The organism is Denitromonas iodatirespirans (assembly GCF_018524365.1).
Lineage (GTDB): Bacteria > Pseudomonadota > Gammaproteobacteria > Burkholderiales > Rhodocyclaceae > Nitrogeniibacter > Nitrogeniibacter iodatirespirans.
Genome location: NZ_JAEKFT010000019.1, coordinates 55,318 through 108,789 on the forward strand (window position 1 = coordinate 55,318; position 53,472 = coordinate 108,789).

Annotated in this window: 39 protein-coding genes, 1 tRNA gene and 1 pseudogene (1 of these 41 only partly in view); 9 read left to right on the top strand and 32 right to left on the bottom strand. The window is 68.1% G+C overall.

The window, feature by feature from the left end; genetic code table 11:
* The 8 genes from glyS to I8J34_RS16095 all read right to left on the bottom strand — a co-directional run.
* A protein-coding gene (glyS, locus tag I8J34_RS16060; protein ID WP_214362645.1) for a glycine--tRNA ligase subunit beta crosses the window boundary here: on the bottom strand, positions 1–1,542 show its 5' portion. The gene continues 543 nt to the left of window position 1, outside the view; only the first 1,542 of its 2,085 coding nucleotides appear in the window; it begins with the start codon at positions 1,540–1,542; the stop codon falls past the left edge of the window.
* A complete protein-coding gene (gene glyQ, locus I8J34_RS16065) occupies positions 1,542–2,468 on the bottom strand; it encodes a glycine--tRNA ligase subunit alpha (RefSeq protein WP_214362646.1) in 927 nt (308 codons plus the stop codon). The genes glyS and glyQ overlap by 1 nt, the downstream gene beginning before the upstream one ends.
* 131 nt (positions 2,469–2,599) lie before the next feature.
* Positions 2,600–4,072, bottom strand: coding sequence for an apolipoprotein N-acyltransferase (gene lnt, locus I8J34_RS16070; RefSeq protein WP_214362647.1), 1,473 nt, complete (start codon positions 4,070–4,072; stop codon positions 2,600–2,602).
* Positions 4,072–4,914, bottom strand: a complete 843-nt coding sequence (locus I8J34_RS16075; RefSeq protein WP_214362648.1) for a CorC family transporter — start codon at positions 4,912–4,914, stop codon at positions 4,072–4,074. Before I8J34_RS16075 ends, lnt begins: the two co-directional genes overlap by 1 nt.
* A gap of 46 nt (positions 4,915–4,960) precedes the next feature.
* Positions 4,961–5,674: an rRNA maturation RNase YbeY gene (ybeY, locus tag I8J34_RS16080; RefSeq protein WP_214362649.1), complete on the bottom strand. Its 714-nt coding sequence runs from the start codon at positions 5,672–5,674 to the stop codon at positions 4,961–4,963.
* The gene (locus I8J34_RS16085; protein ID WP_214362650.1) at positions 5,658–6,653 is read right to left on the bottom strand and encodes a PhoH family protein; all 996 of its coding nucleotides are present in this window, start codon (positions 6,651–6,653) and stop codon (positions 5,658–5,660) included. The genes ybeY and I8J34_RS16085 overlap by 17 nt, the downstream gene beginning before the upstream one ends.
* On the bottom strand, positions 6,654–7,991 hold the full coding sequence (miaB, locus tag I8J34_RS16090; protein WP_214362651.1) for a tRNA (N6-isopentenyl adenosine(37)-C2)-methylthiotransferase MiaB: 1,338 nt from the start codon (positions 7,989–7,991) through the stop codon (positions 6,654–6,656). It abuts the gene before it with no gap.
* A 10-nt stretch (positions 7,992–8,001) separates the two neighbouring features.
* Complete coding sequence (locus I8J34_RS16095; RefSeq protein WP_214362652.1) at positions 8,002–8,250, bottom strand: hypothetical protein; 249 nt, start codon at positions 8,248–8,250, stop codon at positions 8,002–8,004.
* Positions 8,251–8,534: 284 nt separating this feature from the next.
* Between I8J34_RS16095 and I8J34_RS16100 the strand changes: the two genes are divergently transcribed.
* The 4 genes from I8J34_RS16100 (at position 8,535) to I8J34_RS16115 (ending at position 12,595) form a co-directional block, all read left to right on the top strand.
* Positions 8,535–8,611, top strand: a tRNA-Met gene (locus I8J34_RS16100).
* Positions 8,612–8,846: 235 nt separating this feature from the next.
* A complete protein-coding gene (locus tag I8J34_RS16105) occupies positions 8,847–9,692 on the top strand; it encodes a TRAP transporter TatT component family protein (protein ID WP_214362653.1) in 846 nt (281 codons plus the stop codon).
* 3 nt (positions 9,693–9,695) lie between these two features.
* The gene (locus I8J34_RS16110) at positions 9,696–10,703 is read left to right on the top strand and encodes a TRAP transporter substrate-binding protein (RefSeq protein WP_214362654.1); all 1,008 of its coding nucleotides are present in this window, start codon (positions 9,696–9,698) and stop codon (positions 10,701–10,703) included.
* 53 nt (positions 10,704–10,756) lie between these two features.
* Positions 10,757–12,595: a TRAP transporter large permease gene (locus I8J34_RS16115; RefSeq protein ID WP_214362655.1), complete on the top strand. Its 1,839-nt coding sequence runs from the start codon at positions 10,757–10,759 to the stop codon at positions 12,593–12,595.
* Between the two features lie 6 nt (positions 12,596–12,601).
* On the opposite strand, the gene I8J34_RS16120 is transcribed toward I8J34_RS16115, so the two are convergent.
* The 23 genes from I8J34_RS16120 to gspG all read right to left on the bottom strand — a co-directional run bounded on the left by I8J34_RS16120 (position 12,602) and on the right by gspG (position 45,457).
* The gene (locus I8J34_RS16120; RefSeq protein ID WP_214362656.1) at positions 12,602–13,228 is read right to left on the bottom strand and encodes a hypothetical protein; all 627 of its coding nucleotides are present in this window, start codon (positions 13,226–13,228) and stop codon (positions 12,602–12,604) included.
* 11 nt (positions 13,229–13,239) lie between these two features.
* Positions 13,240–14,934, bottom strand: coding sequence for a putative porin (locus I8J34_RS16125; RefSeq protein ID WP_214362657.1), 1,695 nt, complete (start codon positions 14,932–14,934; stop codon positions 13,240–13,242).
* Positions 14,935–14,952: 18 nt separating this feature from the next.
* Positions 14,953–15,639, bottom strand: a complete 687-nt coding sequence (locus I8J34_RS16130; protein WP_214362658.1) for an energy transducer TonB family protein — start codon at positions 15,637–15,639, stop codon at positions 14,953–14,955.
* Positions 15,636–16,040: an ExbD/TolR family protein gene (locus I8J34_RS16135; protein ID WP_214362659.1), complete on the bottom strand. Its 405-nt coding sequence runs from the start codon at positions 16,038–16,040 to the stop codon at positions 15,636–15,638. The genes I8J34_RS16130 and I8J34_RS16135 overlap by 4 nt, the downstream gene beginning before the upstream one ends.
* Entirely contained in the window at positions 16,040–16,447 is a 408-nt protein-coding gene (locus I8J34_RS16140; protein ID WP_214362660.1) for an ExbD/TolR family protein, read from the bottom strand. Before I8J34_RS16140 ends, I8J34_RS16135 begins: the two co-directional genes overlap by 1 nt.
* Positions 16,448–16,450: 3 nt before the next feature.
* On the bottom strand, positions 16,451–18,133 hold the full coding sequence (locus I8J34_RS16145; RefSeq protein ID WP_214362661.1) for a DUF2341 domain-containing protein: 1,683 nt from the start codon (positions 18,131–18,133) through the stop codon (positions 16,451–16,453).
* Between the two features lie 106 nt (positions 18,134–18,239).
* Positions 18,240–29,507, bottom strand: coding sequence for a two-partner secretion domain-containing protein (locus tag I8J34_RS16150; protein WP_214362662.1), 11,268 nt, complete (start codon positions 29,505–29,507; stop codon positions 18,240–18,242).
* Between the two features lie 50 nt (positions 29,508–29,557).
* Positions 29,558–31,162, bottom strand: a complete 1,605-nt coding sequence (locus tag I8J34_RS16155; RefSeq protein WP_214362663.1) for a ShlB/FhaC/HecB family hemolysin secretion/activation protein — start codon at positions 31,160–31,162, stop codon at positions 29,558–29,560.
* 135 nt (positions 31,163–31,297) lie between these two features.
* Entirely contained in the window at positions 31,298–32,728 is a 1,431-nt protein-coding gene (locus tag I8J34_RS16160; protein WP_214362664.1) for a hypothetical protein, read from the bottom strand.
* A 30-nt stretch (positions 32,729–32,758) separates the two neighbouring features.
* Positions 32,759–33,628: a PEPxxWA-CTERM sorting domain-containing protein gene (locus I8J34_RS24690; RefSeq protein ID WP_230411874.1), complete on the bottom strand. Its 870-nt coding sequence runs from the start codon at positions 33,626–33,628 to the stop codon at positions 32,759–32,761.
* A 264-nt stretch (positions 33,629–33,892) separates the two neighbouring features.
* Positions 33,893–34,669, bottom strand: a complete 777-nt coding sequence (gene epsA / locus I8J34_RS16170; RefSeq protein WP_214362665.1) for an XrtB/PEP-CTERM-associated transcriptional regulator EpsA — start codon at positions 34,667–34,669, stop codon at positions 33,893–33,895.
* A 90-nt stretch (positions 34,670–34,759) separates the two neighbouring features.
* Positions 34,760–35,551, bottom strand: a complete 792-nt coding sequence (locus I8J34_RS16175) for an ankyrin repeat domain-containing protein (protein WP_214362666.1) — start codon at positions 35,549–35,551, stop codon at positions 34,760–34,762.
* Between the two features lie 99 nt (positions 35,552–35,650).
* A complete protein-coding gene (locus I8J34_RS16180) occupies positions 35,651–36,229 on the bottom strand; it encodes a type II secretion system GspH family protein (protein WP_214362667.1) in 579 nt (192 codons plus the stop codon).
* Between the two features lie 4 nt (positions 36,230–36,233).
* A complete protein-coding gene (locus tag I8J34_RS16185; protein ID WP_214362668.1) occupies positions 36,234–36,602 on the bottom strand; it encodes a type II secretion system protein in 369 nt (122 codons plus the stop codon).
* Positions 36,602–37,087 carry a type II secretion system protein gene (locus I8J34_RS16190; RefSeq protein ID WP_230411875.1) on the bottom strand — a complete coding sequence of 162 codons (486 nt, stop codon included), beginning with the start codon at positions 37,085–37,087 and terminating at the stop codon, positions 36,602–36,604. Before I8J34_RS16190 ends, I8J34_RS16185 begins: the two co-directional genes overlap by 1 nt.
* Positions 37,088–37,497: 410 nt before the next feature.
* Entirely contained in the window at positions 37,498–39,825 is a 2,328-nt protein-coding gene (locus I8J34_RS16195) for a secretin GspD/PilQ domain-containing protein (protein ID WP_214362670.1), read from the bottom strand.
* Positions 39,822–40,319, bottom strand: coding sequence for a hypothetical protein (locus tag I8J34_RS16200; protein WP_214362671.1), 498 nt, complete (start codon positions 40,317–40,319; stop codon positions 39,822–39,824). The genes I8J34_RS16195 and I8J34_RS16200 overlap by 4 nt, the downstream gene beginning before the upstream one ends.
* Complete coding sequence (locus I8J34_RS16205; RefSeq protein WP_214362672.1) at positions 40,316–40,879, bottom strand: hypothetical protein; 564 nt, start codon at positions 40,877–40,879, stop codon at positions 40,316–40,318. The genes I8J34_RS16200 and I8J34_RS16205 overlap by 4 nt, the downstream gene beginning before the upstream one ends.
* The gene (locus I8J34_RS16210; RefSeq protein WP_214362673.1) at positions 40,876–41,400 is read right to left on the bottom strand and encodes an ELKS/Rab6-interacting/CAST family protein; all 525 of its coding nucleotides are present in this window, start codon (positions 41,398–41,400) and stop codon (positions 40,876–40,878) included. Before I8J34_RS16210 ends, I8J34_RS16205 begins: the two co-directional genes overlap by 4 nt.
* Before the next feature lie 10 nt (positions 41,401–41,410).
* Positions 41,411–42,103: a hypothetical protein gene (locus I8J34_RS16215; RefSeq protein ID WP_214362674.1), complete on the bottom strand. Its 693-nt coding sequence runs from the start codon at positions 42,101–42,103 to the stop codon at positions 41,411–41,413.
* Positions 42,084–43,742, bottom strand: coding sequence for a GspE/PulE family protein (locus tag I8J34_RS16220; RefSeq protein ID WP_214362675.1), 1,659 nt, complete (start codon positions 43,740–43,742; stop codon positions 42,084–42,086). Before I8J34_RS16220 ends, I8J34_RS16215 begins: the two co-directional genes overlap by 20 nt.
* Positions 43,739–44,914, bottom strand: coding sequence for a type II secretion system F family protein (locus tag I8J34_RS16225; protein WP_214362676.1), 1,176 nt, complete (start codon positions 44,912–44,914; stop codon positions 43,739–43,741). The genes I8J34_RS16220 and I8J34_RS16225 overlap by 4 nt, the downstream gene beginning before the upstream one ends.
* Positions 44,915–45,457 (bottom strand): type II secretion system major pseudopilin GspG, encoded by a 543-nt coding sequence (gspG, locus tag I8J34_RS16230; RefSeq protein ID WP_230411876.1) that lies wholly within the window; start codon positions 45,455–45,457, stop codon positions 44,915–44,917.
* 274 nt (positions 45,458–45,731) lie between these two features.
* Between gspG and I8J34_RS16235 the strand changes: the two genes are divergently transcribed.
* Together I8J34_RS16235 and I8J34_RS16240 are read left to right on the top strand one after the other, a co-directional pair.
* Positions 45,732–45,905, top strand: coding sequence for a hypothetical protein (locus I8J34_RS16235; RefSeq protein WP_214362677.1), 174 nt, complete (start codon positions 45,732–45,734; stop codon positions 45,903–45,905).
* Positions 45,847–46,497, top strand: coding sequence for a transglycosylase SLT domain-containing protein (locus I8J34_RS16240; RefSeq protein ID WP_230411877.1), 651 nt, complete (start codon positions 45,847–45,849; stop codon positions 46,495–46,497). The genes I8J34_RS16235 and I8J34_RS16240 overlap by 59 nt, the downstream gene beginning before the upstream one ends.
* Before the next feature lie 335 nt (positions 46,498–46,832).
* Here I8J34_RS16240 and I8J34_RS16245 read toward each other — a convergent pair whose 3' ends face one another.
* Positions 46,833–48,101 carry an IS256 family transposase gene (locus tag I8J34_RS16245; RefSeq protein ID WP_214362679.1) on the bottom strand — a complete coding sequence of 423 codons (1,269 nt, stop codon included), beginning with the start codon at positions 48,099–48,101 and terminating at the stop codon, positions 46,833–46,835.
* A gap of 367 nt (positions 48,102–48,468) precedes the next feature.
* Between I8J34_RS16245 and I8J34_RS25110 the strand changes: the two are divergent.
* The 3 genes and pseudogenes from I8J34_RS25110 to I8J34_RS16255 form a co-directional block, all read left to right on the top strand.
* A pseudogene (locus tag I8J34_RS25110) lies at positions 48,469–48,948 on the top strand (DUF6531 domain-containing protein); the annotation flags it as partial.
* Positions 48,949–49,026: 78 nt separating this feature from the next.
* On the top strand, positions 49,027–52,758 hold the full coding sequence (locus I8J34_RS16250; protein ID WP_214362680.1) for an RHS repeat-associated core domain-containing protein: 3,732 nt from the start codon (positions 49,027–49,029) through the stop codon (positions 52,756–52,758).
* 11 nt (positions 52,759–52,769) lie between these two features.
* Positions 52,770–53,018 (top strand): hypothetical protein, encoded by a 249-nt coding sequence (locus tag I8J34_RS16255; protein ID WP_214362681.1) that lies wholly within the window; start codon positions 52,770–52,772, stop codon positions 53,016–53,018.
* Positions 53,019–53,472: the final 454 nt, after the last annotated feature.

The following is a 53,472-nucleotide window of genomic DNA, read 5'->3' on the forward strand; positions in this document are numbered from 1 at the left end:
CTGGACAGCGTCAGCGACAAGGGCCGAGAGGTCGAGCGGCAGCGGCGTTTCCATCAGGATGCGCAGCACGCCGAGCGCCGCGCGGCGCAGACCGAACGGGTCCTTGTCGCCGGTCGGCACCTGGCCGATGCCGAAGAAGCCGACCAGCGCGTCGAGCTTGTCGGCCAGCGCCACGGCGGCGGCCACATTGCCCTGCGGCAAGGCATCGCCGGCAAAGCGCGGACGATAATGCGCCTCGATGGCATCGGCCACCATGTCGCCTTCGCCGTCGTTGAGCGCGTAGTAGCGGCCCATCACCCCTTGCAGTTCGGGAAACTCGCCGACCATGTCGGTCACCAGATCGGCCTTGGCCAGCCGAGCAGCACGCCGCGCGGCCGTCTCGTCGGCGCCGAGACGGGCGGTGATCTTGCCGGCCAGCGCTTCGAGGCGCCCGACCCGGCCGAGCACGCTGCCCAGCTTGTTGTGATAGACCACGCTGCCAAGACGCTCGATGCGATCGGCCAGCGGCTGCTTGCGGTCGGTGTCGAAGAAGAAGCGCGCATCGGCCAGGCGCGGGCGCACCACGCGCTGGTTGCCGGTGATGATGTTCGACGGATCCTGCGGCGCCATGTTCGAGACGATCAGGAAGCGGTTGAGCAGCTTGCCCTCGGCGTCGAACAGCGGAAAGTATTTCTGGTTGGCCCGCATGGTGAGGATCAGGCATTCCTGCGGCACGGCCAGGAAGTCGGCCTCGAATTCGCCCACATACACCGTCGGATGCTCGACCAGCGCGGCCACCTCATCGAGCAGATCGGCGTACTCGTCGAGGCTGGCGCTCTGCCGGGCCGCCTCGGCGGTGAGCTGCGCCTCGATCTCGGCACGGCGCTCGTCGAAATTGGGGATCACCTTGCCTTCGGCCAGCAAGGTGGTTTCGTAGGCATCGGCGTTGGCCACGGCCAGTTCGCCACGGCTCATGAAGCGGTGCCCCATGGTGACGTTGCCGGCGTCCAGATCCAGCACCCGCCCCGGCACGACGCGTTCGCCATGCATCAGGATGAGCTTGTGCACCGGACGCACGAACTGCGCCTCGCCGGCGCCCCAGCGCATCACCTTGGGAATCGGCAGTGCCTTGACGGCGATGCCGACCACCTCGGCCAGCACGGCGTCGAGCGAGGCGCCCGGCACCTGGCTGGTGTAGAACAGCGCCTCGGCCTTGCCGTCCATGCGGCGTTCGAACTTCGGAATCTCGGCCGGATCGATGCCCTTGGCTTCGAGCTTCTTGAGCAGCGGTGCCTTGGGCGTGCCGTCGGCCTCCAGCGCCACGGCCACCGGCATCAGCTTCTCGGTGACTTCACGCGCGGCGGCGGACTCGCGCACGGCGGCGATGGTTACCGCCAGGCGGCGCGGCGAGGCGTAGGGGCGGCACACGGCGTCGGCATCGGCCAGATCGCGCGCCACCAGTTCTTCATGAATGCGGCGGGCAAAGGCTTCGCCCAGGCGCGGCAGGGCCTTGGGCGGCAGTTCTTCGGTGAGCAGTTCGACGAGCAGGGTCGCGTTGGGCATCACGCGGCCTCCTTGGAATTCGGTTGAGCCTCGCCCAGCATGGGGAAGCCGAGGGCCTCGCGCGAGGCGAAATAAGCGGCCGCCACGCTGCGCGACAGGTTGCGGATGCGGCCGATGTAGGCGGCGCGCTCGGTCACCGAAATGGCGCCGCGCGCATCGAGCAGGTTGAACGAGTGACCGGCCTTGAGCACCATCTCGTAGGCGGGCAACGCCAGATTGGCCTCGATCAGCCGCTTGGCTTCAGACTCGTAGCCGGAGAACAGCGAGAACAGGAAGTCGACGTTGGCATGCTCGAAGTTGTAGGTCGACTGCTCGACCTCGTTCTGGTGATACACGTCGCCGTAGCTCACCGGGCGGCCGTCGGGGGCGACCGACCACACCAGGTCGTACACGTTCTCGACGCCCTGCAGATACATGGCCAGGCGCTCGAGACCGTAGGTGATCTCGCCCAGCACCGGTTTGCAGTCGATGCCGCCGACCTGCTGGAAGTAGGTGAACTGCGTCACCTCCATGCCGTCGAGCCACACCTCCCAGCCCAGGCCCCAGGCGCCCAGCGTGGGGTTCTCCCAGTCGTCCTCGACGAAGCGGATGTCGTGCACATGGGTGTCGATGCCCAGCGCGCGCAGCGAATCCAGGTACAGCTCCTGGATGTTCAGCGGCGACGGCTTCATCACCACCTGAAACTGGTAGTAGTGCTGCAGACGGTTGGGGTTCTCGCCATAGCGGCCGTCCTTGGGACGGCGCGAGGGCTGCACATAGGCCGCATGCCAGGGCTCCGGGCCGATGGCGCGCAGGAAGGTGGCGGTGTGCGAAGTGCCGGCGCCGACTTCCAGATCGTAGGGCTGGAGCAGCACGCAGCCGCGCTCGCCCCAGAAATTCTGCAGGCGGAGGATGATTTCTTGAAACGTCGGTTTTTTCACGGACATGGGCGCAGCGGCCGGGTGAGGGCCGCGAGAGAAGCAAAACGCCGATTTTACTGGCTATTGGCCCGATGTCGAAGCGGCATCATGCCTTTTGTCATGTCGACGGCCATCGGCAGCGCCGATTGCCCCCCGACTCAACGCCGCCAGCGACGCCACATCGCCGGCAACAGGGCCAATCCCGCCAGCGCCAAGGCCAGCGCATCGCCCCAGCGCAGGTAGGGCGTGAGGCCGGTCATGCCTTGCACCGAGAGCGTGAGCACGTCGCGGGTGAACGGTGGCAACATGCCGACGACACTGCCGTCGGGCCCGATGGCGGCGGTCATGCCGGTGTTGGTGGCGCGCAGCATCGGCCGGCCGGTCTCCAGCGCTCGCACACGGGCGATCTGCAGGTGCTGCGGCTGGGCGAAGGAATCGCCATACCAGGCCAGGTTCGACAGATTGACCAGGATGCCCGCCTCGCCGGCGCGGTGGCGGATCTCCTCGCCGAAGGCATCTTCGTAGCAGATGTTGAGCGCGAGGCGCTGGCCGGCCAGCTCGATCAGCGGCTGATCGGCGCTGCCGCCGGTCTGGTCCGACATGGGAATCTTGGCCAGGCGGTAGAACCAGTCGAAGGTCGGCGGCGAATACTCGCCGAAAGGCACCAGATGCTGCTTGGCATAGGTCTGCACCGCCCCGTCGCCGACCGTGCGGGCGGCGTTGTAGATGCGCCCCTCGGCATCGCGCATGAAGACCCCGACGATCGCCTCGCCGCCCCCCTTGGCAGCGCTGGCGCCCATCGCGGCCAAGTAGCCGACGGGCAGATGGTCGGCCAGCATCGGCAGCGTCGACTCGGGTAGCACCACGATCTGCGCCGGATGGTTGCGCACCAGCTCCAGGTTCAGCGCCAGCCACTGCTGCAGCCGCTCGGGCTGCCATTTGAGATCCTGCTCGATATTGGTCTGCACCAGGGCCACGCGCACCGGTTCGCCGTCGGGCACGGTCCACGTCACCGAGCGCAGGCTCTGGCCCAATCCCAGCAACAGCACGGCCGATACGCCCCACGGCAGCAATCGCCCCGGACCGCGCTGGATCATGATGCCCAGCCCGGCGGCCAGCATGGCCACCAACGCGCTGACGCCGTAGACGCCGAGCACCGGAAAAAATCCGGCCAGCGGGCTGGGCGGCGTCTGCGAATAGCCGATGGCCAGCCATGGGAAACCGGTCAGCACCCAGCCGCGCAGCCACTCGCTGAGCGCCCACAGGCCGCCGGCCAGCAAGGCATCGCGCGCCGAGCGCCCGCTGCGCCAGCGCACGAACAGCGCGCTGGCCAGCGCCGGCCACAGCGCCAGGTAGGTGCAGAACAGGAAAATGCAGAACCCGGCCAGGACCGAGGGCATGCCGCCGAAGCGGTGCAAGGCCACGTACAGCCAGGAGACGCCGCCGAGGAATGCACCCAGCCCCCAGGCCAGGCCGATGGCGAAGCCGAAACCGGCCCGCCGCTGGCGCGCCAGCAGACCGAAGAGCACGGCCAGGCTGACGACAGCGGCAGGAAACAGCTGAAACGGAGCAAAACCGAGGACCGAGGCGATGCCGGCGAGCATCGCCACCAGCGGCAGGCGAAGGCGCATCAGGACTCCGCGGGCGCGGGTTTGGGGCCGAGCTCGACCAGCAGGGTGTGCACCCGCCGGCTGTCGGCGCGCAGCACCGTGATGCGAAGGCCGTCGAGCAAGATCGTCTCGCCGCGCTTGGGCAGGCGGCCGAGGTGGCGGATCACCAGGCCGCCGATGGTGTCGCAGTCTTCTTCGCTGAAATCGCGGGCGAAGGCCTCGTTGAAGTCTTCGATTTCGGTGGTGGCCTTGACCCGGTAGCGGCCTTGCTGGTCGATGCGGATGTTGTCTTCGACCTCGTCGAAGTCGAACTCGTCCTCGATGTCGCCGACGATCTGTTCGAGCACATCCTCGATGGTCACCAGGCCGGCCACGCCGCCGTATTCGTCCACCACGATGGCCATGTGATTGCGGCTGACGCGAAACTCGCGCAGCAGCACGTTGAGACGCTTGGACTCGGGCACGAACACCGCCGGTCGCAGCATGTCGCGCAGGTCGAATTCGCGCCCGGCAAAGTAGCGCAGCAAGTCCTTGGCCATCAGGATGCCGATCACGTCGTCGCGGTTTTCACCCACCACCGGGAAGCGCGAATGGGCGGTGTCGATGACCGTGTCGGCGATGGCCTCCATCGGCGCGTCAAGCTGGATGACGTCCATCTGGGCACGCGGCACCATCACTTCGCGCACCTGCATGTCGGACACCTGCAAGGCGCCTTCGATGATCGACAGCGCATCGGCATCGAGCAGATTGCGCTCGAAGGCGGAATTGAGCAGCGCCATCAGCTCGTCGCGATCTTCCGGCTCGGGGGACAGCAAGGCCGACAGGCGGTCCAGCAGACTAGGTCGACTCGGGGGGTTATCCATTCAGCGGGTCAGGCTCACAGCGGAAAAATCGGTCATCGGGGGTAAATCATTGCGCATACGGATCAGGATAGCCGAGGCTGGCCAGAATCTCCCGCTCCATCGCTTCCATGGCGTCGGCATCGGCGTCGTTTTCATGGTCCATCCCCTGCAGGTGAAGCATGCCGTGCACCACCAGGTGCGCCAGATGGGCGCTCAGCGATTTGCCCTGCGCCTCGGCCTCGCGCACCACCACGGGCAGGCAGATCACCAGGTCCCCGGTCAGCGCGCCGTCCGATTCATCGTAGACAAAGGTCAGCACATTGGTGGCGGTGTCCTTGCCCCGGTAGGTTTCGTTCAGATGGCGCCCTTCGGCCTCGCCGACCCAGCGCAGCGTCACGCGGGCGTCGCGCAGCAAGGCGGCACGGGCCCACTGGCGGATCTGCTTCTTGCGCGGGCGCAGGCGCTTGCCCTCTTCGTCGGCCGGCACCGCGTTCTGCACGCTCAAAGTCAGCGTCGGCTCGGCGTCGAGCTCGGAGCCGCCGGGCAAGGCCTCGACCTGCAGCATCAGCAGATTGCAGGCGGCCGGTTTCAGGCTGATGACAGGCACGCCGTCGGCGGTTTCGGCCTGCAGCTCGACATCGCCCTCGTCGGCGAAGGGCAGGCCCAGCGTCAGCGTGCGTCCATCCGGCCAGCGCAGCTCGATGGCCTCGGCCTTGAGCGCCCGGCTACGGCCCTGGCTGTCGATGGCATGAAAGCCCGGCCGCTCATTCGTCTTCGTCATGCGTGCGCTCCTTGTTGCGCTCCCGCTCCGCCTTCTCGCGGCGCTTGTTCATCAGTTCGTAGGCCTCGACGATGCGCGCCACCAGCGGGTGACGCACCACGTCTTCCTTGAGAAATTCGGTAAAGGCAATGCCGCGCACGTTGGACAGGATCTCGCAGGCTTCGCGCAGGCCGCTGCGCGTGCCGCGCGGCAGGTCGACCTGGGTGAGGTCGCCGGTCACCACCGCCTTGGCGCCGATGCCGACGCGGGTGAGGAACATCTTCATCTGCTCGGGCGTAGTGTTCTGCGCCTCGTCGAGGATGATGAAGGCGCGGTTGAGCGTGCGCCCGCGCATGAAGGCCAGCGGCGCGATCTCGATGATGCCGCGCTCGAACAACTTGCCCACGCGCTCGTAGCCGAGCAGGTCGTTGAGCGCGTCGTAGAGCGGGCGCAGGTAGGGGTCGACCTTCTGGCTCAGGTCGCCGGGCAGGAAGCCGAGCCGCTCGCCGGCCTCGACCGCCGGTCGGGTCAGGATGATGCGCTCGACATGCTCGCGCTCGAGCGCATCGACCGCGCTGGCCACGGCGAGAAAGGTCTTGCCCGTGCCCGCCGGCCCGATGCCGAAGGTGATGTCGTATTCCTGGATCTGCTTGAGGTATTGCACCTGGCGCGGCGTGCGCCCGTGCAGATCGGGCTTGCGCGTGAGCAGGGCCGGTGCGTCGTCATGCAGCTCGCCCTCGTTGGCCAGCTCGATCAGCCCGAGCTGGATGTCGTCCACGCTCAGATGTTCGTTCGACTGCGCGTAGAAATGCTTGAGCGCATGCACTGCCCGCTGCGCCTTGGCCGGCTGGCCGAGCAGCGTGAAATGCTCGCCGCGCCGCGCGATGGCGATGTCGTAGGCCGCCTCGATCTGGCGCAGGTTCTCGTCCAGGGTGCCGCACAAATTGACGAGCCGGCTGTTATCCAGCGGCTCGAGGACCAACTCCAGGGTTTTCGCCACTCAGTGTTCCCGCGTCACGATGTCGCCGCGCAAACTGTGCGGCAGTGCCGAGGTGATGGTGACATCGACGAACTGGCCGATCAAGCGGGCGTTGCCGGTGAAGTTGACCACCCGGTTGTTGTCGGTGCGCGCCGCCAGCTCGTCGGCCGACTTCTTCGACGGCCCTTCGACCAGCACCCGCTGCACCGTGCCGACCATCGCCTGGCTGATCGCCTGGGCCTGCTCGTCGATGCGCTTTTGCAGCCGCGCCAGCCAAGCCAGCTTCTCGGTCTGCGGCACCGGATCGGCCAGATCGGCCGCCGGCGTGCCCGGCCGCGCGCTGTACACGAAGCTGAAGGAGGCATCGAAGCCGACCTCGTCGATCAGCTTCATGGTTTTCTCGAAATCCGCCTCGGTCTCGCCGGGGAAGCCGACGATGAAGTCCGAGGACAGCGACAGATCCGGCCGCGCGGCGCGCAGCTTGCGCACCACCGACTTGAACTCCAGCACCGAATAGCCGCGCTTCATGGCTGCCAGGATGCGGTCGGAACCCGACTGCACCGGCAGATGCAGATGCGACACCAGTTGCGGCAGCTTCTCGTACACCTCGAACATGCGCGGCGTCATCTCGCGCGGGTGCGAGGTGGTGTAGCGCAGGCGCTCGATGCCGGGGATGCCCGCCACGCATTCGAGCAGGAAGGCAAAATCGCCTGTATCCGTGCCGGTCTTGGTCAGCGTACCGCGCCAGGCGTTCACGTTCTGCCCCAGCAAGGTCACTTCCTTGACGCCCTGTGCCGCCAGCGTCGCCACCTCGGTCAGCACGTCGTCCAGCGGGCGCGACACTTCCTCGCCGCGGGTATAGGGCACCACGCAGAAGGTGCAGTATTTCGAACAGCCTTCCATGATCGACACGAAGGCACTCGCCCCCTCGACGCGGGCCGGCGGCATGGCGTCGAACTTTTCGATCTCGGGGAAGGAGATGTCCACCTGCGAGCGGCCCGAGCGGCGGCGCTCGGCGATCATCTGCGGCAGGCGATGCAGGGTCTGCGGGCCGAACACCAGGTCGACATACGGCGCACGCTTGACGATGGCCTCGCCCTCCTGGCTGGCCACGCAGCCGCCCACGCCGATGATCAGGTTAGGATTTTGCTGTTTGAGCAGGCGCACCCGGCCCAGGTCGTGGAACACCCGCTCCTGCGCCTTCTCGCGCACCGAACAGGTGTTGAACAGGATCACATCGGCGTCTTCCGGCGTGTCAGTCTTGACCAGACCTTCTTCGGCGCCGAGCACATCGACCATCTTGTCCGAGTCGTACTCGTTCATCTGGCACCCGAAGGTGCGGACGAAAACTTTCTTCATGCCCGCCCCCTCACTGCTTCTTGCGCGCAGCCAGTGCCGCCCGTTCGTCGGCCGAGAGGATCCAGATGCGGTTCACCAGCCCCTGGAAATCCGTCTTCACCGCAACGGCGTACTTGCCGTACAGATTGGCCGGCAGCACGATCATGTTGTCGGCATTGCGCACCTGCGCCGCCGGCGACAGCAACACCTTGTGCTCGCCCAGCATCACCGATGCCCCACCCTGCGCCACCATGGTGGTCAGCACGGCATCTTCGGGCAATTGGCGCAAACTCTGCGCCCCGCCGACAGACGGCAGACAAAACACCGCGAGCGCGGCACACAACACAGCAAGACGTGAAATCAAAGCAGAACCCGAACCGTTTCGCCCATGGCGAAACCCTTAAGCGGCAAGGCGAAGATGTTCGCCGAAGCCCCTCGAAAAGTCAATGCAAGCGCCTGATTCGACACACCAAATCCAGCACACGGCAGCCCCCGGAGCCCCTGTATTTTCATCACGAAGCGCTTGACAACCCCGCCCGCCTCTCCTAGCATGCCGGGCTCGGCGGTGATGTAGCTCAGACGGTTAGAGCGATGGATTCATAACCCATAGGTCGGCAGTTCGATTCTGCCCATCACCACCAATCGAATTCGAAAGCCGTTGATCCCACCGGGTCAGCGGCTTTTTTGCGTCCGCCGCCGCGACCGTCACATTTCCGACACCTCGGCTTAACAAAAACTTCCTTTGCCCGCACACCGGCCAGCTTCTTAGACTCCCCGCTTCTCTTCAGACAGGGTGAGCCTCCGCCGATGGCCTTTCCGCGTGCAGTTTCCCTGATCGTTGCACTCACGGCGGCCTGTCTGACCGGAGCCTGTTCGGTGCAACGACTTGCCGTCGACCGACTCGGCGACGCGCTCGCCGCGTCCGGAACGCAGTTCGCCGCCGACGACGACCCGGCCCTGATCCGCGATGCGGCGCCCTTCTCGCTCAAGTTGATGGAAAGCCTGCTGGCCGAGCGGCCCGGGCACGCTGGCCTGGCGCTGGCGGCGGCACGGGGTTTCACCCAGTACGCCTACGCCTTCGTCCAGCAAGGCGCGGACGAGATCGAAGCGACGGATGTGGGCGAGGCCTTCGCCCGGCGTGAGCGCGCACGGCGCCTCTACTTGCGCGCGCAGGGTTACGGTCTGCAGGCACTGGCCTCGGCACATCCGAGCCTCGATACCCGACTTCGCACCGACCCGGCGCAAGCGCTCGCACCGACCACCCAGGCGGACGTGCCCGCGTTGTACTGGACGGGCGCTGCCTGGGCGGCGGCCATCGCGCTGTCCAAGGACGACCCAGACGCCGTTGCCGACCTGCCGCTGGTGGGCGCCATGATGGACCGGGCGCTGGCGCTCGATCCGGCCTTCGACGACGGCGCGCTGCACACCTTCATGATCACCTTCTCGATGGCGCGCGCCGGCGAAGCCGCGCCGGCAGCCACGGCGCGCCGGCATTTCGACGCCGCGGTTGCGCTGTCGCAAGGCCGCCAGGCCGGGCCGTATCTGGCCCTGGCCGAGGCGGTCTCGGTGAGCGAGCAGAACCGCGCCGAGTTCCTCGCCTTGCTGGACACCGCGCTGGCCATCGACGCCGACGCCACGCCCGCCCATCGCCTGGCAAACCTGATTCTTCAACGGCGCGCCCGCTGGCTGCAGGGGCGTGTCGACGAGCTCTTCCTGGAGTAATACATGCCCGACCGGATTCGCCGCCTCTTCCTGATCCTGCTCGTTCTCGCCACCGGCCCGGCCCTGGCCGAGAAGGTCACGCTGCGCCTGGGCACACTGGCGCCGAAGAATTCGCTCTACCACCGCGCCCTGCTCGAAATGGGCGAGACCTGGAAGGCGGCGCAGGGCGACGGCTCGAAGCTGATCGTATTCACTGACGGCGCCCAGGGCGGCGAGTCCGACACCGTCAAGCGCATGCGCATCGGCCAGCTCAACGGCGGCCTGCTGTCGGTGGTCGGGCTGCGCGAGATCGATCCGAGCGTGTCGGCGCTGCAGACCATTCCGCTGATGTTCCGCAGTTGGGAAGAGGTCGACTACGTGCGCGAGCAGCTGCGCCCGGCGATGGAGAAGCGTTTCTTCGACAAGGGCTACGTGGTCTTGTCCTGGGGTGACGCGGGCTGGGTCCGCTTCTTTTCGCAGCGGCCGGCCGCCGCGCCGGACGACTTCAAGTCGATGAAGATGTTCACCTGGGCCGGCGAGCCGGAGCAGATGGAAGTGATGAAGGCGCTCGGCTACCAGCCGGTGTCGCTCGAAACCGCCGACATCCTCCCCGCCCTGCAGACCGGGCTGATCGAAGTCGTACCGGCCACGCCCTACTACGCGCTGGCCGCGCAGTTCAACGGCCCGGCGCCGCACATGCTCGAACTGAACTGGGCCCCCATCGTCGGCGCGCTGGTGGTCACCCGCAAGGCCTGGGAGGGCATGAGCCCGGCCGGCCAGACGGCGCTGCGCGAGGCGGCCCGCGCAGCCGGTGAGAAGATGCGCGCACAGGCCCGCACCGAAGTGGATGAGGCGGTGGCGGCGATGGTCAAGCGCGGGCTCAAGGTCACCCGGCCGAGTGCCGAGCAGATGGCCGCCTGGCAGGCGCTGGCCGAGTCGGTCTATCCGCAGATCCGCGGCCGGCTGGTGCCCGCCGAGACCTTCGACGAGGTCACCCGCCTGCTCGCCGAGTTCCGCGCACGCAACAAGTAAGCCCCTTTCCGCCCACCCCGGGTGCCGCGCCAGGCACCCCGCCGGATTCATTCATGCCCCTGCCTGCCGAAACCACGCCGATCTACGACGCCCCCTCGGAACGCGCCGGCCCATGGTGGAAGCTGCACCGCGTCGAAGACACCGTGCTGTCGCTGGTACTGGCGACGATGGTGCTGTTGCCGGTGCTCGAGATCGCCTTGCGCAGCACGCTGTCGGTGGGCGTGGCCAACGCCGCCGCGCTGGTGCAGCACGGCGTGCTGCTGGTCGGCATGCTCGGCGCGGCGGTGGCCGCGCGCGAGGGGCGGCTGCTGAGCATCGCCGGTCTGGGCCGCTGGCTGCCCGAGCGTTTCCACTGGGTACACCGCGCCGCGGCCGGCGGTCTGGCGATGGCGGTGACCGGCGTGCTCGCCCACGCGGCATGGAACTTCGTCGCCGTCGAGCGCGAGGGCGGCAACCTGCTCGCCTACGGCGTGCCGGTGTGGTGGGTGGAGGCGGTGATGCCGGCCGGCTTTGCACTGATCGCGCTGCGGCTGTGGATCCGCTCGGGCGAGCGCGTCGCCGACCGGGCGCTGAGCCTGGCGGTGGCGGCCGGCCTGCTCGGCGTGGCAACCCTCAGCGCCACCGCCACGCCGGTGGTCGCGCTGCTGGCGCTGGCCGTGCTGCTGGGTGCGCCGGTGTTCGTGGTGCTCGGCGGCATCGCGCTGTTGCTCTTCGCTGGCGACGATCTGCCGCTGGCGGCGATCCCGCTCAACCACTACCAGCTCACCGTCAATCCCTCTCTGCCGGCGATCCCGCTGTTCACGCTGGCCGGCTATTTCCTCGCCGAGGGCGGTGCGCCGGCGCGGCTGATCCGTGTCTTCCGCGCGCTGTTCGGCCGCTTTCGCGGCGGGGCCGCGCTGGTCACGGTGCTGCTGACCGCCTTCTTTACCTCCTTCACCGGTGCCTCGGGCGTCACCATCCTGGCGCTCGGCGGTCTGCTCATGCCGCTGCTGCAAGGCGTGCGCTACCCGGAGCGCTCGGGCATTGGCCTGATCACCAGCGGCTGTTCGCTCGGGGTGCTGATCCCGCCCGCGCTGCCGCTGATCCTCTACGCCATCATCGCCCGCCAGCCGATCGAAACCATGCTGCTCGCCGCGGTGGTGCCGGCCGCGGTGATGACCACGATGCTGGTGCTGCTGGGCATCTGGCGCCAGCCCAGGGACACGGCGCCCACACCCTTCGACCCGGCCGAAGCGCTCGCCGCGATCAAGGCCGCCAAGTGGGAGCTGGCGATTCCGCTGGTGACCTTCGGCGGGCTGGCCAGCGGCCTGGTCACACCGACCGAGACTGCCGCGCTGACCGCGCTGTACGCCTTCATCGTCGAGGTGTTGATCTACCGCGACCTGTCGATCACCCGCGACCTGCCGCGGGTGATGGCTGAGTGCGGCCTGCTGGTCGGCGGCATCATCCTGATCCTGGGCATGGCGCTGGGCTTCACCAATTACCTGATCGACGCGCAGATCGCCGACCAGGTGTCCGAGTGGGTGCAGACCAGCATCGCCTCGCTCTGGGTGTTCCTGCTCGCGCTCAACGGCTTGCTGCTGCTGGTCGGCGCCTTCATGGACATCTACTCGGCGATCATCGTGGTAACGCCGCTGATCGTGCCCATCGGCCTGGCCTTCGGCGTGCACCCGGTGCACCTGGGGGTGATCTTCCTGGCCAACATGGAGCTCGGCTTCCTGACCCCGCCGGTGGGCATGAACCTGTTCTTCGCCTCCTACCGCTTCGGCACGCCGATCGGCGAGGTCGCCCGCGCCGTGCTACCGGCGCTGGCCGTGTTGGCCGTCGGCGTGCTGCTGATCACCTACATCCCGGCCTTCTCGATGTGGCTGCCGAATGTGCTGCTGCGCTGAATCGACCTACTGCACCGCCCCGCCGGCCACCGGCTCGGTCGCTTCGCGCACCTTGTCGCGATAGGTTTCGAGGAGGTTCTCCAGACGCACCCGGCCGATACCGGTGAAGGGCTCGCCCTCGCCGAGCGCATCGAACACGCCCTTGTTCTGGTAGGCGTCGAGCAAGTCGTCCACCGCGCCCACCAACTGTGCGTTGTGGTTCCGGCAAATGCTCAGCGCCGCATCGGTGTCGCGCAGCCCGGCCTCGGCCTGGCGCCGTCCGGCCACCTGCGCGTTCAGCTCGGCGCGTACCTGGTCGAGCAGCGCTTGCGTTTCGGCCTGCGTGCGCGTCCGCTCGGCCAGTTCGACCTCCAGCGCGCGCTTGTCTTCACTCAGCCGCGAGGCCGACGCCGCCGCTGCATCGCGCCGGCCGGCCGCCTCCCCGAGCTTGGCTTGCAGATCGGCATTTTCCGCCCGCGCGGCCTCGGCATCAGCCTTGGCCGCCTCGGCCGCCTGTTGAGCGTCTCGCGCCGCCTGCATGGCCTGACGCACCTGCAAGCGAAGCTGGCGCAACTGGGCGTCAGCAGAACTCTGCGCCAATGCGGGCGGCATCAACACCCCGATGCACACGGCCAGGAGAGCATGTCGCAACATGGTCAGTCTCCTCAGAACTTGACGGCGAGGTCGAGCTGGAGGGTGTCGACGCCGAACTGCTCGCCGCGCAGCAGCGTCGGGCTGTCCACGGTCTTGGCCGAGCTGTACTTCAGGCCGAGCGACGTCCGGTTGTCGAGTCCGTAGGCGAAGCTGAGCGTGTAGCCCTTCATGTTGGTGCCGCCAAGGCCGAAGTCGGAATCCGTGAAGGCGTCCAGCACCGAGTCCGAGCCGACATTGCGGTAGGTGATCGACGCATTCCAGTCGCCGACTTCCTTGATCGACGGCATGCCGACGGCCAGCCGCAGCAGATAGGCGCGATCACTGCCATCGCTCATGCGCAAGCCTGTCCGGCGAAATATCTCGTCGCGGTCGAACGCCAGGTTCTTGACGTATTCGGCCGACACCATCACATGCACGGGGTCGAAGCTCGCCAGATCCGCCGTGGCGGTCAGGACCAACGGCTTGAATTTGGCGGCCAGGCCCCAGATCGGATTGCTACCGGATTGCGCCGGAAAGGCGGTACCGTCGAGGCTGCTGTTGGTGGTGAACAAGGTATTGCCCTTGGCGCGCAAGCCCGTTTCGTAGCCATACTGGCCGTAGGACGCGCCGGCGCCGACCCCCAGGGTGTAGGCGTTGTCGACGCGTCCTTCGATGTTCTTGTAGTCGTACTGGGCCACGCCGAAGCGGAAGCGCACGTCCTCCGCCGCCCGCAGGTTCAGGCCCAGCTGCACGCCCTGCAACGAACGGTCCTCGCGCTGTCCCGGCGTTTCGGGCCTGAGCGGGAACCAGCCCGCCGTCACGAAGGGGCTGATGCACCCGCCCTTGAACGGATAGCTGGCGGTGGCCGCCACGCCCTCGAAGTTCAGGTCGTCGTCCCACACCAGATCCGTGGCAAACCACGGGTTGGGGATCCGCCCACCCGACAGCTTGAGCCACTCGAAGGGCGCATAGTTGATGTAGGCCCGGTCGAGCACGAAGGTGTATTTGTTGAGATTCTGGCCCAAGGTCTGGTTGGTGGACACGCGGTCGCCGGTGTTGCCGGTCGCCATTCGCACACCGGCGCTCACGCTGTTCGACAGCCGCGCCAGCACGCCCAGCCGCGCCCGAACCCGCCAGCGATTGACGTCGTCGGTCACGTTGCCGATGGCCGTGCCGTTGTCCGACACCTCCGCCGCACCCGCGTTTCGGGTGACGTACGGTGCGCCGCTGCCGGACACCGCCGGCACGCCGGTGCCCGGCGTCACACCGAGCGCATTGGCGTAGTTGGCGGCCGGCGTGTTGTCGTCGGCATAGCGATCCGACTGGAAGCGCAGCCGCACATCGCCTTCCCACTGGATACGCGACACCCATTCCGGAATGGCGTTCGGTGCGGCCCAGCGGTCTTCCTTGGCCTCGGCCAGCACTTCCTGCTTGATCTCGTCGCGGATCTGGTCGCGGACGATCTGCGGCACATAGGGAATCCGCACCGCTCCCGCCGCCGGCGCCTCGGCCGCCTTTTGCGCCACCGCCTGAGCGGCGCGGCGCTCGGCTTCCTGCACCATGGCATCGGCCTGCTCGCGCTTGAGCACGCCGTTTTCGACCAGCACTTCGATCAAGCTCATGGTCGTGTGCTGCAGCGCTTCGAGCGATTGGCGCTCATCGGCGAACGCGGTCGAGCAGCCCAGAGCCAGGGCGATCGCGAGGGGGAGGGATTTCATCTGGGTCATGGCTATCGTCGTCAGGCCTTAACCGGTCACCCGATTGGTGATCCGGACGGAAATGGGTTGGGGGAGTTTTTCCGGTGGCAGCTCGGACACCGGCGGCAAGTCCGTCAGGGCCGTGCGCAGCTTCGTATCCATCTCGGCGCTGCCGGTGCTGTCGATGAGTTCGGCGCGGCGGATCGAGCCGTCACCCGCCAGCCACACACGCAGCTTGACGCGATAGTCCATCCGCTTGATCTCGGATCGACGCGCCAGCGCCTGCTGTAGATGGCGCTGCAGCATCCGGGTGTAGAAGGCGAACTGCATGGCGTTGCCGCCACCGATCTCGCCGCCGATGTAGTCCTGCGACACGTCACCCGCGGCAAACGGGCTCGGCCCGTCGCCGGCCTCGCCTTCCATCTTGATCTGCTCGGCGTCCTGCGGCTTGGGCACGTCCTGCGGCTTGGGCGCATCCAGCTTGACCTGCTTGGGCGCCTCCTTCGGCTCGGGCTTGGGTTGCTCCTTGGGCGGCGGCGGGGGAGGCGGCGGAGTATCGGGAATGATCGTGATCTTCGTCACCTGGCGCGCCGGGCGCTGCGCCTCGCCGCCGAGACTCTGCACGAGCAGCACCGCCCCACCGATCATCGCGGCCACCACCACCGCCAGACCGAACTGACGCGCACGGCGACGCCACGGCGCCTCGAAGAGCTCTTCTTCGGCCAGACCGCTCATGTGCCGATCCGCGCCGTGATCAGGCCAAGACCGTCGATCTGCAGGCGATTGACCAGATCCACCACCTCGATCACCTTGGCGTACTGGGTCGCCGGGTCGCCCTTGACCATCACCGCCAGCTTGGGGTCGCGCGCCTTGGCGGCGAGCAGCTGCCTTTCCAGCTCGGCCGGCGTCACCCCCACGCCGTTGATCATGAAGCGCCCCTCGGGCGAGATCTGCACGATCTTGGTCTCGTGCTTTTCCTCGCTCGGCGTGTTGCTCGGCTTGGGCAGGTTCATGGTCAGCCCCTGCACCGAGGCGGTGGTCATGATGATGAACACCACCAGCAGCACGTAGGCCAGATCGAGCATCGGCGTGACGTTGATCGAGTCGTAGGGTTGGGTGTCGTTCTGGATCTGCATCACTGTGCCCGCTTGGTAACCAGGCCGATCTCGGTGATGCCCAGCCGCTTGCAGACCTCCAGTGCCAGCATCACCTTCTCGTACTGCGCACTGGCATCGCCCTTGAGCACCACCGGCAGCGCCGGGTTGAGCGCCTTCATCTGCGCCAGGCGGGTCTCAAGCTGAGCCATGTCGACCGGGTAGGCGTCGAGAAACACATCGCCGTCGCGGGTGATGGTGATGGCGCGGGTCTGCGGCTTGGCCAGATTCTCGGCCGCCGTGGTCTGCGGCGATTCGACCTTGATGCCCTGTACCGAGGCAGTGGTCAGGATGATGAACACTACCAGCAGCACGTACGCCAGATCGAGCATCGGCGTGACGTTGATGTCGTCGTAGGGCTGGTTGTCCTCGCGGATGTCGGCGGACATGGCTTAACGGTCGTAGACTTCGGCGATGCGGGTAATGAACTCATCGACGAAGATGTGCATGTCCGCCGAGATGTTCTTGATCCGCCCGGCCAGGTAGTTGTAGCCGAACAGTGCCGGAATCGCCACGGCCAGGCCGGCCACCGTGGCCAGCAGCGCCGCAGCGATACCCGGCGCGATGGCATTGACGTTCACATCACCGGCCGCCGCGATCGCCGCAAAGGTGATCATCACCCCCACCACGGTACCGAGCAGACCGAGAAAAGGACCGCCCGAGATGGCGATGGTCAGCAGCACCATCTTGTCGTTGAGGCGGTGCGACTCGCGCACTAGATCGGCATCGACCGAGGCCTTGATGGCATTGAGCGAGGCGCCGGTCAGGTGCTCGCGGCCATCCGCCACCCGCTTTCCGACCTCGCGCACCCCGGCCGAATACAGCCGGAACAGCGACGAATGCGCATGCGCCCTGCCCTGCGCGATCGACAGAAAATCGTCCTTCGCCTCGCGGAAGTGCTGCAGGAAGGCCCGATTGTGGCGATCCACCCGGGCCACGAACTGCGCCTTGGCCACCATCACCAGCAACGCAATGGCGAACATCACCATCAGGATGATGATCACCACCCAGGCATCGACCGTCAGGTTGTCGACCAGCACACCAAAGTAGGAATGCCCGCCCTCGTCGGCCGCCTCGCCAGCATCTTCGACCACCCGCAGCAGGCGGCCTTCGGGCCCCTGCGCCGCCACCGCCAGCTTCACCCAGTCGCCGCTGCGCACGGTGTTGCTGATCTGCAACTCGTCGAGCAGGCCGACAAAGCCCTCGCCGATGCGCACCGGCGCCTGCAGCAAGGGCAGCTGCACCTCGCCGGCCGCCACCTGATCGCCATCGACATAGAACACCACCTTGCCGCCGCCCACGCTCACCGCCACGTGATGCCAGGCCCCGGCGCCCACGCCGCCGCCGGTGACATCCCCGGCCGGCGTGCGCAGCACCAGCGTGCCGCCGACCAGGTCGAGGCGCACCCCGTCCTGTTGGTAAAGCGTGCCCTCGGTCACCCCGTCGTCGGGACGCAGCCACATCGACAACGTCAGCCCGCGCGACCCGTCCAGCGCCAGCGCGGCCGACGGCGCAATCTCCATCGCCTGCGTGCCGTCGAAACGTGCGCTGGCGCCGAGCAACCCGGCCGTCTCGATCGCCACCGGCGCTGTCGCCACGTTGGCATGTTTGCTCGAATCCACCGGCGGTGCATCGCCCTGCGCAAAGTGGAAGACCGCCGCGGTGCTGGCGTCATAGCTGCCGGCCGCATCCTGCTCGGCCGCCGCGCCGACATTGCCGACATAGACGAACACCTTTTGGTCGGCCATCTGCGGCGCCACCTGCGGCACCTGCACCCAGGCCAGCGCCAGCTCGTCGGTGCTGTTATAGCGTTCGATATGGAATTTGAGCGGCGTGAGGTCGTCCGCCGCCATGAAGCGCAGATCGCTGCCGTCGAGCTTGGCACCCAGAAAATCGAAGTTGCCGCTGTGCAGGCGCACCGGCACCGTCACCATCGACGCCGCCGGTACCGCCACGCCGGTCTCGGCGGTGGTGTCGATGACCACCGCGCGGCGCGCGGTCCAGGCTTCGTTCCACCAGGCATGCGCGCTCACCGGCAGGGCCAGCGCAAGGACGAGGGCAAACAGTTTCTTCATGGCAACTCGGGCTCCGGACTCAGCCCGTCATGATGGCCATGGCGTGTTAAGCGGGCGGGCGTCCAGCACGCCCCGGCGGTAGTCCGAAAGAACTACCGCCCCCTGCTTACTCTTGGCACTCGCCCCGCTTGCGCGCCGCCTCGTCGCAGCCCTCGCCCATCGCCAGGACCTCGACCGTCAGCAAGGACGAGTCCCCGGACGGCCCGGCGGCCGGCGGATCGTTCTCGAGCGCGGCATTGGCAGCCTCCACGGCATCGGTCGGATTCGATGAGGCCGGCGATACGGCTGGCGCGGCGGGCGGCGGAGCAGATGCCGAGCTGGACAGGCTGCCGCCCACCGAAATATTGTCGGCGCCGATGATCTGCTGCGCGCCGATTTCGAGATCGCCGCTGACCCGGATCCCCGCATCGCCCGCATCGACGACGCCGTTGGGGGCATACAGCCTGACCGGCGCATTGCGGACCGTGGGCAGCTTCTTGAGCGTGGCGATCCCCCCGCCCGACACGCTGGCCGAGACATCGAGCTCGAAACTGTCGCCCTTGGGTCGCAGCGTGGGTTGCGGCGTCGCGGCCGCCGTCTTCGGCGAACTGCCGCCATCGATGTCTGCCAGCGAGCTCCAGGCCTGAATGGCGCCGCCGCCGAGGGTGAAGATGCGCGACGGCCCCACCTCCACGCTGTCGCGCGCCACGATGTCGACATTGCCCTTGCCGATCGCCACCACGCCGGTACGCGTCGGGTCGCCCGCGACACCGCCCGGCACACCCACGTTCACCGCGCCATAGGGCGCGATCAAGGCAATCGCGGAGGCATGCTCCTGATGATCGGGGGGCAGTCCGGCCGAGGCGAGCGAATCGGCGCTCTCGACGTCCTGCACCGTCTTGAACTGGCTGAGGAAGCCCTCGATATTCCCTTCGCCGCCCGCGGGGAAGGCCGACGCCAGCACCTGGAAGCCCGCGGCATAGCCACCGGCCCCGGCTGCCAGCGCATCTCCCATCCGGCCGGCATAGCGCAGCGACGCGAAAAGGATTTCGTTCAGCACCGGGCGCTGCTGTTGGAAGAACGCCTCGCGCTCGGCACCGGGCAAGGCGGCAAACGCGGCCTCGGCGGCGGCCCGATCCAGACCGGCGTTGCCGGTCTTTGCCCGCATGTGGCTCAACAAGGCGTCGTCATAGCGGCCAAACCACACCTGCAGCTCAGCCCGGCTGGTCTCGCGGCGCGTGTTCAGCGTGGCATTGTCCGGATCTCCCAACAAGGCCTCGAGCGAACCACCGCCGAGAATGCCCAGCATCGTGCGATCGAACACATCGGTGCCGGCCGCATCGCCCGGGCGGGTGGCGGCAAGGAGTGCCGCATAGTCCGCGCCGCGCGTGCCTGCCAGTACATCGATCGCCGCCGACAGCTCTGGCAGATAGGCGTTGTCGACATTGCCGCGCGACACGATGCCCAGACTGTTGCCCAGGTCCACATCGCCGCCTGCCGTGACGGCCAGGCGGCCCGGACCATGGACGATCATACCCACGGTCGAGGTGTTCTCCAGCGCACCGGTGGAGGGATTGAGCTTGGGCGCAAAGACCACATCGCCCAGTGCGGTCACCGTCGACACCTGGTCCAGCCGGCCGTGCGTGGCAACAAAGCCGAAGTCTTTCACATCGCCGCCCGAATACACCGCCACCGGCAGGGAGGACACCAGCGCCGGAGTAGCACCGCCGGTGCGATGATCCGGGCCGATGACATCGCCCTGCGCAGACACCACCGTCACCGCGCGGGTGCTAGTCAGCGCCACTGGGCGGGCCGCCGGCGCCCCCACGAGGAAGGACGCGTTGTTGCTCACCGGCCGTGCCGGACGGGCAATGCTGTCAGGATCCAGGCCGGACAGGGTCAAGGTGCCGGAAAACACGACATCCTCCTGCGCCAGCAGGCTGACGACGGTGTGCTCGCTCGGTAGCAAGGTGCCGCCGGCGATCTCGATGTCGCCGGCCGGTGCCGACAACCACAGCTGCGCCGGGCCGAAGGCGAAGCTGCCGAGTGCAATCCGGCCGGCCAGCGCGTCGACACGCAGGGCCGATGCCGCACCGTAGGTGGAAAAATACGTCCCGGTCGCGCTGCCTTCGAGCGTCGGGTTGAAGACATCCTTCAGGATCACATCACCCCGCGCCGACACCCGAAAGCGCGTATCCCCCAGCGCGACACGAACCGCATCGCTCGCGGAGGTCGACCCGACATTGCGTCCCGCCGCCAACCGCGCATCACCCGCCCCCGCGTACAAGGTGCTACCGGTCACATCCCGCCCGGCCACCACCGTCAGATCGCCACCACCGGTCACGCGCAGGTTTGCAGCACTCGCCGGGTCGCCGATCCCGCCCTCGATACGCCCGGCGGTGGCTGTCGCCAGGACCACGTTGCGCACGTCCTGGCCGACGCTCACGATCAGGTCGCCGCCGCCCAGCGTGGCCACGCCTTGCCCGAAATTCTCCGGCTGGACGAACCAGGTCGGGTTGCTCGCCGTCGGCCCGTCGGCGTAGATACGGCCATCGCCATCCACGCTGCCCTGGCGCTTGAGCCAGGCGGAAACGTCCTGCACCGCGCGGCCCACGGCCGTCAGGCTGCCGCCCGCGCGAATCCGGATATCGCCGCCATCGCGGCCGAAGTTGTCGCGCGCCCGGCTCAGGCGCGCGTCGTCGCGAAAATCGGTCGCGCCCGCATCGATCGTGCCGACGGTGAACACCGCCGCCGTGCTACCGCCGAGCACCACATCGCCCTGCGCGGCCAGGTCGATCTGCGCGGTGCCAGTGCGCATCACGGCATCCCGGGCCACGGTCACACGCCCGCGGCCGAAAGCATCCGCCGGCATCGTGCCCATCGGGTCCGCGGCCGTGCCATCGGCGCCGGCCACCACCCGCAACGCCCATGACGGCGTCCCGGCCAGCGCGAATTCGCTCTGGCTATCGGGCCGGAAGGCACCGGTGGACGCCGACGAGACATAGCGGCGGGTCTTGCCATCCAGCACGCTCTTGTTGATGTTCACGTTGCCGGCGGCGACCAGGGTCAGCATGCCGGCGTGATTGCCCGACTGCCACACCGGCAGGATGCCCGTGCCGATGTTGCCGAACGGGCTGCTCGACACCGCCACATTGCCGAAGTCGAGCACGTCGTCCACCCGCAGGTCGCCGCTGCTGCGCACCTGAATCTCGGCGCGAGCGCCCACGTTGGCAACACCCGCCAAACCCAGCGAGGCGATCATCGCGTCGGCATGGCCGATGAAGCGCTGGGTCGACGCGAACACGCGATAGCGCCCCGCATCCGGATTACCCAGCGACCACACCTGGTTCGCCAGCGCGGTGGCCTGAGCGCTCGTCAATGCCCGGTTGGCGCCGTAGCTGCGCTGCGTGCCGAACGCGCTGACCGCCAGTTTGACGGCCGATTCGGGGGTCGCCGCCAGCCCCGCCGCGCTGGCCGCCTGGGACACCACCCGGGTCGCGTCGACCAGATCGGTCGTCGCGCCACTCAGGAAACTGTCGGCGGCCGATCCCGCGCCCAGACCATGCTGCGCCAGCACCGCACGCGCAGACGCCAGCGCCGCGGCATCGCTGCTGCCGGCGATCAGCGTGCTTTCCAGATCGCTGCGCACGGCGGCGGCCACCGCAGCGGGGGTGCCGAGTTGTTCGAGCCCGGCCGCCAGCACCGCCGCCACACTCCGCTCCGTCCTATGGGCACCACCGGCCACCCCGCGGAACGCCTGATCAATGGCCCGGCCTGCCGCCACCTGGAGGTCGACATTGCCCGCCGCGTCCCCCACCAGATCCCCCAGCAAGGCCCCCAGCCAGCTGCCGCCATCGGCCCGGGCCAGGGCTTCGAAATCGTCACCGGCGGTCGCGCCCAACAGCGCCCGCCCGAACACCACGACCGCCTCCCGGCCGACGACCCGCGCGGTGGTCGGCACGCCGGCACCAGAGATCGCGTCGTTGACCAGTTCGAACAAACCCCCCAGATTGAGCGTGCTGCCGCTGTTGTTGCCGCTGGTCACGATGCGGCGCGCACTCTCGCGCGCATAGCCGACCACATCCACCGCACCGGCACCGACGATCTCCATGACGCGGGTGTCGATGGCGTCCATTGCCATGCTCGTGCCATCCGCGCCGCGTGGCGCCGACAACACCACGTCGCCGCCGGCGCCGTTCACGCTGCTCACATCGACCCGCCCGCGCTGGAGGATCAGGCGCGGCGAGGCCGCACTGCCGTCGCTGGCCGACACGCCCAGTTCGATGCGCCCGCCATCGCCGGCCGTGCCGGCTCCGCCTGCGCCCTGCCCCATGGCCAGCAGCCGGGCGCCATCGACGTTCAGCACGCCACTGCCGGCGCGGTTGCCGCCATTGGCATAGACACGGATGGCTCCGCCCTTGTCGCCCGAGGCGTCGAGCACGCCGTGCAGATCGATCCGGCCGTCGTCGGCAAACAGCCCGATGTCTTCGGACGCGATGCGATCCGTCGCGCCCAGCACCATGTCGCCGGAGCGCACCCGCACATTGACCGCACGGGTGAAGTCGGCCGACGCTCTGGCCAACGCAGCCAGGCTACCGGCGGCATCCCCGAGCTGCGCCACATCGACCGCCAGCGCGCCGCCCGATGGTGTCAGGTCCGCCGCGGGCGATGTCGTGGCCTTCAATGCGCCGTCGAGCACCAGCTTGCCCTGGGTTGCAATCAAGGACACCTCGCCCGCGTCGGCGCCGCCCGGTGCCGACACATCGACGAGGCCGCCGGCGCCGACCACCACGTCGCCCGCATCGGCCTGCAACCGGACCTGCCCGGCCGAGAAGGCGGCCGTCTGAGGCCCCAGTGCAACCTCGACACCGGCCGCCGACACGAGGCCCGGCCGGAGCGGGTCGGCGCTGTCGATCACCACGTCGCCGGAGCGCGCGGTCAACATCACTTCACCCGCGCGGGCTTCGACACGACTGCTCACGGCGATCTGCTCGGCATTCAGGGCCAGCCGGCCACCGACACCGGCCGCCGTGCCAGGCGCCGAGCCGCTCGACGTCACGGTCAAGGTCTGACCGACATCGAGCGTGGTATCCGCCCCGGTGGCGACCGTCATCCGGCCGGTCGTCACGGCCAGATCACCGTCCACGACATGGCGGCCCTCGCCCTGCCCGATCACCTCGGCGCTGGCGGACCACGTGGTCTGCGCCGCGCCGGTCGAGCGGAAGGCGCCCGCCGCCGGGGTTTCGCCAAGCACGATCCGTTCGGCACTGATGTTCAGCTGGCTGCCCGCATCGGCATTCACCGAGGCGGCCACCGCCGTGCCGGTGTGCGTCAAGGTCACGGACTTCGCCACGATGTTCTGCTGGGCCCCGGCCGCATCACGCGTCACGATGCCGGCCGCGTCGATCACCAATGCGTCCAGCGTGCTCGCACCGATCGTCGTCGCGCCGTAGAGGTCGACCGTCGAATAGCTGCGCAGGGCCAGCACCGCGGCATCGCCCAGTTCGGCCAGCGCCGAGGCGTCGAGCACCAGACCGGTGGTGCCGGCGGACACCTGGCCGAATCCCAGGCGGCTGGCCGAGAAGGTCACCGTGCCGCCGGTCTCGGTCAGGTCGAACTGCCGGTTGCCGGCATCGACCCCGTCCAGGCGAACGCTGCCCGTCGCATCGCTGGTGATGCTGCGCCCGGCGAGAGTCGCGTTCCGGCCGATGACCAGTGACCCCGAACTGCCGCTCGGCGTGTCGCGCTGCACCGTCACGCCGCCGCCGGACGAGACATGCAGCAGCGCGCCATCGGCCGCCGTGCCGCTACCCGCCACCACCAGGGTCTGGGGCGCCTGCGTGGCGCCGGCCGTAGCCTCGATGCGCGAGCCGCTCTCGACGCTCAGCGTGTCCCGCGCCGCCAAGATGATCTCCGGCGCCTTGAGCGCATCGCCATCCCGCGTATCGACCCGCACACTGTTCGCGCCACCGCTTGGCGCGTCGGAGGCGATCAGCCAGGTCGGCGTGGCACCGTCGCCGAGCACGCGCTCGCGGGTCGCCCCGAGCAGCAGGCTCTCGGCATTCAATCGTGCCAATAGCTCCGGGCTGAGCACCACCTCCCCGGCCTGCGCCGGCCGACCGTCGGCGAGCACGGCCAGGCGGTCGGCGGTCAGATCGATCTGGCTGCCGCGCCCGCCCGCGCCCTTGTTGGCCCGCACGATGCCGGTCACGTCCAGTTGGCTGCCGGCCCGCAAGGCGAGCCGGCCGGCGTCCGCCACCGAGCCCCCGGCGGCGGGAAAGAAGGTGCTGGCGGCGCTCTCCAGATACTCCGAGCGCAGGCGGACATCCCGCCCGCTGAGCACTTCGAGCCCCACCGTGCGGCTGTCGAACACCGCGCCGCCGGCAAGCTTCTCGCCAAATCGCGCCGCCACCACCGCGATGCCGTCGGTGCCGACGAACCCGCCGGTCGGCGACAGGTCCGCCATGTCGTCGCGGATACGGATGGTGTAGGCCCCGTCGACCAGGCCGTAACGTGCGGGCAGCAAGGTATAGTCGCCCGCCGGCAATCCGTTGGCGCCACTCAGGATGCGCACGATCTGACCGACCTGGACCGGGCTGTCCGACCAGGTGTCGGCCGCATACGGCGCTGCGCCGCTGCCGATCGCCGGCACCAGGGCATAGGTGCCCGCGCTGCCGGCCAGCAGATCGGTCGAGCCGCCCCGCCCGGCGATGAACTCCCAGGCCTGCAGGTCGCCCCCGCCAGACACATCGACCAGGGCGCCCTGCCCGATGTCGATCCGGTCGCCCGACAGCGCGATGCGCTTGTCCGGCGCCGTCTCGAGCGGTTTGAGCGAGGTGCCGGTATCGAACACCCACTCCCGCCCCGCGACCTGCGTCTGCCCGTAGGGGAGCGTCATGCCATCCGCACTCACCGAGGTCACGCTGCCATCGACCAGCTCGACCCGCCCGCCCACCACGGGCGTGCTCGTCCGGTCACCCAGCGTGGTGCCACTGTCGGTCAGCAGGCCGCTGCTCAGGCTCAGTTCGCCAAACGGCGCCCGCAGGCGGCCGCCCTGCACGATGTTCGGCGCGATCAGGCTCAGGCGACCGAGCGCCGACCACGGCGTACGGTCGGCGCCGATTGCCGCGATGCTCAGCGTCCCCAACGGGTTGTTGCGCAGCTCGACCGAGAAGTCCGCGCCGGAGGTCGGGTAGATCACGCCCGCCGCCAGCGTGAGATCGCCATTGGTCACCAGGCGGCCGACAAGCTCCCCGCCCGCGTCCTGCCCCGACAGGCGCATTTCGTTCAGCGCGGCCAGCCGCGTACTGGCAAAACCGCTCACCGCCACACGGCCCCGCACATCGATTTCATTGGCCTGCAGCACCAGGGCACCGCTGCCGGTCGCGCCGGTCGGCGCGTTCGGGCGCTTGCGCAGGGCGCTGTTGTCGCTCTGGGTCAGCGCGATCGACGCGGCGCTCAACGTCACGTTGGCGGCCGCATCGCCCGTCAGGTTCGGCGCTTCGAGGCGCAAACGCCCAGGCAGCGCCAGCGTCGTATCCCCCTCGAAGGCAATGGTGTCGGTACTGGCCAGGCGCACGTCCTGGAACCCACCGGCAGTCAGCTTGGCGCTGTCGATGCGCGCACGTCCCAGATGGGACGCGCTGGGCACCACGCTGCCGGCCGCAATGGCGTCTGCGCCGGCGCTGCCGCCGGTGGCCACAACCAGCGTCCGCGCCGGGTTCAGATTGCCGCCGAAGGTCTCGCCGACCACGCCGAACCACTGTCCCTGGGACGACAGCGCCAGCGACAGCTCGCCACCGGCCACCCCGGGGCGGCCGGCATGCGCGCTCAGCATGCCGTCGAGTAACATGCCCTCGCGCGCCGACACGGCAATGGTCCCACCCGCGCTGGCCACCACCTGATTGCGCGCCACACCGCCAAACGGCGAGACGATGTCCAGCATGCCGACGGCGCCATCGGCCACCAACGCGGCGCCCGACTGCATCACCACATAGCCGCGGCCGGCGTCGATCGCAATATTGCCACCGTCGAGCACCTGCCCCTCGTTCCAGGGGGCGCCTGGTGTCGCCACCGTCGCGCCGGACACATCGATGCGCACCTGCTGCCCGAGGTGGATGTTGTCGGCCGGGTTCAGGCGGTCGCGGTTGGTCAGGTCGGGCACCACCGGCGCCGTGCTCAGGGACACCTCCCCGCCGCGCGCCTGCAAAACGCCGTCCACCGCCATACGCGCCGCCGCATCAAGCGTAATGCGCCCGCCGGGCGACATCGCGATCCGGCTGCCCTGCGCCATGACGATCGTGCCGACCGCCGACGCGTCCGAGGCGATCGTCATCGACCCCGGGCCGCCAACGAACGCACTGTCGCGGCGCAGGCTCGCCGCGCTCAGCGTGCGGGCGCTGGCAGCCAGTTGCTGCTGCGGTGAAATCGCCTGCACCCAGGGAACCGGCGCGATGCTGGCGCCGGCGGCGATGTCCACCCGCGTCTTGCCGGTGAGCAGGAAATCGCTGAAACCGCCCTGGCCGAAGAAGGTATCGTCCAGCCGCAGCGTCCCGGCGCTCGTGCCGCCGGCCGGCAGCGACGCCGGCGCCAGCAGCAACGCCGACGCATCGACCGCCAGGGTGCCGCCGTGGCCGCTGTCGGCGCCGTCGAAGCTTGCGCTCGCGTAGGCCGTCAGCGACGACTGCGGCCCCAGGACCAGGGCGCGGCTGGGCGTTGCACCATCGCCGAAACTGCCGGTCGCCAGCGCGATGCGCCCGCCGTCGCCGGTCTTGACCGACCCGTTCGCCACGCGCCAGGCGCCGGCGGAGGCATCGAGCGCCCCGTTGACCGTCAGATCGGCGTTTGAATCGAGCCGGATCGTGCCGCCATCGACCGCCACCGCGGCCGGCGACAGGGCCGCCGGCGGGCTCAGCCGGTCATTGGTCCACACCCCCGCGGTCGACAGCCGGGCACCCGAGCCCACCGAGATCCCGTTGTCCTCCGGGCGCTGGCTCTGCTCGGCGACCGGGTTCACAGTACTCAGCAGGATCTCGCCGCCAGGCAGATGGACCTGCGCCCCCGCGACACCGCCCTGCGCGCCCTCCACACGGACCTCTCGCGCCGTGACGCTCAGGCGGCTGCCCACCATCCCATCGATGACCGTGCCCGCCGCCAGGGTGAACGCCCCCCGCCCGGCCAGCAGCAGCTGATTGAAGCCGCCGCCGTGCAGCAGGCTGGACGACAGATACAAGGTATCGGCGGCCCGCACGCCCGCTGCCGGTACGGCGCCGGTCAGCACGATGTCACCCACGGCGGCGCTGGCCGCAGCATCATCCAGGTTGGCGCGCAATTCCAGCGTGCCGCCCTGCGGCGCCGCCGAGCCGGTCCAGCCGAGTCGGCCGGTCTGCACCAGGTTCGCCCGCGTCAGCGGATTGCCAACGAATTGCTCGATGCGGGTGCGCACGCGCTCGCGCTCGAGCACCTGACTTTCGATCCGCTCGACGAAGGCACTGGCCGCAGACGCCTCGCCGGCGTAGGACCAGTCGAACCAGCGGCGGCTGGTGGCGGTGGACGTGCGCTGATCGATGCCGCGGACCGTGCTGGCCCGCAGCTGGCCGTCCAGCGTCACCGACTGACCGCTGACGACCACCCGGCCGGCATCGTTGCCGATCACGCGATCCGCCGTCTGTTGCAGCACCGTGCGGGTCTCGCCGGTATAGCGCACATCCGCGCGCGCGTTCTCCACCGCAACCCAGGGCCCGGCCTGGGTCTTCAAGTAGGTCTTGGGCGTCAGCTGCGCGCCATCCGAGGTGTAGGTGACGCTGCCGCCCGACACGTCGAGCGAGGCATCCTGTGCCAACGTGACACGGCCCTCCGACTGCAGCGCGATCGTCCCGCCGACCGTCGACAGCTCGGCCACGCTACGCTCGATACCCTTGCGATAGCCGGAGATGTCCGCCAACGGCGCGGCGCCGTCGTCCACCTCGAAGCCCTTGACGACATCGATCGACACCTTCTTGCCATACAGCGGGCGGCCCTCGGCCGTATCGCGCTGCAGGGGCGAGTCCTTCAGCTCATCGCCGCGCAGTTCGACGTCGACCACGTCCCGATTGCCGGCCACCTTTACGTCGCGCAGGCCGGACACATCGATGCTGGCCTGGTCGCCAACCCGAATGGCGGCGGTCTTGGCGTCCTCGGGATCAACCACACCGCCCGCGCCACGGTCGGCCACGGCGGTGAGGGTCACGCTGCCGGCCGTGGCGGAAATGCGCGCCTGCCCCTGCAGATCGATGGTCTTGCCGACCAGATCCACCTCACTGCGATTGAAGGCCGCATCATCGCGCAAGGTATCGGCGGCCGTGGATTCCGGATCGATCGTGGTCGTGCTGGCCGCGCCGAGCACCACCGCACCGCTGTCGTATTGTGCCGTGAGCCCCCCGTTGGCGCCCTCGACACTGCTCCGGGCCTGCAGGTAGATCGAGCCGTTCAGCGTGGCCGAGGTGGTCGCCCGCGCGGCGCCCTGCTGCGACACATTGAGGCCGGCCAGCGTGATGTTGCCGCGTTCGGCCAGCAGCGCACCGGCCGCCTCGTTGGTCACCGAGCCACCGCCGGACACTTCGACCAGCACCCCGCGCAGGCGGCTGTCGATGGAATCGGCGATGTAGAGCTTTTCACCCGCAGCCAGGAGGGTCTGGCCCTCCGGCGTCGAGATCTCGCCGGCGTTGGTCACATTCGGCGCGGCAATCAGGACCCGGCCGTTCTTCGCGGCGACGATACGCGCGCCCTGCTCGACCCGGATATCGCCGGCCGCCCCGTCGCGAGCCAGCGCCGCTTCACCGTAGGTGTAGGTACGCGCCACCGCGTCGTAGCCCGACAGGGCCGACAAGGACTGCTCGATCAGCTTGTCGTTCAGCTTCAGCGTGGACGCCACCAGCCCGCCCACATCCACCCGCGCCCCCGGCCCGAACAGGATGCCCGCCTGGTTGAACAGGTACACCTGCCCGTTGGCCTGCAGGTTGCCGTAGATGTCGCTACGCGTCCCGCCCGGCAACACCACGTTGATCGCGCGGGACTGTGCCGTCGGCTGCACGAAGCGCACCGTGTGCCCCTGCCCAATGTCGAAGTTCTGCCACTGCATGACCACCGGCGCCTGCGAGGTCTGCTGGATGGTCATGGTCGTGCCGTTGACGGTCGGCAGGTTGGCCGTGCCCGGCGACCCGGCGCGCACGAAAACCGATGCCGGCGTGGGCAAATTGGCCCCCGCCAAGGCGCTCCCCCCGAGCAGGGCCAGGGCGCCGGCCACGGCCACACGCACGCCCGTCGCGCCCTTGGGGCAGGACGACAGATGCTCGGCCACCGGAATGCGGAAACCCAGACGACGGCTGAAGACCAGACGATATCGATTGCGATTCATGACTTTCTCCCGGTCGCGGGCGCGCAGTACGCGGCGCCCACGCACCCTGCTCAGAATTCGTACTTCACCCGCACCAGCGCCTGGCCATCGCCATCGCGGGTCCGCTTCGGGCCATCCGCCCCCGCGTGGAACACCTGCGCCCAGGCCAGTTCCGCCTTGAGGCCGCGCCCCTCGCCAACACGCAGACCAACCCCCGCGCTGGCCAGCACCGCGGAGGCGTCCTGCCCCGGCAGGGTGTTTTGGGTTTCCAGATGGGCCCAGTCATAGAAGGAGAACGCCGTCACCGGATAACGCTCGGCAATCACCCACAGGGCCGGCGTCGCCAGCTCCGACGACCACTTGAGCCCGTCATCGCCCTGGCGCTCGCCTTCCAGATAGCCGCGCACGGAGTCCATGCCGCCGGCCGAGAACTGCTCGGTATTGACCAGCGGTCCGCTCGCCCGCTGAACGTCGAGCCGCGACTTGGCGATCCAGCCCTTGCCGAACGGTCGTGTGTACTCCAGGTCGAGGCGCAACACGCTGAAGGTCGGCTCGGCGTCGGGCCGCCGGCACTCGAACTGGTCCACCGTCACCCCGTTGCAGTCGATGTCCTTGCGATTGAGCCCGTCGAGGCCGAACGAAAAGCCCGCCCCCAGGCGCCACGTCCCCGGCCCGCGCTGCCAGCCGGCGTTGTACTGCGCCACCAGCGTCCAGTACTTGATCGGCTGGCTCAGCGCGAATCCGCCACCGAGTTCGGTGCGCTGCGCGTTGTCCTTGTAGTCGGCCCCCAGGCTCAGGGAATGGAAAAAGCCCTGCAGCGCCGGCAGGGGCCGGATCCAGCGAAAGCCCATGGTGTCGCCGTTGCCGATCGACTGCGTGTCGAAGGCGGTCGGCACGTCGCTGGTCGAGCGCGCAAAGAAGCCGGCCAGGGTCGCTTTGCCGAGCGGGGCGGCATAGTTCACACCCCACACCTCGACGTCGTCCCGGTTGGCCGGCGACACGAAATAGTTGATGCCGATCGAGTGGCGGCGCTGCCACAGGTTGTCATAGCGCACCGCGCCCTCGAGGCGGCCGGCATCGGTATCGGCGCTTTTCTTGTTATTCAGCTCGAGGCTGCCGTGCAGCGGCGACTGGTCGTCCATCGCCAGTTCCACCTCGATCGATCCCGGCCGCGCCGACGGGCGCAACAAGGGATTGATGCGCAGGTCCGGATTGCGCCCCAGGCGGGTCAAATCCTCCTGCACGTCGTTGAAATTCGGCACCTCACCCTTGGCCATCGAGGGCGTCTGCTCACGCACCCGGCTTGGCAGCGTGTATTGCGCACCGCTGACCTTCAGCCGCTCGACGCGCCCTTCCACCACCTGCAACCGCACCAGGCCGCCATCGACCTTCTGCTGCGGCACCTCGACGGTCACCGTCAGGTAGCCCGCGTCATGGTAGGCGCGCTCCAGCGCATCGCGCGCGGCATTTACCGCCGCCACGCCACCGCCCGGCCCGAGCTGCGGATACACCGCCCGCTCGATCGCCAGCACCGGCAGCGCCGTGTTGCCTTCGACGGCAAATTCCAGCACGTCGAAGCCGCCCTCCTGCGCAGAGGCCAGCGACGCGCCGAGCGCACACACGGCCACGCACAGACAACGCAAACAAGTACGAAACATGTCGAGAAAAAGTGTCATCGGTCGGTTCGGGCAATGCATCAGGGGCGCCATAAAGGAAATCAGCCCCCTACACGACAAAATGCCGCGAGCCCGTTGCCGGGCCCGCGGACCATCGAACAGCCCGGCTTCCGCCGGGCCGGCCGCTTGCAAGGCTTAGAACTTCTGCAGCGGGGCGCAGGAGTTGGCCAGGCGGGTGTGGCTGGCAACCAGGGTCGGCTGGGCCACGGCATCGCCGATCTGCGGCAGGGTGGCGAAGGCGTTCGGCACCGTGGTGAACACGCCGGTGGTGTCGCCGGTGTAGGTGGTCGAACCGGCACGGCGGACCATCTCGTTGAACACCGCCTTCTTCACACCGGTCAGGCCGGCATGCTGCATCGACAGCTCGAGCACGAAGTCATACGCGCCCGACACCAGGTTGGCCTTGCTCGGGGCCACACCGGTGGCACCGGCCGAAGCCGTCTGGGTGGCGAGGTTGTAGGTGCCCGCGCCGTCCAGCATGCGGAAGGCCCAGCCCGACTCCTTGCCGTAGCTGTCGGTCGACAGTACGCCGATCGCGCGGTAGGGCTTGGCACCGTTCTGGAACTTCACGGTGTACCAGAAGCCGTCGGCGCCCAGCGCCTTGTGCTCGGTGCGGCCGTTGGCGGCCTTCAAGCAGTTGCGCACATCGCCCGAACCGGAGTTCTCGATCACGATCTTGCCGGTCGCCAGGCTCGGGTCGATCTCGAAGGGGCTGGCTTCGGAACCGTCGCCGTTGCCGTTGAAGGCAGCGAAATCGCTATCGAACACACCGGCGATAGGCGTCGTGGCGTTGCTGGCGCTGCCGCACGGGAAGTTGTTGAAGTACATGTTGTACGAGGCCTGGGTGCCCGAGCCCGGCACACGACGGCAGACCACCACGTTGTCTTCGGCGGCGCCGTCGTTCAGCGCGGCGGAGAACTGGCTCCAGGTCTCGTACTTGCCCGACAGCAGGTTGCCGTAGCTGACGCGCGAGAAATGGGTGTTGGCCGGGATCGAGTTGGTGGCCACGATGCCGAACATCAGCTGGTTCACCGGCTGCACTTCGGCGAACAGGTTGGCCGGGGTCTCGGCACCATCGCTCGGCACGTTGACGCCGAGGCCGACGAACATCGCCGGCTCGACGTCGGACACGCCCATGTCGGGCACCAAGCCGCCCACGCCGGCTTGATCGTCGCCCATCAGCTTGCAGGTCCTGGCGGTCAGGTCGCAGTCATTGAGGTCCATGGTGCGGATGTTGAGCTGCTGGCCGACCGGGCCCACGCCGCGCTCGGAGCCCCCCTCGGAGCGCTTGATGATGGCCAGCTTGGTGCCGTTGGCCACGCCCGGGATGTTGTTGGCTTCGCCAACGAAGGCGTTGTAGTTGCCGTTGATGCTGTTGTCGGCATTGACACCACGGTACTGCACGGCGCCGGTCAGGATCGAGGTGGAGATGTCGGCCATGAACTTGTCCGGGGCCGAGGCGCCGGAGAAGAAGATGACGGTGTGGCCGTTGATGGCCGAGGCGGCCTGGGCGCCGATGGCGGCGGCGGCGAGGGCGCAACCGAGTGCGATGTGCTTGATCTTCATGAGTCGGAATCCTTTATGTCTGAGAAATGATCAGATGGAACGACGACGGGCGATGGCACCGACCAGGCCCAGACCGGCCAGCAGCATGGCGTAGGTCTCGGGCTCCGGCACGGCCGGCACGGCGGCGATCTGCAGGTGATAGCCGTCCTGGGCGAGATAGGTCGAGGCCTGCAGAGCCCCGCCATTCAGCGTGAAGGCCTTGGCTTCGGCGGCGACCGTGTTGTTGCCGTAGAGCACAGCCAGTGCGATGGCTTCGCCCAGGCCGGCATTGAAGCTCAGACCCGGGTAGAGCGTGGCGTTGCCCCAGGCGGCCGAACCGGCGTAGGCCACGCCATCAGCCGAAGTAGTCACCACAGCATCGTCGGTGACGTTGGTGCCGGTCATCTTGCCGTTCACCGCATTGACGTAGCTGACGAACGTGTTGCCGACGTTGTCGAAGATGCCACCCGACAACGCACCCAGCGGGCTGCTGAAAGAGGCCAGGTGCACATCCAGCCCCACCGAGTTGCCGGCGAAGAGGTTGAACTTGACATCGTTGGCGCCGCCGGCGGCGCTCAGGAAGGCGTCAAAGCCAGTGATCTTCATGTCGAAGACCACGCCATTGACACCGGCCACTTTCGACTCGATCGAGGCCGGGCCGGTCAGAGAGGCGGCCTGCTTGGGGTTGGCGTCGATGATGTTGAGCAGCTTGGCATCGCTCACGGCCGACAGGAAACCGCTGTGCTCGACATCCCAGGTGAAGCCGACCTGAGCGCTGTCGCTCCAGGCGGAGAACACGAGCTCGGACTGAGCGCTGGCAATCGGCGTGGCGCCAATGTTTGCGTTCTGAATATCGGCGTGTGCCGCACCGGCCATGGCGACGGCGGCAGCGGCCACCAGCGCTTTCATTTTGAAGTTCATGCTCTAACACTCCTTGCGTTGAATCGGGTTTGGTCGGGAGGGGGTCCCGGCTCCATGTCGAAGCCGGATGCATTGTCTCGGTCGCGTTTTACGTCCCGGTACCGCGCCGAAGCGGCGTTGGTAGGCTGAACGAACTAGCGCCATGCGCCGGGTGACCGACCGACGCATTCTGGGCAGCCGAGGTGTCGGGCGTGCTGCGCCAAATGACGGGAGATATCGTCCGAACGGACTATGGCAATGGTCTGGCGGACCACTGCCGGCAGCTCAGTGGCTGCGCGCCTCGCGGCCCTGGCTGTTGCCGAGCAGGCCGATCGACACGGCCTTGGCCACCGCTTGGGCGCGGTTGCTCACGTCGAGCTTGCGCAGGATCTTCTGCACATGGTTTTTGACGGTGAGCGGGCTGATATCGAGGATCTGGCCGATTTCGGCGTTGGTCTTGCCGTCGCGCACCCAGCCGAGCACCTGGACCTCGCGCTCGGAGAGCACCGAGGCCGGGCAGTCGGTGCCGGAGGTTTCGCCCTCCAGCATGCGCATGGTGGCCATGTAGAGGTGCGGCATGAGCAGGTCGGCAAAATAGCGCTCGCGCGCGCCGACCGGGCGGTCGAGGCCGAGGAAGGCGAAGAAGGCGCCGCGTGCGCCACGCACCTCGCGCGCGCCGTGGCACAGGTTGTGGCGGTAGTTCATGCGATGCAGCATGGGGTGCAGGCTGCCGGCACTGCCTTCGCACTCGCCGACGGCGATGGGGCCGCGGTCGAGCGCGTTCCAGTGCGACAGCAGCGGCGCGACGAAGCCGCGCACCGGATCCTGAGCCAGCGGCTCGAAATCGTCGGGCAAGGTGGCGCGGGAGAAGACATCGTTGCGCAGCTGCAAGGTGCCCAGATCGCCGGTGGCGCAGATCAGGGTCTCGTGCGGAATGAAGCTCTGCAAGGTGCCCTGCGCCCACAGGAAGAACTGGAAGCGCTTGTTGATCTTGATCGAGGTGTCGATCAGGAACAGCAGGCGCTCGCGGTCTTCACTCGTCAAGTTGACGACTTCGGTCACTCGACAGTCTCCCTGCGGGGTTGGCGTGTGTAGCTTAACGGCGACATGTGACAGGCCGATGCCATTCGAATCGACCGGCGTCAAGCCGTGTCATTTGACGCGCACGGTGGCGGCGGCATCGGCGCCGGCGGCGAGCAACACCTCGCGCACCGCCGCCCGGGAATACAGCCCGGCCCAGAAGAAGGCGGTTCGGCCTTCGCCGTCGCGGGCGTCCACCTCCATGCCAAGGTCGAGCAGACGGCGAACCAGCATCACATCGCCGCGCGCGGCCGCCATGCTGAGCGTGTGGTGACCGAGCCTGTCGGCCCGCGTGGGGTCGGCGCCGGCATCGAGCAGCGCCTCGACCACGGCCGCATGCCCCATGCGCGCGGCGTTGACCAGCGGCGGCGCGCCGTCGGCGCTCTTGCGGTCGGGGTCCGCCTCATGGCGCAGCAACAGCCTGACCACCGGTGCGTGCCCGCGCAACGCGGCGGCACCCAGCGGGGTGAAACCCTGCTCGCCGCGCTGGTCGGGATCGGCACCGGCGGCGAGCAGCTTGCGCACCACCTCGGTCTGCCCGGCCCCTGCCGCCCGCGCCAGCACACCGCCGCGCCACTCGGCGTCGACCACGTTGGGATTGGCGCCCGCCTTGAGCTGCGCGAGCACCGCCGGCCAGTCGTCGGCTCGCGCGGCGCGCAGCAAGGCCAGCGAGGCGGCCTCGGCGGTGGTCGGCAGCCAGGTATTGCCGGTCTGGCGCACGGCGTCGAAGGCCTGCCGGGGCGGCAGCGGCCGGCCGCGCACTTCGTCCGGCGGGGCCAGAAAACCGGCAAACTCTTGCGGCGTGTCGTAGGCGTGGGCGCCGAGGCTGGTCAGGGCCGCCGCGATACACATCAAGTGGCGCATGATCACCCTGTCGCACGTCATGAAAAAACGTAGACCATAAGCGCCGCGTCTTTCAGGGCGACGCGCGTGTCATGCGCCGAACGGACTATGCGCGGCGTGTCAGTCGTCGTGCACCGTGGGCCGCGGGCCGCGCGTATAGCCCGGATCGACCGGGCCGCGCAGCCCGGCACCGGCATCGACACCCGCGTTGCCGCCGAGGCCGCCCGGCCGCGGCGCGGCCTCGCCCGCCGCCGGGCGGAACACCCACTCGCGCACGGTCTTGGCTTCGGCGGCGCCGTCCCCCAGCTCCGGCGGCAGCCGGTCGCGGCGGAACGGCGCCTTGTCGCTGAGGCTGTGGATGCCGACGATACGCCCCCCTTCGCGTTCGAGCCCCCACTCGGCCAGGCCGGTCATCGGGTCGCGATAGATGCGCCGCAGATGGCGCGCCGGTTCGGGAAAGCGGCGGTCTTCGAGCAGCACCGCCAGATCGGGCGGCCAGGTTTTGGCGGCCTCGGGCGAGGCGTCATGGTAGTGGCGCAGCGCGCGTGCCATCTCGGCTCCGACGGCCAGCAGCTCGGCCTCCTTCTCGCGCTGGGCGCGTGCCTGCCAGGTCTGGCCGACGCCGGCCATCAAGAGGCCGATGCCGGCCACCAGAAACAGCACCAGCAGATAGGTATAGCCGCCCTCGTGCTGCCGCATGCCGTCACCAGTTGCCGTAGGGCTCGCCCGCGCCGCTGCGGACGTTCCACACGCCGGCGAGCGGATCGTCGGGCGGCGGCTCGACCACCCAGGTGGCCACGCTCTCGGTGATCGGGTCTTCGGGAATCGCGCGCAGGTAGCGCTTGTCGACCAGCACGTCGAGCGTCTCGGGGAAATGGCCAGTGTCGGCGGCGTATTTGTCGATGGCGTCGCGCATCACCGCCAGCGTCTGGCGCAGGCTGTTCTCGCGCGTACGGTCGAGGTGGTCGAAATAACGCGGCGCGGCGATCGACAGCAAGGTAGCGATGATCGCCATCACTACCAACAGCTCGATCAGGGTGAAGCCGCGGGCGCGGCGCAGGGCGGCACGCATCACCACTCCCGGTACGGCAGGCCGTTGAGGCCGGTCTTCTCGCTCAGCGAGTAGACGTCGAACACATCGTCGCCCGGCGCCGGCGCATCGGGCGGGCTCTCGTAGCTGCGCAGGCCCCAGGTTTCGTCGGCCGGCGTATCCACATCGCCGAAGAAGGGGTCGCGCGGCACCCGGCGCAGGAAGTAGATCAGGCGCGGCTCGGCCGACTTGATGTCGGGCACGCCGCTGGCCAGCACCCGCAAGGACGGCGGATAGCCCGACCCGTCGGCCTTGCGCTCGATCTGACCGGCATCGCCGGCCGCCTTGTAGGCATCGATGGCATCACGGATCTGGCGCAGCGACACCCGCAGCTCCGACTCCTTGGCACGCTGCGCGCTGATCTGCGCCAACGGCAACACGGTCGCCGCCAGGATGCCGACGATGGCCACGGTGACCACCAGCTCGATCAGCGTGAAGCCGCGGCAGAGTGCGTTTCGCCCCGCCAATCCCCCATCCCGCCCGTCGCGCGTAGGGCCGGCTTTCGCCGACCATGGCGGGTTGAAACCCGCCCTACAGGGGAGACGCGGATCGCGACACCTAGCCCCCTCGGGCAGCAGCGAACGCGTGCGAGCGAGGGGATCGGCCGGGCCCCGCATCGGGCCGACCGCGCACCGGACAGCCCGCCCGCCCGCAGGGCCGCCCCAAGGGCGGGCGCCGCCCCCCCGGGGGGCAGCGAACGCAGTGAGCGTGGGGGCAAAAGCCTCCCCGCCGGGCCGCCCCAAGCTTTGCCCAGCCCCCTCCGAGGCAGCGGGCACGGCGAGCGTGGGGGGCGTCCCGCCCTCCTGCAGGGCCGCCCCAAAGGCGGGCGCAGCCCCCTCGGGGGGCAGCGAGCACAGCGAGCGTGGGGGCCCACCCCTCATGGTTTGACACTCAGATTCACCGCCCCGCTCGGCGTCACGGTCTGGCTGGCGCCGTCGCGATCGATGCGGGCCGACACCGGGGCGATGCGCACGGTGCCGATGCTGCCGGCCCGGGTGGTGAAGCTCGCGCTGGTGCTGACGCTGTCCTGCCCGCCGGGCAGCGGCACGGTCACGCTGCCGGGGATGACGGCGCCGGCCGCCTCGACGCGGCCCGGGTCGTATTGCAGCGTGACTTCGCCGCCGCCGATGGCGCCACCGCCGCTGACAGCGATGGTCACATCCACCGATTCGCCGGCGCGCGCTTCGGTCGGGCCGCTGATGCTGACCAGCAGCGGCCCGGCCGGCGGCGCCGGGGCTTCTTCTTCGGCGTCGAGTTCGCCTTCGTCCGGCGCCGCATCGCCGGGGGTGACGGCCTCGGGGGGGAAGGCGCGGCGGGCTTCGAGGGCCTGCTGGCGGCGTGCGGCCAGGCGCTCGGCCAGGCCGGTCGGGCCGCTGCCGCCGAGCACCGGCGAGTTGTCGCCCGACAGCGCCAGGCTGCCCGGCGCGGTCGGCTTGAGCGACAGCGGCTCGGCGCCGATGTTGAGCTCGGTGCCGGCCGGCATCTGGGCGCGCGCCACGCTCGGCACCAGCACGTTGCGGATCACGCGCGGGGTGATCAGCAGCACGATCTCGGTGCGGTTGTTGGTGTCTCGCTGGCTGGAGAACAGGCGGCCGATGAGCGGGATGTCGCCCACGCCCGGCACCCGGTTGCCGACCATGCGATCTTCTTCCTGCAGCAGGCCGGCCAGCACCTGGGTCTCGCCGTCCTGCAGGCGCAGCACGGTGGCCGCGGTGCGCGTGCCCACCTGGTAGGCGAGCGAGGCCGACGGGCCGGAGACTTCCTTGACGATGTTGCTCACCTCCAGGCCGACCTTGATCTCCACCTCTCCGGAGAGCATCACCTGCGGCTTCACGTCGAGCTTGAGGCCGACATCGAGGTAGGTGACCGAAGCCGACACGCCGACGTTGGCGGTGGCAGTGGTGGTGAACACCGGCAGCTTGTCGCCGATGTGGATCTTGGCCTCTTCGTTGTTCTTGACCCGGATGCGCGGGTTGGCGAGCAGGCTGGTGTCGCTGTCCTCCTGGCGCAGGTTGAGCAGCAGCGCGGGGTTGGCCACGTAGGGCCGCAAATCGCCGCGGCTGCGCAGATCGACCACGCCGCTGGCCAGGGTGCGCGCCACGCCGGTGCCCTCGAGCGCGCCGAGACCGATCTGGTCGGGGAAGTCGAGGCCCAGCTCGACCAGCTTGTTGCGGCTGACCTCCAGCACCTCCACCTCCAGCATCACCTCGGGCTCGGCCACGTCCAGCGAGGTGAGCAGGCGCTCGGCCAGCGCCACCACCTCGGGCGTGTCCTTGATCACCAGCAGGCGCAGCTTGTCGTCGGCAAACACGTCGCGGCTCTTGGTGAGCGTGCGCACCAGCGCCTGCGCCTGCTTCACGTCGGCATTGGCGAGGTAGAAGCTGCGGGTGACCAGCTCGCGGTATTCCTTGGTCTTGGCCGGGGTGGACGGGTAGATCAGCACCGAATTGGCGTTGAGGATCTTGCGCTCGATCTTCTGCGTGGCGGTGAGCAGGTTGAGCACCTCGTCCACCGTGCTGTTGCGCACGAACAGCGTGACCTTGGCCTCGGGCCGCACATCGCGGTCGAAGACGAAGTTCAGCCCGGCAGCGCGCGACAGTGCCTCGAACACGATGCGCAGCGGCGCATCGCGAAATTCCAGCGTCACCGGCTTGGCAAACGGGCCCTGCAGTGCCGTGGCCGGCGGCGGGTTGGCCGCCGCCAGCGCCGTCTGGATGCGGCCGTCGAGCGCGCGCGCCTGGGCATGGCCGGGGTCTTCGGCCAGCACCTGTGCCACCGCGTCGCGGGCGGCCGCGGCGTCGCCGGCCTTGAGTGCCTGCTCGGCGCGGGCCAGCATCCCGGCATGGCGCGCCTGGCGCTCGAGCCGCACCAGGCCGGCCTGGGCGCGCGGGTCGCCCGGCGCGAAGCGCTCGATCTCGTGGTACAGCCGCGCCGCCTCCTCGGCTTGCCCGGCCTGCCCGGCGCGCTCGGCCGCGGCCAGGCGCTGCAGCACCAGCCGCTCGCGCTGGCGCAGGTAGTAGGTGCGCAGCTCGCGGTTGGCCGGCTCGGCGGCCACCTTCGCCTCCAGCCGCGCCAGCGCCGCCACCGCGTCGCCGGTGGCCAGGTCGGCGCGCGCCTGATCGACGGCCGGGTTGCTCGCGCAGCCGGCCAGCAGCAGGAACGACACCAGAACAAGCAGACGGGGCATACGGACGGACAGAGTCATGGGGCGGTCGCCAATGAGATGCGTTGAGTTTCTTTGAGCGGCAGATAGGTGAGGCTGAGGCCGTGCTCGTCGATGGTGTCGAGCCGGTAGCGGCCGGCGATCACCTCGCCGACGCGCGCGGTCACCAGCCGGTCGCCGTCGAGCAGGAAAACGGTACGCTGGCCGTCGGCCTCGGTCAGCGCGCCAACATAGCTAAAGGGCATGGCCGGGGCGCGCGGGCGCACCGGCGCCGCATCCGCCGCGCGGCGTGCGCTTGGCGGCGGCGGGGGCGGCACGCCGAACACCGGCGGTGCCGTGTCGGCAAAGGCCGGGCGGGCTGCCGCCAGCGGGGCGAGGTCGACACCCTGGGCCGGCGCACGGCTCGCGCGCGCCGGGGCGGCGCGCAGCTCGGTCGCCGGCTCGGCGGGCTCTTCGGAGGGCACCGTCGACGCCCACCAGGTGGCCGCCAGCGTCGCCGCCAGCGCGCCCCACAAACCGATCTGGCGTTTGTTCATACGCCCCCCCGCACGAACACCGAGAGGCGCACATCGGCACTGATCTGCCGCGCGTCGGCCCGCTCGCGCTTGATCGACAGCTGCTCGAGCGCCGCGCCGGGCTGCTCGGCGAGCACCTGCGCCAGCCAGGCATACACCGCGTCGAAATCGCCCTGCATCGGCAAGGTGGCGGTGATGCGCACCAGCGGCGTGCCGGCCACCAGCGCACTGCGGTAGTCGCCGCGCTCGGGCAGCAAGCCGTGATCGGCCGCCGCGGTGTGGATGTGCGCCAGCACGGCCGACAGTTCCGAGGCCGGCGCAAAGCGCGCGTAGAAGGCCGAGAGCTGATCGCGCGGGCTCAGCACGGGCGCCACCGGCGCGGCCGCCACCTTGAGCAATGCCGCCCGCTCCGCCGCCAGCGCCTCGCCGCGCGCCACCTGCTCGCCGCCGGCCGACAGGCCGAAGGCGAGCGCAAAGGCGAGCAGCGCCACGCCCACGGCGCCGGCCCAGCCGGCGCGCATCACGGCGCGCATGAACTGCTCGCGGCGGCGATCGAGCCAGATCGGGTCGATGCGCCTCATGGGCGCCCCCACTGACCATTGAGCTTGAACACGACACGCCCGCCCGCGCGCTCGTAGCCCACCAGCTCGACACCGCCGAGCGCATCGCTGGCTTCGAGTCGGCCGAGAAAGCCGAACATGCCTTCCAGGCTGCCCGCCTCGGCCGACAGGCTGAATGCGCCGCGCAGGCCGTCCGGCGCCACCGCCAGCACGCCCACCTCGCTGCCCGCGGCCTTCGCCACATCGGCGAACAGGGCCGGCCAGTCGCGCCCGAGCTGGGTCGCCAGCTTGAGCGCCGGCGCGGCGTCTTCGGCGCGCAGCGGCGCCTCGGGGGTGGCCACCATGCTGCGCCGCTCGCGTTCGAGCTGGTGACGCAGGCGCTCGACGATCTGCTCGCGCTCGGCCAGATCGGCACGGCGCTCGACGAACTGGCTGACCTCCAGCGCGGCCATGGCAAGGCCGAGCGCCAGCAGCACCCAACCGAACAAGCCGGGCAGGCGGCGCTGGCGGACGAAATCGAGGGCGATCGGCGCCGGGCTCATTGGAGCGTCCTCATGCCGCCGCCTCCAGCGCCACCAGTTGCCAGCCCTCGGGCAGCGCCGGGCGGGCGCCGACGGCGTAGGCCACGCCGGCCGGAGCGGCCTCACCGGTCACGCGCCATTGCGCCAGCACGCGGCGCGCGGCCTCGGCATCGCCGTCGGCCACCCGCTGCGAGCGCAGCGCGCCCCATTGCCCGTCGCGCCACACGCCGAGCGTCATGCGCCCACCGGCCTGCACCAGCAAGGCGCCGTCGCGCGCCGCGCACTGGCGGCGCACGCGGTTGAATTCGGCCACGAAGGCGCCGGTCAGGCTCGTCAGCCGCGCCTTGCGCGGCGCCAGCCGGGCGTGCAGACCGGCGATCAGCGCGGCGGGCGCGGCGCACACCAGGCGCGCGTCGTCGACCGGGTCGGCATCCATCGCCACGGTCCACTCGGCCGGGTCGATGCCGTGCACCGTCTTGAACTGATGCGCCAGCCAGGCCTCGCGCTCGCGCTTGCCGCGCACCGCCGCCGGCCAGCGCACCACCAGGTAGCGCAGCCAGTGGTCGGCCAGACAGGCGCGCACTTTGGCCCGCGGCGGCAGATGCTCGGTCAGCGCCGCCGGCCAGGGCTGGGCGCCGGCATCGAGCGGCAGCCGTTGGCCCAGCAGCTCGCAGGCGTCGGCATGCAGGTGCAGGCGCACCGGTTCAGCCCAGAAGCGTGACACGGTTCAACTCCTGCAAGGTGGTGTCGCCGGCGGCGACCAGCGCGGTGGCCGCGTCGCGCAGGCTGAGGAAGCCGCGCGCCTGGGCCGCCGCCTTGAGCGCGCGCACCGGGGCGCGGGTGACGATCAGCTCGCGGATCTCGTCATCGAGGATCAGCACCTCGGCAATCGCCCGCCGCCCCTTGTAGCCCGAGCCGCGGCACTGGCCGCAGCCATGGCTGGCACGGAAGCGGAAGGCGGACACATCGCCCAGGCGCGATTCGGCCACTTGCGCGGGGTCGGGGGTGACGTCATCGGCGCAGTGCGGGCAGTTGATGCGGATCAGCCGCTGCGCCACCACGCCGTTGAGCGCGGCCACCAGGTTGTGCGGGTCGATGCCCATGTGGGTGAAGCGGCCGATGACGTCGAACACATTGTTGGCATGCACGGTGGTGAACACCAGGTGGCCGGTGAGCGCGGCCTGCACGGCGATTTCGGCGGTCTCGCCATCGCGGATCTCGCCGACCATGATCTTGTCCGGGTCGTGGCGCAGGATCGAGCGCAGGCCGCGGGCGAAGGTCAGGCCCTTCTTTTCGTTGACCGGGATCTGCAGCACGCCGGGCAGCTGGTATTCCACCGGGTCTTCGATGGTGATGATCTTGTCCAACCCGCGGTTGGTCTCGGCCAGCGTGGCGTAGAGCGAGGTGGTCTTGCCCGAGCCGGTCGGGCCGGTCACCAGCAGCATGCCGTAGGGCTCGCTGGCGAGGCGCCGCAAGGTGGCACGCACGGCGTCGTCGAAGCCCAGGCTTTCGAGCGACAGGCCGGTCATCTCCTGCGTCAGATGCTCCTTGTCGAGCACGCGCAGCACGGCGTCTTCACCATGGATGCTGGGCATGATCGACACGCGGAAGTCGATCTCCCGCCCCGCCGCCTGCGCTTTGAAGCGCCCGTCCTGCGGCACGCGGCGCTCGGCGATGTCGAGCTCGGCCATCACCTTGATGCGCGAAATCGCCTGCTCGGCCAGCTCGGTGCCCTGCACGCTGCCCACGCGCGAGAGCACGCCGTCGATGCGGTACTGGATCACCAGCCCGGCCGGCACGCATTCGAGGTGGATGTCGCTGGCGCCTTGCTTGAGCGCGTCGTAGAGCGTGGAGTTGACCAGCTTGACCACCGGGCTGGCGTCTTCGCTGATGCGCTTGAGCGAGAGGTCTTCGGCGCCGCCGTTGCCCTTGGCGCCGCCGCGCGTCTCCGACAGGCCGGCGGCGCGGCGCACTTCGTCTTCGTGCCGCGCCAGGCAGGCGGCGATGTCGTCATGGTCGGCCAGCACCACGGCGAAGGCTTCGTCCAGCCGGGCGCCGAGGCCGTCGACCAGCGCGCGGTCGAAGGGGTCGGCCAGCACCAGCAGCAGCGCGCCGCCGGCTTCGCGCAGGGCGATGCACTCGCGGCGCAGCGCCTGCTCGAAGGACACCACGGCAAAGTCGGGCGCGAGCAGCATCAGCTCGGCATGGCCCATCAGCGGCAGCCCAAAGGTGCGCGCCAATCGCGCCAGACGCGGCGCGGCTTCGGTTTCGATGGCGGCCAGCGCGTCGAGCATGCGCCCGCCGGCGGCACGTGCGGCGGCCAACTCGTCGGGCGAAAAGGGCTGGATCTGCGGCGCGTTCATCCCACACTCTCCGCCAGCTGGAAGATCGGCAGATACATGAGCACCACGATACCGCCGATGGCCACGCCGATGAACAGCATCAGCAACGGGCCGATCAGGCGGGTCAGCCACTCCACCTGCCGGGCGGTGTCTTCTTCATGGAATTCGGCCGCGCGGGTGAGCATTTCGCCGAGGTTCCCAGCGCGCTCGCCGACCCGCAGCATGCGCAGCGCCACCGGCGTGGCCAGCCCCTGCGCGGCCAGCGTGTTGGCAAAGCCGGCGCCCTCGCGCACCCGGGCAATCGCCTGCTCCAGCGCCATGCGCAGCGTCGGCGTGAGCAGCCCGGCGACCATGCCCAACGCGGTCACCACCGGAATGCCGCCCGACAGCAGCATGCCTAGCGTGCGGTAGAAGCGCGCCAGCTGAAACACCCGCAGCCGCTCGCCGATCATCGGCAAGCGCCACATCAGCCGCCCCACCGCCGCGGCCGTGGCCGGCTGGCGCGCCAGCGCCACGATGCCGATGACCGCCGCCAGCAGCGCGCCGGCCACGATCAGCGCATTGGCTTCGACGAACCGCCCCCACTCCATCAACAGGCGCGACATGAAGGGCAGATCGCCGCCCACGTCTTCATAGATATGCGAAAAGCGCGGCACCACGTAGCCGAGCAAAAACAGCACCACCAGCCCACCCACGCCGAGCAGCAGCACCGGGTAGATGGCCGCGCTCACCAGCTTGCTGCGCAGCGCCTCCACCTGCTGGCGATAGGCAATGAAGCGCGCCACCGCCGGCACCAGATCGCTGGTGCGCTCGGCCGCGCGGATCATTGCCACATACAGGTCGGGAAAGGCATGCGGCGCCGCCTCCAGCGCGGCCGACAGCGGCCGCCCCTCGCGCAGCGCCTTGCGGATGTCGTCGAGCACGCCGCGCACCGCGGGGCGGGTTTCCTTTTCGGCCAGGGCGTCCACCGCCTCGGCCAGCGGAATGCCCGCGCCCAACAGCGCCAGCATCTCCTGGTTGAACAGCAGCAGCGGAAAGCGCGCGCGCCGGCCGCCCTGGCGCTCGGCCCGCAGCGACAACACCGTCAGCCCGCGCGCGCCGGCCAACTGGCGTGCCTCGGCCTCGGTGGACGCCTCGAAGGCCGTCTCGACGACGTCCGCCCCCTGCCCGACAGCCTTGACCCGGTAACGCATCTACCAGTTCACGATATCGGCGGCCTCGCCCTCGCCACCGGGCTGGCCATCCTTGCCGAAGGAAAACAGGTCGAACTCGCCATGCTCGCCCGGCGAACGGTACTGGTAGGGCTTCTCCCACGGATCGTCCGGCACCGCCTTGCGCAGGTAAGGCCCCTGCCACTTGCGCTCGCCGGCCGGCGCCGTATTGAGCGCCGCCAACCCCTCCTCGGTGAGCGGGTAGCGACCCACATCGAGCCGGAACTGGTCGAGCGCCTTCTCCAGCGCATTGATCTGCGCCCGCGCCGTCTGCACCTCCGACTTGCCGATCTGCGAAAAGAAGCGCGGCCCCACATAACCCGCCAGCAAACCGATGATCACCATCACCACCAGCAGTTCGAGCAGCGTGAAACCGCCCTGGCGGCCACTCTCGCGCAGGAAGGATGCGGCACTTGCCGCCGGCGGCGCGGCGCGCAGGGCCGAGGCCTCGTCCATCGCCAGGCGAGTTGAAACCCGCCCGACCTCATCCGGTACGCAGGCGCCCTCCTGTAGGGCGGGTTTCAACCCGCCGCCGCCACGCCGAAAACGCGCACGCGTGGCATGGGCCGCCGCAAACAAACCACGCATGGAAAAACACATAAACCCGATCGGCAAGAAACGCATGGACTCGAACACTCCCGGGCAGCCAGGCTGCTCCACAAAGGCGAACAGGGTAGGTGCGCAATGTGACACCGCGTTGACCTGCCAAACGGTACATCAAACCCCAGCCGGGGTGAAACGCTGCCGTCATCTGCCAGCGTCACGATGGCAAGCCCGCCCCACCACCGGAAGCCCGCTCATGATCGACGATCTCGACCTCGACTTCGCCCTCACCGGCACGCGCCGCGCTTGGGTCAGCAGCGAAGTATCCTCTACCATCCTTCCCGATACCGATTGGGACATGCCCTATGACGATGCCAACCTCGACCCGCTCGACGACGAAGGCCCCGTCTCATGCGAATGGGTTAGCTAGAAACACTCTCGCCATCGCCCTGGCCGCCCTGCTGTGCGCGCCGCCCGGCGCATCGGCCGACACGCTCTACAGCTTCGTCGACGAACACGGCGTCATGCACTTTTCGGACAGCCCCGCCAGCGACCCCCGCTACCGCCGCATCGCCGGCGCGCCTCAAGCCGCCGCCTCCGCGGGTAAACCCCAGCCCCGCCCCGCCCCCACCGCGCTACGCCCCCACATCGAACACGCCGCCCGCCAGACCGGCCTCGACCCGGCACTGATCCAGGCCGTCGCCCAGGTCGAAAGCGCCTTCAACCCCAACGCCCAATCCCCCAAAGGCGCCCTCGGCCTCATGCAGCTCATGCCCGCCACCGCCGAACGCTACGGCGTCACCAACCCCCTCGACCCCGCCACCAACCTCCTCGGCGGCGCCCGCTACCTGAGCGACCTGCTCCGCCTGTTCAACGACGACCTCGAACTGGCGCTGGCCGCGTACAACGCCGGGGAGAACGCTGTCATGAAGTACGACAAGCAGATTCCGCCGTATCGGGAGACGCGGGCGTATGTGCCTAGGGTGTTAGCGAGGTATGCGGTGGAGCGGGATGGGCGGTAGGCGACGAACGAGAAAGCACAGATAAACCATTTATTTGTCATTTAAACGGCGCTTCGAACTGATACAATCCAACCATCTAGGGTTGGCCTTGATTGCAAAATAGGCATGCAATCCGCCTAGAGACCGCCCTAAAATATTGATTACGCATTGTTGACACTTTTCCCTTGATGCGATTAAGCAGAAATCCATGAAACCAAAAAAAATAAAGAAATTTTTTGCATACCTCTTGATGGCATCGGCCTTGCTGGGGTTCTCTGTTTCAGGATTTGCGCAGACTACCATTTCAAACCGAGTTATCGTCAAGTCTGGTGTATGCGCCGATCTGGCATGGCTGATCAGGCGGCGCGTCGCTGCTGCTGCTCCTTCTCTTTGTCTTTGACGGGTTCACCGTCTTTGAAGAGGACGCCGTCCATCAGTTCGGCAATGCGCTCGTGACCGCGAATCCGGCGCCAGGACTTCTCGGCCTCCTGCACGAGCTTGAAGGCCAGTCCGAGGAAGGTTGCGCGCGACACGCAGTTCTTCGTGCGAGTGGTGCGGTGGCGTACGGTGGCGAAGGTCGATTCGATCGGGTTGGTCGTGCGCAGGTGAATCCAGTGCTCGGCCGGCAAGTCGTAGAAGGCAAGCAAGGCGTCGCGGTCGGTGACGAGCTTGTCGGCGGCCTTCGGGTACTTGGCCTGGTAGGTCTGCACGAAATGGTTGAAGGCATCGATCGCCTCGGCCCGCGTCGGCGCCATCCAGATATCATGAAGCTGCGCCTTTGCCTTGGCCTGCAGACATTTGGGCAGCGCGTTGAGCACATTGGCCGTCTTGTGGACCCAGCAGCGCTGCCGGCCGGTCTCGGGATAGATCTCGTCGAGTGCCGCCCAGAAACCGAGCGCCCCGTCGCCCACCGCCAGGCGCGGACCGACTTCGAGCCCGCGGGCCTTCAGGTCGCGCAACAGATCGAGCCAGGACTGCTTGGATTCACGGTGCCCGTCACAGATCGAGACCAGTTCCTTGGTGCCATCGAGCTTCACGCCGATGATCACCAGCAGGCACTGGCGGGCGTCGTCCTCGCCGCGCAAGCTGGCGTGGACGCCGTCTGCCCACCAGTAGACGTAGCGATTGCCGGCCACAGTCCGCTTCATCCAGCTCGCGTACTCGGTGGCCCATTCGGCTTTCAGGCGGCTGACCACGTTGGGCGAGAGCCCTCGGGCCTGCTCACCGAGCAGCACCGTGAGCGCTTCGCGCATGTCGCCCGTCGAGATGCCCTTCAGGTACAGCCACGGCAGCGCCGCCGACACCCGGGCCGAGCGGCGCACATATGGCGGCACCAGCGCGGAGTTGAACTTCACCCCGCCGCCCGAGCGGTCGCGCACCTTGGGCACGCGAACCTCGACGTTGCCGACCGCCGTGAGCACCTCGCGCGCCGGCAGGTGCCCGTTGCGCACCACCGCCCGCTGCCCGCCCAGCATCCGCACGTTCTCGTACTCCGCCAACAACTGCTGCACCTCCACTTCAATCGCCTTCTGGATCAGATCCCGCGCGCCGCGCCGGATCAACTCCTCCAGCGACTGCCCCACTTGCGATTGCTCGAACGACTGCTCACTCGTATCCTTCTTCAAGGCGTGTCTCCTTGTTTGCTGAAAATTTGGTCTCGACAACTCAATTCTCAGCAGAGGCACGCCGCCTCATCAAGTCTTCATATCAGGATTCAGTCATACACCAGTTCTGACTATATCTCTTTCAAACCCCCAGTGCAGGCAGTCTGGAAACCCAGCCGCGTGGTTTGACTGCCTCGCTCCAGAGTACTCATCATGGAGATGCGATCAATACTATTCATCAAAACCGCGATTTGACGCAGGCACAAGCAACTACCCCGATCTTGTCGGATGCGCTTCAAAGCTGATCGACTGGAAAATGTCTAGGAGGTACGACAGCAACTGGGAGTATCAGATAAAGTCATACCCATCGGAGCTAGACTTTCGAGCCATGTCGCCAATCAGTAGCCCTCAGTTTATCTATGGTCGGGGCGAAGGAGTTGGCCTATACAAAGGCATTGAAAGCAGCGTCTCCCGGTTTACAATCGAGTATGAGCGCCGCTTTTCATGCGACAAGCCGGGCCGAATTTCAGTCCACCGATATGCAATAAAGGATGACAACAAGTACCCCTCGGATGACCCACCTTATGTTGGCTATTACTGCAGGTATTACATAAATCCGCATGAGGCTGGTGAGTTGCTTGCAGGACAGTGCCCCGCTTCGAAACACCCGGTCTCCTATGTCAACGGCAACAAGTACTTGCCGGAAACCGATCTCGAGTCGAACGCTCTAGCTGGGCTGCCGATTAGCCGGCACTACAACTCTCTAGGCGTCAATGGTCGCGTCAGTATTGGCGCCAGATGGCGGTTGAGCATTGATCGCCAACTTACCATTGACTCCCCCAACATGATCACGGCCTACCGTGGGAGCGGGAAATACCTGAACATGGTTCGGAGCGGAGTTGGATTCCTCCCCAGCGCAGGCGGTAGTGAACGAGTTCAGGAGGTCATGGATGAAAACGTAGTCGCCGGCTGGCTACTGTTTGACTCCAACGGCGAGATTGATCGATACGACGCTCAAGGGAACCTTACATCGATCCACAATACTTTCGGCATGAAGTGGGAAATCATTCGCAATGATGCCGGACGCATCATTGCCATTGCCAACGATTTTGGCGTTGAAGCCAAGCTCCAATACGATGACCTCCACCACGTGGCCTCCATTAACCTGCCCGATGGTAGTCGTATTGGCTATACGTATGACTCCGGTGGCAATCTTTCCTCTGTACAGTACCCCGACGGCTCTTCCCGTACCTATCATTACAACGAAGCCAGCTTCAATGGGGGCAAAAACCAACCGCACTCGTTGACGGGAATTGACGATGAAAGCGGTAACCGCTACGTCAGCTACTGGTATGACATGAGTTTGCGTGCAATAGCCGAAGAACTGACCGGGGGAGTTGACCGCGCCGGTCTGAAGTTCTCGACAGGCAAAACCACTGTCACCGATGCGCTGGGCACTGTGCGGGACTATCATTTTGAACCGGTCAACCGTGTAGCTCGCTACAAAAGCCAATCCCAACCCGCCGGCGCCGGCTGCAACGCCTCCACCGCTGCCCTCACCTACGACCCCAACGGCAACGTCGCCACCCGCACCTCTTTCGACGGCACCGTCACCACCTACACGCACGACCTCACCCGCAACCTCGAAACGCGGCGCATCGAGGCCTCCGGCACGGCCGACGCTCGCACCATCAGCACCGAATGGCACCCCGACTGGCATCTGCGCAGCGCGCAGGCCGAGCCGAAGCTGATCACCCGCTGGATCTACAACGGCCAGTCCGACCCGGTCTCCGGCGGCACGGCGTCTTGCGCGCCCTCGGATGCCGAGGTGATCGAGGGCATGCCCATCGCCGTGGTGTGCAAGAAGGTCGAGCAGCCCACCACCGATGCCAACGGCGCCGCCGGCTTTGCCGCCACGGCCGACGGCCCGGCGCGCGTCTGGTCCTACACCTACAACCGCTACGGCAAAGTCCTCACCGCCGACGGGCCACGCGCCGATGTGGCCGACCTGTGGACCTACGAGTACTACGCCGCCGACGCCACCTGCCCCGGCGCGGGCGAAGGCACGGGCATGGACAAGGGCTGCCGGGGCGAGCTGCTGCGCGCCACCGACCCGGCCGGGCTGGTGACCGACTACCTCAAGTACAACGCCCACGGCCAGTTGCTGCAGATGCGCGCGCCCAATGGCGTGATCACCAGTTACGCCTACGACCTGCGCCAGCGCCTCACTGCGCAGGAGGTGGGCGGGCTGCTCACCAGCTTCGACTACGACCCGCGCGGCCTGCTCGAACGCCTCACCCTGCCCGACGGCACGGCCATCGACTACACCTACGATGCCGCCCACCGCCTCACCGACATCACCCACGCCGCCACCGGCGAGCGCATCCACTACACGCTCGACGCGGCCGGCAATCGCACCGCCGAGACGGTGTTCGACGCCACCGGCACCGCCGTGCGCAGCCTCGCGCGCAACTTCGACGCTCTCGGCCGGCTGTGGAAAGAGGTGCGCAGCGTCAACGGCCAGGCGGCCGAAACCGTCTACCTGCACGACGCCGAAGACCGCCTCACCCACGCCACCGATCCGCTCACCCACACCAGCCAGTGGCAATACAACCGCCTCGGCCAGCTCAAGGCCGAGATCGACGCCCTGAACCACACCACCGCCCTCACCCCCGACGCGGCCGGCAACACCACCGCCGTGCAGGCAGCTAACGGCGCCACCACGCAGTACACCGTCAATGGGCTGGGGGAAGTCATCCAGGAAGTCAGCCCCGACAGAGGTACCAGAACATATCACTATGATGCGGCGGGAAACCTCACCGCCATCACCAAAGGGACGGGCTACAACCTCCCTCCCGAGCAGTACATCGAATCTGACCCGCGAGGCGGCTACATTCTCACGGCCTTCGATGCGCTCAACCGCCCAACGGCAACGCGCTTCGTCACGCCGCTCGGCGCAGAAGAGGCCAGGATTTCCACCACCTGGGACACCGCCCCCAACGGCGCAGGCCAGATCGCCCGCCTCGCCGGCCCCGACGCCACGCTCGACTGGGCCTACGACAGCCTCGGGCGCGTCAGCAGCCAAACACAAACCCTCGGCGCCGTCGCCCTCACGCTCGGCACCGCCTACGATGCCGACGGCCGCCTCCAAAGCCTCACCTACCCTTCCGGCCGCGTCCTGCAACTGAGCTACGACAGCGCCGGGCGCGTGAGCGGCCTCGCCTTCACCCCCTACCAGATCGCCAGCAACATTGCCTACCACCCCTTCGGCGGCATCAAAGCCATCACCCTGCTCAACGGCATCGTCCACCACCGCGGCCAAGACACCAACGGCTGGCCCCAGGGCTACACCCTGGGCGAGCAGCCGCTCGACTTCGGCTACGACCTGGCCGGGCGCGTCACCGGCCTCGACCAGAACGGCACCGCCTACGACCAGGGCTTCGGCTACGACGCCGCCGATCGCCTCACCAGCTACACCGGCTACCCGGCGCTGCGCGCCTACACCTACGACGCCAATGGCAACCGCACACGACTCACCGCGGGTAGCGCAAGCATCGACACGCAATACAACAGCGGCACCAACAAGATGTTCATGGAATCTGGCCTGGCTGCACTGCCTGGCGGCGTTTTCAGCGCCTTCCAGACTCAGCATTGGAACAGCTACGACTCGGCGGGCAACTTTGTTGGCCAGTCCCACACACTGCACTACAACATCGCCGGGCAGCTGGCCTCCGTGACCAGCGGAGGCAATGCCGTCACCTACCAGTACGACGGCCTCGGCCGGCGCGTCTCAAAGTCCGGCCCCACCATGCTCGTGCCCGGCGGTTTCGTGCGCTACGTGTACGACGCCGCCCACCACCTCGTCGGCGAATACAAAGCCGACGGCACGCCGATCAAGGAATACGTGTGGATCGGCGATCTGCCGGTGGCGATGATCGAAACCCACCCCGACAGCACCACCACCGCCTACGCCATCGAAACCGACCACCTCGGCACCCCGCGCCTCCTCACCGACGCCACCCGCGCCCCCCGCTGGCGCTGGACCAGCCCGCCGTTTGGCGAGGTGTTGCCCGAGGACGATCCGTCGGGGCTGGGCGCCGTCACCTTCAACCTGCGGTTCCCGGGGCAGTACTACGACAAGGAGACGGGGCTGCATTACAACTGGAATCGGTATTACGATCCGGGGACGGGGCGGTATGTGCAGTCGGATCCCATCGGGCTACAAGGCGGGTGGAATACTTACGGCTATGTCGGGGGGAATCCGGTCTCGCGGATAGACCCTTTCGGATTGGCGGAGGAAGGATTCCTCGGAGGGGAATCGGGCAACCCTCCAGTCGGACTCCCGAATCCTTCGGTGGAAGCGCAGCGCCAACTTGCGCGGCACCTGACACGAATGCTCAGCGAGATTCGAGACAGATTCTGCCCCCCTGATGGGCAGTGCCCTCCTTGCAGGACTGTGAGCGGGAGAATCGTTCCCGTCGGCACTATCGCGTACCGACCTCTGGATGTCATTCCGGACGACGTGATGCAACACGGCGTGTACGGATCTCACCACAACATCTTCGTAGCGAAACAGAATCCTAACAATTGCCAGTGCTTTTGGCAGAAACAGAAGTACGTTCTCAAACCAGGAGAGCTGCCGCCCAAAGCAATTCCGATCGAGCCGTTCGTTAATTGAGGAGATGGCGAATGCAATACGCTGACGGGCAAGAAGTGCGCATAGGAGACAGAGTGAAGCTCGGGGCTGACGACAACGGAGTCGTCGTGTGTTCGATTGACACCAACGAGTATTCCGACGACTACCCGCTGGAGAAATGGTCCTACCTTGAGAGGGGCGTAATGATTGAATTCCCGGAATATGGACTCATTCATTATGAGGAAACCGATCCGGACTTGGAGCTCATTTCACGGAGCAACCAATCACCGCAAGGTGCGTAGGGCGGATGAGCGAAGCGTCATCCGCCTTTGGTTCCGCTTCACCGCGCACGGCGCAGCCGAAGACCAATGCCGGGGGACACAGCAAGCGTAGCCCGGCCGAGGGCCATAGGCCCGACGCCGGGGACATCGTGCCGGGCTGGCGATGCTGATCCCGGCGTCGCTGCGCTCGGCCGGGCTACGGGTACTGCGCTCGGCCGGGCTACGGGGACTTGCCACATGTAAATAGAGATGCAGCGCATACCGGTGGAATTCAAACAGTTCGAGCAATTCCTCGGATTCAATAGATGCACACATATGGCGAGCCAAATAGATGGATGACAAAATTGTGGCTCTCTTGAAAAACGAGTGGGTTACGCGGCATGCTGATTGAGTTTTCCGAAGTCCAGCTTGCCGGCGAGCAGGAACACGACGGCACGGATGGTGGAGAAGCTCGCGTAGCCACGCGCCTTGCGCT

Bases quoted from the DNA above. Each gene is read 5' to 3' on its own strand.
- glyQ (WP_214362646.1), bottom strand. From the start codon at position 2,468: ATGTCCGTGAAAAAACCGACGTTTCAAGAAATCATCCTCCGCCTGCAG.
- lnt (WP_214362647.1), bottom strand. From the start codon at position 4,072: ATGCGCCTTCGCCTGCCGCTGGTGGCGATGCTCGCCGGCATCGCCTCG.
- I8J34_RS16075 (WP_214362648.1), bottom strand. From the start codon at position 4,914: ATGGATAACCCCCCGAGTCGACCTAGTCTGCTGGACCGCCTGTCGGCC.
- ybeY (WP_214362649.1), bottom strand. From the start codon at position 5,674: ATGACGAAGACGAATGAGCGGCCGGGCTTTCATGCCATCGACAGCCAG.
- miaB (WP_214362651.1), bottom strand. From the start codon at position 7,991: ATGAAGAAAGTTTTCGTCCGCACCTTCGGGTGCCAGATGAACGAGTAC.
- I8J34_RS16110 (WP_214362654.1), top strand. From the start codon at position 9,696: ATGCCCGACCGGATTCGCCGCCTCTTCCTGATCCTGCTCGTTCTCGCC.
- I8J34_RS16115 (WP_214362655.1), top strand. From the start codon at position 10,757: ATGCCCCTGCCTGCCGAAACCACGCCGATCTACGACGCCCCCTCGGAA.
- I8J34_RS16120 (WP_214362656.1), bottom strand. From the start codon at position 13,228: ATGTTGCGACATGCTCTCCTGGCCGTGTGCATCGGGGTGTTGATGCCG.
- I8J34_RS16125 (WP_214362657.1), bottom strand. From the start codon at position 14,934: ATGACCCAGATGAAATCCCTCCCCCTCGCGATCGCCCTGGCTCTGGGC.
- I8J34_RS16130 (WP_214362658.1), bottom strand. From the start codon at position 15,639: ATGAGCGGTCTGGCCGAAGAAGAGCTCTTCGAGGCGCCGTGGCGTCGC.
- I8J34_RS16135 (WP_214362659.1), bottom strand. From the start codon at position 16,040: ATGCAGATCCAGAACGACACCCAACCCTACGACTCGATCAACGTCACG.
- I8J34_RS16140 (WP_214362660.1), bottom strand. From the start codon at position 16,447: ATGTCCGCCGACATCCGCGAGGACAACCAGCCCTACGACGACATCAAC.
- I8J34_RS16145 (WP_214362661.1), bottom strand. From the start codon at position 18,133: ATGAAGAAACTGTTTGCCCTCGTCCTTGCGCTGGCCCTGCCGGTGAGC.
- I8J34_RS16150 (WP_214362662.1), bottom strand. From the start codon at position 29,507: ATGAATCGCAATCGATATCGTCTGGTCTTCAGCCGTCGTCTGGGTTTC.
- I8J34_RS16155 (WP_214362663.1), bottom strand. From the start codon at position 31,162: ATGACACTTTTTCTCGACATGTTTCGTACTTGTTTGCGTTGTCTGTGC.
- I8J34_RS16160 (WP_214362664.1), bottom strand. From the start codon at position 32,728: ATGAAGATCAAGCACATCGCACTCGGTTGCGCCCTCGCCGCCGCCGCC.
- I8J34_RS24690 (WP_230411874.1), bottom strand. From the start codon at position 33,628: ATGAACTTCAAAATGAAAGCGCTGGTGGCCGCTGCCGCCGTCGCCATG.
- I8J34_RS16175 (WP_214362666.1), bottom strand. From the start codon at position 35,551: ATGCGCCACTTGATGTGTATCGCGGCGGCCCTGACCAGCCTCGGCGCC.
- I8J34_RS16180 (WP_214362667.1), bottom strand. From the start codon at position 36,229: ATGCGGCAGCACGAGGGCGGCTATACCTATCTGCTGGTGCTGTTTCTG.
- I8J34_RS16185 (WP_214362668.1), bottom strand. From the start codon at position 36,602: ATGCGTGCCGCCCTGCGCCGCGCCCGCGGCTTCACCCTGATCGAGCTG.
- I8J34_RS16195 (WP_214362670.1), bottom strand. From the start codon at position 39,825: ATGACTCTGTCCGTCCGTATGCCCCGTCTGCTTGTTCTGGTGTCGTTC.
- I8J34_RS16200 (WP_214362671.1), bottom strand. From the start codon at position 40,319: ATGAACAAACGCCAGATCGGTTTGTGGGGCGCGCTGGCGGCGACGCTG.
- I8J34_RS16205 (WP_214362672.1), bottom strand. From the start codon at position 40,879: ATGAGGCGCATCGACCCGATCTGGCTCGATCGCCGCCGCGAGCAGTTC.
- I8J34_RS16210 (WP_214362673.1), bottom strand. From the start codon at position 41,400: ATGAGCCCGGCGCCGATCGCCCTCGATTTCGTCCGCCAGCGCCGCCTG.
- I8J34_RS16220 (WP_214362675.1), bottom strand. From the start codon at position 43,742: ATGAACGCGCCGCAGATCCAGCCCTTTTCGCCCGACGAGTTGGCCGCC.
- I8J34_RS16225 (WP_214362676.1), bottom strand. From the start codon at position 44,914: ATGCGTTACCGGGTCAAGGCTGTCGGGCAGGGGGCGGACGTCGTCGAG.
- I8J34_RS16235 (WP_214362677.1), top strand. From the start codon at position 45,732: ATGATCGACGATCTCGACCTCGACTTCGCCCTCACCGGCACGCGCCGC.
- I8J34_RS16240 (WP_230411877.1), top strand. From the start codon at position 45,847: ATGCCAACCTCGACCCGCTCGACGACGAAGGCCCCGTCTCATGCGAAT.
- I8J34_RS16250 (WP_214362680.1), top strand. From the start codon at position 49,027: ATGGATGAAAACGTAGTCGCCGGCTGGCTACTGTTTGACTCCAACGGC.
- I8J34_RS16255 (WP_214362681.1), top strand. From the start codon at position 52,770: ATGCAATACGCTGACGGGCAAGAAGTGCGCATAGGAGACAGAGTGAAG.